This window comes from Azonexus sp. MM2026_4, from assembly GCF_055901855.1.
Genome location: NZ_CM148380.1, coordinates 2,864,307 through 2,921,120, shown reverse-complemented (window position 1 = coordinate 2,921,120; position 56,814 = coordinate 2,864,307). Strand labels below are relative to the sequence as shown.

Annotated in this window: 50 protein-coding genes, 1 pseudogene and 1 riboswitch (2 of these 52 running past the window's edge); of the genes and pseudogenes, 28 read left to right on the top strand and 23 right to left on the bottom strand. The window is 65.3% G+C overall.

The genetic code is table 11. The features are described 5' to 3' along the window. The 6 genes in view from recX to hprK are tightly spaced (at most 56 nt apart) and all read left to right on the top strand, a layout consistent with a single transcriptional unit that may run on beyond the window. Nucleotides 1-63: the end of a recombination regulator RecX gene (gene recX / locus AC0KWY_RS13780; RefSeq protein WP_474026070.1), read on the top strand. 372 nt of this gene lie to the left of the window's left edge; only the last 63 of its 435 coding nucleotides appear in the window; its start codon lies off the left edge, out of view; the stop codon is at nt 61-63. After that, nucleotides 60-794: an LPS export ABC transporter ATP-binding protein gene (gene lptB, locus AC0KWY_RS13775; RefSeq protein WP_474026069.1), complete on the top strand. Its 735-nt coding sequence runs from the start codon at nt 60-62 to the stop codon at nt 792-794. Before recX ends, lptB begins: the two co-directional genes overlap by 4 nt. A gap of 27 nt (nt 795-821) precedes the next feature. Beyond that, nucleotides 822-2,279, top strand: a complete 1,458-nt coding sequence (locus AC0KWY_RS13770; RefSeq protein ID WP_474026068.1) for an RNA polymerase factor sigma-54 — start codon at nt 822-824, stop codon at nt 2,277-2,279. Nucleotides 2,280-2,293: 14 nt separating this feature from the next. Continuing rightward, nucleotides 2,294-2,620, top strand: coding sequence for a ribosome hibernation-promoting factor, HPF/YfiA family (gene hpf, locus AC0KWY_RS13765; RefSeq protein WP_416690309.1), 327 nt, complete (start codon nt 2,294-2,296; stop codon nt 2,618-2,620). Nucleotides 2,621-2,676: 56 nt separating this feature from the next. Next, the gene (ptsN, locus tag AC0KWY_RS13760; RefSeq protein ID WP_474029730.1) at nt 2,677-3,126 is read left to right on the top strand and encodes a PTS IIA-like nitrogen regulatory protein PtsN; all 450 of its coding nucleotides are present in this window, start codon (nt 2,677-2,679) and stop codon (nt 3,124-3,126) included. A gap of 9 nt (nt 3,127-3,135) precedes the next feature. Further along, entirely contained in the window at nt 3,136-4,071 is a 936-nt protein-coding gene (gene hprK, locus AC0KWY_RS13755) for an HPr(Ser) kinase/phosphatase (RefSeq protein ID WP_474026067.1), read from the top strand. A 19-nt stretch (nt 4,072-4,090) separates the two neighbouring features. On the opposite strand, the gene AC0KWY_RS13750 is transcribed toward hprK, so the two are convergent. After that, on the bottom strand, nt 4,091-4,990 hold the full coding sequence (locus AC0KWY_RS13750) for an FHA domain-containing protein (RefSeq protein WP_474026066.1): 900 nt from the start codon (nt 4,988-4,990) through the stop codon (nt 4,091-4,093). 55 nt (nt 4,991-5,045) lie between these two features. Continuing rightward, entirely contained in the window at nt 5,046-5,915 is an 870-nt protein-coding gene (gene ttcA / locus AC0KWY_RS13745; protein WP_474026065.1) for a tRNA 2-thiocytidine(32) synthetase TtcA, read from the bottom strand. 108 nt (nt 5,916-6,023) lie between these two features. Between ttcA and AC0KWY_RS13740 the strand changes: the two genes are divergently transcribed. Together AC0KWY_RS13740 and AC0KWY_RS13735 are read left to right on the top strand one after the other, a co-directional pair. Further along, nucleotides 6,024-7,184 (top strand): class I SAM-dependent methyltransferase, encoded by a 1,161-nt coding sequence (locus AC0KWY_RS13740; RefSeq protein WP_474026064.1) that lies wholly within the window; start codon nt 6,024-6,026, stop codon nt 7,182-7,184. A gap of 51 nt (nt 7,185-7,235) precedes the next feature. Further along, nucleotides 7,236-7,427, top strand: a complete 192-nt coding sequence (locus AC0KWY_RS13735) for a YjfB family protein (protein WP_474026063.1) — start codon at nt 7,236-7,238, stop codon at nt 7,425-7,427. Here the strand turns inward: AC0KWY_RS13735 and AC0KWY_RS13730 are convergent. Then, entirely contained in the window at nt 7,417-8,223 is an 807-nt protein-coding gene (locus AC0KWY_RS13730) for an alpha/beta hydrolase (protein ID WP_474026062.1), read from the bottom strand. The two genes, AC0KWY_RS13735 and AC0KWY_RS13730, sit on opposite strands and share 11 nt — an antisense overlap. A 59-nt stretch (nt 8,224-8,282) precedes the next feature. On the opposite strand from AC0KWY_RS13730, the gene AC0KWY_RS13725 reads away from it, so the two are divergent. Continuing rightward, nucleotides 8,283-8,480: a DUF2905 domain-containing protein gene (locus AC0KWY_RS13725; RefSeq protein WP_474026060.1), complete on the top strand. Its 198-nt coding sequence runs from the start codon at nt 8,283-8,285 to the stop codon at nt 8,478-8,480. Here the strand turns inward: AC0KWY_RS13725 and AC0KWY_RS13720 are convergent. The 4 genes from AC0KWY_RS13720 to AC0KWY_RS13705 form a co-directional block, all read right to left on the bottom strand. Then, nucleotides 8,445-9,683, bottom strand: coding sequence for a multifunctional CCA addition/repair protein (locus AC0KWY_RS13720; protein WP_474026059.1), 1,239 nt, complete (start codon nt 9,681-9,683; stop codon nt 8,445-8,447). The two genes, AC0KWY_RS13725 and AC0KWY_RS13720, sit on opposite strands and share 36 nt — an antisense overlap. Before the next feature lie 15 nt (nt 9,684-9,698). Next, on the bottom strand, nt 9,699-10,661 hold the full coding sequence (locus AC0KWY_RS13715; RefSeq protein ID WP_474026058.1) for a complex I NDUFA9 subunit family protein: 963 nt from the start codon (nt 10,659-10,661) through the stop codon (nt 9,699-9,701). Nucleotides 10,662-10,737: 76 nt separating this feature from the next. Continuing rightward, the gene (locus AC0KWY_RS13710) at nt 10,738-12,783 is read right to left on the bottom strand and encodes a DUF1631 family protein (protein ID WP_474026057.1); all 2,046 of its coding nucleotides are present in this window, start codon (nt 12,781-12,783) and stop codon (nt 10,738-10,740) included. A gap of 92 nt (nt 12,784-12,875) precedes the next feature. Continuing rightward, complete coding sequence (locus AC0KWY_RS13705; protein ID WP_474026056.1) at nt 12,876-14,807, bottom strand: lytic transglycosylase domain-containing protein; 1,932 nt, start codon at nt 14,805-14,807, stop codon at nt 12,876-12,878. 14 nt (nt 14,808-14,821) lie between these two features. Between AC0KWY_RS13705 and AC0KWY_RS13700 the strand changes: the two genes are divergently transcribed. Further along, a complete protein-coding gene (locus tag AC0KWY_RS13700; protein ID WP_474026055.1) occupies nt 14,822-15,400 on the top strand; it encodes a 5-formyltetrahydrofolate cyclo-ligase in 579 nt (192 codons plus the stop codon). Here AC0KWY_RS13700 and AC0KWY_RS13695 read toward each other — a convergent pair. From AC0KWY_RS13695 to ilvA, 4 genes are all read right to left on the bottom strand, one after another. Further along, entirely contained in the window at nt 15,384-15,671 is a 288-nt protein-coding gene (locus AC0KWY_RS13695) for a hypothetical protein (RefSeq protein ID WP_474026054.1), read from the bottom strand. The two genes, AC0KWY_RS13700 and AC0KWY_RS13695, sit on opposite strands and share 17 nt — an antisense overlap. After that, nucleotides 15,668-16,798: a MalY/PatB family protein gene (locus AC0KWY_RS13690; RefSeq protein ID WP_474026053.1), complete on the bottom strand. Its 1,131-nt coding sequence runs from the start codon at nt 16,796-16,798 to the stop codon at nt 15,668-15,670. Before AC0KWY_RS13690 ends, AC0KWY_RS13695 begins: the two co-directional genes overlap by 4 nt. After that, nucleotides 16,795-17,727, bottom strand: coding sequence for a cysteine synthase A (gene cysK, locus AC0KWY_RS13685; RefSeq protein ID WP_474026052.1), 933 nt, complete (start codon nt 17,725-17,727; stop codon nt 16,795-16,797). The genes AC0KWY_RS13690 and cysK overlap by 4 nt, the downstream gene beginning before the upstream one ends. Nucleotides 17,728-17,823: 96 nt before the next feature. After that, nucleotides 17,824-19,362, bottom strand: coding sequence for a threonine ammonia-lyase, biosynthetic (ilvA, locus tag AC0KWY_RS13680; RefSeq protein WP_474026051.1), 1,539 nt, complete (start codon nt 19,360-19,362; stop codon nt 17,824-17,826). A gap of 137 nt (nt 19,363-19,499) precedes the next feature. On the opposite strand from ilvA, the gene AC0KWY_RS13675 reads away from it, so the two are divergent. The 8 genes from AC0KWY_RS13675 to AC0KWY_RS13640 all read left to right on the top strand — a co-directional run bounded on the left by AC0KWY_RS13675 (nt 19,500) and on the right by AC0KWY_RS13640 (nt 29,842). Next, entirely contained in the window at nt 19,500-21,515 is a 2,016-nt protein-coding gene (locus AC0KWY_RS13675) for a methyl-accepting chemotaxis protein (RefSeq protein WP_474026050.1), read from the top strand. Further along, nucleotides 21,515-21,934, top strand: coding sequence for a YqaA family protein (locus AC0KWY_RS13670; protein WP_474026048.1), 420 nt, complete (start codon nt 21,515-21,517; stop codon nt 21,932-21,934). The genes AC0KWY_RS13675 and AC0KWY_RS13670 overlap by 1 nt, the downstream gene beginning before the upstream one ends. A gap of 91 nt (nt 21,935-22,025) precedes the next feature. Further along, nucleotides 22,026-25,901 carry a DUF3683 domain-containing protein gene (locus tag AC0KWY_RS13665; protein WP_474026047.1) on the top strand — a complete coding sequence of 1,292 codons (3,876 nt, stop codon included), beginning with the start codon at nt 22,026-22,028 and terminating at the stop codon, nt 25,899-25,901. 183 nt (nt 25,902-26,084) lie between these two features. After that, nucleotides 26,085-26,450, top strand: a complete 366-nt coding sequence (locus tag AC0KWY_RS13660) for an HIT family protein (protein WP_474026046.1) — start codon at nt 26,085-26,087, stop codon at nt 26,448-26,450. Further along, nucleotides 26,440-28,038, top strand: a complete 1,599-nt coding sequence (locus AC0KWY_RS13655) for a hypothetical protein (RefSeq protein WP_474026045.1) — start codon at nt 26,440-26,442, stop codon at nt 28,036-28,038. Before AC0KWY_RS13660 ends, AC0KWY_RS13655 begins: the two co-directional genes overlap by 11 nt. A gap of 56 nt (nt 28,039-28,094) precedes the next feature. Continuing rightward, complete coding sequence (locus AC0KWY_RS13650) at nt 28,095-28,511, top strand: gamma-butyrobetaine hydroxylase family protein (protein ID WP_474026044.1); 417 nt, start codon at nt 28,095-28,097, stop codon at nt 28,509-28,511. 5 nt (nt 28,512-28,516) lie between these two features. Further along, on the top strand, nt 28,517-29,254 hold the full coding sequence (ubiE, locus tag AC0KWY_RS13645; protein ID WP_474026043.1) for a bifunctional demethylmenaquinone methyltransferase/2-methoxy-6-polyprenyl-1,4-benzoquinol methylase UbiE: 738 nt from the start codon (nt 28,517-28,519) through the stop codon (nt 29,252-29,254). Nucleotides 29,255-29,266: 12 nt separating this feature from the next. Next, nucleotides 29,267-29,842, top strand: a complete 576-nt coding sequence (locus AC0KWY_RS13640; RefSeq protein ID WP_474026042.1) for a ubiquinone biosynthesis accessory factor UbiJ — start codon at nt 29,267-29,269, stop codon at nt 29,840-29,842. A 66-nt stretch (nt 29,843-29,908) separates the two neighbouring features. On the opposite strand, the gene thiC is transcribed toward AC0KWY_RS13640, so the two are convergent. Then, nucleotides 29,909-31,825 carry a phosphomethylpyrimidine synthase ThiC gene (gene thiC, locus AC0KWY_RS13635; protein ID WP_474026041.1) on the bottom strand — a complete coding sequence of 639 codons (1,917 nt, stop codon included), beginning with the start codon at nt 31,823-31,825 and terminating at the stop codon, nt 29,909-29,911. 55 nt (nt 31,826-31,880) lie between these two features. Next, nucleotides 31,881-31,980: riboswitch (TPP riboswitch) on the bottom strand. A 127-nt stretch (nt 31,981-32,107) separates the two neighbouring features. Here thiC and AC0KWY_RS13630 point away from each other — a divergent pair. Genes AC0KWY_RS13630 through AC0KWY_RS13610 form a run of 5 tightly spaced genes read left to right on the top strand, consistent with a single transcriptional unit; the run spans nt 32,108 to nt 36,620 of the window. Next, entirely contained in the window at nt 32,108-33,559 is a 1,452-nt protein-coding gene (locus tag AC0KWY_RS13630; RefSeq protein ID WP_474026040.1) for a carbonic anhydrase, read from the top strand. A 52-nt stretch (nt 33,560-33,611) separates the two neighbouring features. Beyond that, on the top strand, nt 33,612-34,244 hold the full coding sequence (locus tag AC0KWY_RS13625; protein WP_474026039.1) for a TetR/AcrR family transcriptional regulator: 633 nt from the start codon (nt 33,612-33,614) through the stop codon (nt 34,242-34,244). A gap of 60 nt (nt 34,245-34,304) precedes the next feature. Next, nucleotides 34,305-34,958, top strand: coding sequence for a protein-L-isoaspartate O-methyltransferase family protein (locus AC0KWY_RS13620; RefSeq protein ID WP_474026038.1), 654 nt, complete (start codon nt 34,305-34,307; stop codon nt 34,956-34,958). Continuing rightward, nucleotides 34,958-35,281 carry a rhodanese-like domain-containing protein gene (locus AC0KWY_RS13615; protein WP_474026037.1) on the top strand — a complete coding sequence of 108 codons (324 nt, stop codon included), beginning with the start codon at nt 34,958-34,960 and terminating at the stop codon, nt 35,279-35,281. Before AC0KWY_RS13620 ends, AC0KWY_RS13615 begins: the two co-directional genes overlap by 1 nt. A 7-nt stretch (nt 35,282-35,288) precedes the next feature. After that, the gene (locus AC0KWY_RS13610; protein WP_474026036.1) at nt 35,289-36,620 is read left to right on the top strand and encodes a TolC family outer membrane protein; all 1,332 of its coding nucleotides are present in this window, start codon (nt 35,289-35,291) and stop codon (nt 36,618-36,620) included. Here the strand turns inward: AC0KWY_RS13610 and waaA are convergent. Both waaA and waaC read right to left on the bottom strand, forming a co-directional pair. Continuing rightward, entirely contained in the window at nt 36,586-37,857 is a 1,272-nt protein-coding gene (gene waaA / locus AC0KWY_RS13605) for a lipid IV(A) 3-deoxy-D-manno-octulosonic acid transferase (RefSeq protein ID WP_474029729.1), read from the bottom strand. The two genes, AC0KWY_RS13610 and waaA, sit on opposite strands and share 35 nt — an antisense overlap. Beyond that, a complete protein-coding gene (gene waaC, locus AC0KWY_RS13600; RefSeq protein ID WP_474026035.1) occupies nt 37,854-38,807 on the bottom strand; it encodes a lipopolysaccharide heptosyltransferase I in 954 nt (317 codons plus the stop codon). The genes waaA and waaC overlap by 4 nt, the downstream gene beginning before the upstream one ends. Nucleotides 38,808-38,928: 121 nt before the next feature. On the opposite strand from waaC, the gene glmS reads away from it, so the two are divergent. The 4 genes from glmS (at nt 38,929) to AC0KWY_RS13580 (ending at nt 49,206) form a co-directional block, all read left to right on the top strand. Continuing rightward, nucleotides 38,929-40,752, top strand: coding sequence for a glutamine--fructose-6-phosphate transaminase (isomerizing) (glmS, locus tag AC0KWY_RS13595; RefSeq protein ID WP_474026034.1), 1,824 nt, complete (start codon nt 38,929-38,931; stop codon nt 40,750-40,752). 97 nt (nt 40,753-40,849) lie between these two features. After that, nucleotides 40,850-45,922: an alpha-2-macroglobulin family protein gene (locus AC0KWY_RS13590; protein WP_474026033.1), complete on the top strand. Its 5,073-nt coding sequence runs from the start codon at nt 40,850-40,852 to the stop codon at nt 45,920-45,922. Between the two features lie 24 nt (nt 45,923-45,946). Next, nucleotides 45,947-48,253, top strand: coding sequence for a penicillin-binding protein 1C (gene pbpC, locus AC0KWY_RS13585; RefSeq protein ID WP_474026032.1), 2,307 nt, complete (start codon nt 45,947-45,949; stop codon nt 48,251-48,253). A 122-nt stretch (nt 48,254-48,375) separates the two neighbouring features. Continuing rightward, nucleotides 48,376-49,206 (top strand): symmetrical bis(5'-nucleosyl)-tetraphosphatase, encoded by an 831-nt coding sequence (locus AC0KWY_RS13580; RefSeq protein WP_474026031.1) that lies wholly within the window; start codon nt 48,376-48,378, stop codon nt 49,204-49,206. Nucleotides 49,207-49,444: 238 nt separating this feature from the next. On the opposite strand, the pseudogene AC0KWY_RS13575 reads toward AC0KWY_RS13580, so the two are convergent. The 9 genes and pseudogenes from AC0KWY_RS13575 to AC0KWY_RS13535 form a co-directional block, all read right to left on the bottom strand. After that, nucleotides 49,445-49,717: pseudogene (locus AC0KWY_RS13575) on the bottom strand (lysophospholipid acyltransferase family protein); the annotation flags it as partial. A gap of 200 nt (nt 49,718-49,917) precedes the next feature. Beyond that, nucleotides 49,918-50,679, bottom strand: coding sequence for a GNAT family N-acetyltransferase (locus AC0KWY_RS13570; protein WP_474026030.1), 762 nt, complete (start codon nt 50,677-50,679; stop codon nt 49,918-49,920). Between the two features lie 79 nt (nt 50,680-50,758). Next, nucleotides 50,759-51,697 carry a carbohydrate kinase family protein gene (locus AC0KWY_RS13565; RefSeq protein ID WP_474026029.1) on the bottom strand — a complete coding sequence of 313 codons (939 nt, stop codon included), beginning with the start codon at nt 51,695-51,697 and terminating at the stop codon, nt 50,759-50,761. Nucleotides 51,698-51,701: 4 nt separating this feature from the next. Continuing rightward, nucleotides 51,702-52,709, bottom strand: coding sequence for a DUF3426 domain-containing protein (locus AC0KWY_RS13560; RefSeq protein WP_474026028.1), 1,008 nt, complete (start codon nt 52,707-52,709; stop codon nt 51,702-51,704). Next, nucleotides 52,685-53,575, bottom strand: coding sequence for a 50S ribosomal protein L11 methyltransferase (gene prmA, locus AC0KWY_RS13555; RefSeq protein WP_474026027.1), 891 nt, complete (start codon nt 53,573-53,575; stop codon nt 52,685-52,687). Before prmA ends, AC0KWY_RS13560 begins: the two co-directional genes overlap by 25 nt. Nucleotide 53,576: 1 nt before the next feature. Further along, the gene (gene accC / locus AC0KWY_RS13550) at nt 53,577-54,935 is read right to left on the bottom strand and encodes an acetyl-CoA carboxylase biotin carboxylase subunit (protein WP_474026026.1); all 1,359 of its coding nucleotides are present in this window, start codon (nt 54,933-54,935) and stop codon (nt 53,577-53,579) included. An 8-nt stretch (nt 54,936-54,943) separates the two neighbouring features. Continuing rightward, a complete protein-coding gene (gene accB / locus AC0KWY_RS13545) occupies nt 54,944-55,402 on the bottom strand; it encodes an acetyl-CoA carboxylase biotin carboxyl carrier protein (RefSeq protein WP_474026025.1) in 459 nt (152 codons plus the stop codon). A 58-nt stretch (nt 55,403-55,460) separates the two neighbouring features. Continuing rightward, nucleotides 55,461-55,943 (bottom strand): type II 3-dehydroquinate dehydratase, encoded by a 483-nt coding sequence (gene aroQ, locus AC0KWY_RS13540; protein ID WP_474026024.1) that lies wholly within the window; start codon nt 55,941-55,943, stop codon nt 55,461-55,463. 39 nt (nt 55,944-55,982) lie between these two features. Beyond that, nucleotides 55,983-56,573, bottom strand: a complete 591-nt coding sequence (locus tag AC0KWY_RS13535; protein ID WP_474026023.1) for a hypothetical protein — start codon at nt 56,571-56,573, stop codon at nt 55,983-55,985. A 50-nt stretch (nt 56,574-56,623) separates the two neighbouring features. Between AC0KWY_RS13535 and mpl the strand changes: the two genes are divergently transcribed. Continuing rightward, nucleotides 56,624-56,814: the 5' end (the start) of a UDP-N-acetylmuramate:L-alanyl-gamma-D-glutamyl-meso-diaminopimelate ligase gene (gene mpl, locus AC0KWY_RS13530; RefSeq protein ID WP_474026022.1), read on the top strand. Its footprint extends 1,156 nt past the window's final position; the window shows 191 of its 1,347 coding nt (coding positions 1-191); its start codon is at nt 56,624-56,626; its stop codon lies beyond the right edge, outside the window.

Here is a 56,814-nt window from a genome sequence, read left to right as displayed (position 1 = left end):
CAGTATCGCGGCTTTTCCCATGAAGCGATCCGCCATGTCCTGCGTGGAGTCGAAGACGAATGAGCCTGCCGTCAGCCACCCTGTCCGCCCATAACCTGAAAAAGCGCTACAAGGCGCGGACTGTCGTCGAGGACGTTTCCTTCGCCGTCAGGTCGGGCGAGGTGGTCGGCCTGCTCGGTCCGAACGGCGCCGGCAAGACCACGTGTTTCTACATGGTCGTCGGTCTGGTGGTTGCCGATGGCGGCGAGGTCTATATCGACGAGGAGCGCTTGACCCATCAGGCGATGCATGCCCGGGCCCGCCTCGGACTGTCCTATCTGCCGCAGGAAGCATCGGTGTTCCGCAAGCTCAACGTCGAGGAAAACATCCAGGCGGTGCTGGAGTTGCAGAAGCTGACGCCGACCGAGATCGCCGCGCGGCTCGAGGAGTTGTTGAGCGAGCTGCATATCGGCCATGTCCGCCATGTCAATGCGGCGGCGCTTTCCGGCGGCGAGCGGCGGCGTGTCGAAATTGCCCGGGCGCTGGCGACCAATCCGCGTTTCATTCTGCTCGACGAACCTTTCGCCGGTGTCGATCCGATCGCCGTGCTGGAAATCCAGAAAATCATCCGTTTCCTCAAGGATCGCGGCATCGGTGTCCTGATTACCGACCACAATGTTCGCGAGACCCTCGGCATCTGCGATCACGCAGTGATCATCAACGCCGGTCACGTCCTGGCTTCCGGGCGGCCGGAAGAAATTGTCGACAATGAAAGCGTGCGCAAGGTATACCTTGGCGAACATTTCCGGCTTTGATTCCTACGTGACCAGACCATTCCCGCAATGAAACCGGCACTCCAGCTCAAACTCTCGCAACATCTCGCCCTGACGCCGCAGTTGCAGCAGTCGATCAAGCTGCTGCAACTGTCTACGGTCGAGATGCAGCAGGAGATCGAACGCTATCTGCTGGAAAACCCGATGCTGGAGCGCGACGACGACGGCCCGACCGAGTCGTATGCCGCCGCCCAGCAATTCGATTCGCCGGACAAGGCAAGCTCGGCAGAGACGGCAAGCCCACCGGAAAGTCACGAGGACGCTCAGGGCGAGCCGCCGATGACCCCGGACGACGTCGATGACGACCGCTGGTCGAGCGACGCCGGTACCTTCACCGGCGCCGGGCGTGACGAGGATGACGACAACGACCCGCAGGACAGTCACGCAGCCAATGTCAGCCTGCGCGAGCACCTCGGTTGGCAACTGGGAATGACCCAGATGTCGGAACGCGATCGCAGCCTGGTCCGTTTCCTGATCGAAGCGCTCGACGATGACGGTTATCTGGCGACGCCTCTCGATGAACTCTGGGAAACCCTGCCCGCCGAGTACGAAGTCGAACTCGAAGAGCTCGACATCGCCCTGCGCCACATCCAGAACTTCGATCCGACCGGTGTTGGCGCCCGCGATCTGCGCGAATGTCTGCTGCTGCAGCTCAAGGTCGAGGAAGATTGCGCCGAGCGGACGTTGGCCATGGCCATCGCCGACAAGCACCTGGAACTTCTGGCCGCCCGCGATTTTGCGCGGATTCGCCGACTCACCGGCTGTGACGACGAAATCCTCAAGGGCGCCCACGAACTGATCACCAGCCTCAATCCGCGGCCGGCCGCCGGCTATTCGCAGATCGAAGCGCGTTACATCACGCCCGATGTCATCGTCAAGAAACTCAAGGGCAAGTGGACGGCCTACATCAATCCGGACGCCTACCCTCGCCTGCGCATCAACCGCTTGTACGCGGAAATCCTCGCCAAGCAGCGGCGCGGCAACGGCAATCTGAGCGGCCAGTTGCAGGAAGCACGCTGGCTGATCAAGAACGTCCAGCAGCGTTTCGAGACCATCCACCGCGTCACCCAGGCCATCGTCGACCGCCAGCGCCAATTCTTCGAGCACGGCGAAGTCGCCATGCGGCCCCTGGTCCTGCGCGAGATTGCCGACCTGCTCGGCCTCCACGAATCGACCATTTCACGGGTGACCAGCCAGAAATACATGGCGACGCCGCGGGGAATTTTCGAGCTCAAATACTTCTTTGGCAGCCACGTATCCACCGATACTGGCGGTGCCTGTTCTGCCACCGCCATTCGTGCGCTGATCAAGCAATTGATTTCGGCGGAGGATGGCAAGAAGCCCTTGTCGGATAGTCAATTATCCGAAATACTAGGCCAGCAGGGAATCGTCGTTGCCCGACGCACGGTCGCCAAATACCGCGAATCGTTGAACATCCCGCCGGTCAATTTACGAAAGACCCTGTAGAGAGAGGAGAAAAAATGAATCTGCAAATCAGCGGTCATCATATTGAAGTTACCCCGGCCCTGCGCGAATACGTCGAGAACAAGCTCGAACCCGTTCTGCGTCACTTCGACAAGGTGACCGGCGTCAGCGTCGTGCTCTCGGTCGAGAAGCTCAAGCAGCAGGCTGAAGTTACCCTGCACGTGCCGGGCAAGGACATCCATGTCGAGGAAGCCGGCGACGATCTTTACGCAGCGATCGATGCCATGTTCGACAAGCTCGACCGCCAGGTCCAGAAGTACAAGCAGAAGGTGCAGGATCACCATCGCGGTGAGAAACCGTCGCAGCACCTTGAAGGCGAATAAGCCGGCCCTGACCGCAGCCATTCCCGGCTGCGGTCTTTTTGCTTCAACACTTTCCCATGACCCCCCTAGACAACATTCTGACTGCCGACCAGGTTCTGCTTGATTTGGATGCGAGCAGCAAGAAACGTGTTTTCGAACAGGCCGGGATGCTTTTCGAAGGTCGGCTCGGCATGGCCCGGACGCAGATTTTCGATAGCCTGTTTGCTCGCGAGAAGCTGGGCTCCACTGGCCTCGGTCAGGGCATCGCGATCCCGCATGGCCGCATCAAAGGCCTGAAACAGGCGGCCGGTGCACTAATCCGCCTGACCACACCGATTCCCTTCGATTCGCCGGACGGCCGCCCGGTCACCCTGCTATTCGTGTTGCTGGTGCCGGAGCAGGCGACCGAGGAGCATCTGCAGATCCTTTCCGAACTGGCGCAACGCTTCTCCGACCGGGCCTTCCGCGAAGCCCTGCTGGCGGCGCCCGACGTCGCAACCGTTCTCTCCCTGTTCAAGAAGTCCTGATTCCGCGCCGTGCGCCACATCAGCCTTGAACAGTTGTACCAGGACAACCGCGAGCAGTTGTTGTTCAACTGGGTAGTCGGCCAGCGTGCCGACCGTCGGGTCGAACTGAAGGCGGCGAGCAATTACGGCGCCGACGTCGTCGGCCACATCAACATCATTCACCCGGAACGCCTGCAGGTCATGGGGCAGGCCGAGTACGACTGGGCGATGCGGATCGGCGAACGCCGCTTCGGCCAGCTATTCAGCGATCTGTTGTCGGCCAGGACGCCGGCGATGATCGTTGCCGATGGACTCAAGCCGCCCGATTTCGTGCTCGAAGCCTGTCGGCAGGCCGATGTGCCGTTGATCCTTTCGCCCAAGCATTGTTCAGCGGTGATCGATCACCTGCGCATCTACCTTTCCGCTCGCCTCGCCGATACGGTCAGCCTGCACGGGGTATTCATGGACGTGCTCGGCATGGGCGTGCTGATCACCGGCGATTCCGGGGTCGGCAAGTCGGAACTGGCGCTCGAACTGATTTCCCGCGGCCACGGCCTGGTTGCCGACGACGTCGTCGAAATGGCGCGCATCGCGCCAACCACGATCGAGGGCCGTTGCCCCGGCATGCTGCGGGATTTCCTCGAGGTGCGCGGGCTCGGGCTGCTCAACATCCGTACCATCTTCGGCGAAACGGCGTCGCGCCGGAAAATGAAGCTGAAGCTGATCGTTCACCTGCAGCGGACGATCGCCGCCGAAGATGCACCACGCCTGCCGCTCGATGCGCAGACTCAGGAAGTGCTTGGTGTTCCGGTGCGCAAGGTGGTGATCCCCGTTGCCGCCGGACGCAACCTGGCGGTGCTGCTGGAGGCTGCGGTGCGCAATACCATCCTGCAGTATCGGGGAATTGATTCGATGCAGGATTTCATCGACCGGCAAAGCCGGGTGATGACTGACGAAACGCCCTGAGACTGGCCCTTCGCCTCGCTCAGAGGTGTTCGAATTCGATGCGTTCGGCGGCCGTATCGTTGGCCGAGCTGCCAAAGCAGATGATGCCCTTGCCGTCGAGCAAAGCTTCATGCTTGCGAACCAGCACCTCCCGTTGTCCCTGCAGGGTCAGGAAGCTGCCATTGGTGCTGGTGTCGACCAGATAGTAGCCGTCGTCGCGGCGCTCGATGCGCGCATGCAAGCGCGAAACCCGACGGTTCTCGACCAGCAGCTTGCACGATGGATCGCGGCCAAGGCTGATCACCGGCGCCTTCTGATCGATCAGGAAGGCTTGGCCGTGATAGCGCAGGCAAAGTCGCTCGGCAACCCGCGGCTGGTTGTGGGGGCCGAACATGGAGTGGTGCTGCGGCGCGGCGACCGTCTTTGCCGGCCAGTTGATCTCGAAGACCAGAAGTTGATTTTCTGCTTCGGTCAAATTGCCCACATCCGGTCTTGCCTGGGTGGTGATTACCGTGCTCGGCGGCAGCGCGGCAACGATTGCCCCACTACACAGTATCTGATCGCCGCGGGCGTAACCGCCGATACGCATCAGGTTGGCCAGCGTTTCCGGCTTCGCTGGCTGTTCCGGATCGTTGCCCTTGTCGTGCAGGGCTACGCGAATGCTCAGCTTGTGTCCGGAGACCGGTGGCAGGTCAGCGACTCGCTGATGCATGTCGACGGCCGCGTAGCAGGCATTTTCCGGGGTCGGGAAAGACACCAGGATCTCGTCGCCCACCTGTTGCAACAGCTTCCCGTCGTAAGCATCGATGGCGCGTTGCATGCGCTTGATGCAGCGGTCGATGGCGCGTTCCGCCTCCTGTTCGTCCAGGCGCTGATGGAGCGAAGCGCTGCCGGTGATATCGGCGACCATGATGACGGGGATCGGGCGCTGCGCGTTCATAGCTGGACTGGATGGAAAGGACGTCCGATTATATGACGGACTGCATTTCGTGGCATCAGGCAAGCGGGGAAATCGGAATTGCGCCGCTGAATTCCAGCGGTTGGGCGTCGAAGGCGATATCGCCCTCGTCGACCGGCGTATCCAGCGTCAGCCCGCTGAAATCGAACAGTGCATTGTCGGCGAGATGGGACGGCACGACGTTCTGCATGGCGGTGAAGACCGATTCGGTGCGACCCGGATAGCGACGGTCCCAGTCCTGCATCATTTCCTTGATCTTCTGCCGCTGCAGGTTTTCCTGCGAACCGCAGAGATTGCAGGGAATGATGGGAAAAGCCATGCCGCGGGCAAACTTGGCGATGTCGGTTTCGCTGCAGTAGGCGAGCGGCCGGATCACGACGTGCGCCTTGTCGTCGGTCACCAGCTTCGGCGGCATCGCCTTCATCTTGCCGCCGAACAGCATGTTGAGGAACAGGGTATGAACCATGTCGTCGCGGTGATGGCCGAGGGCAATCTTGTTGGCACCAAGTTCCTTCGCGGTGCGGTAGATGATGCCGCGGCGCAGGCGCGAGCACAGCGAGCAGGTGGTTTTCCCCTCGGGAATCTTGTCCTTGACGATCGAATAGGTATCGGCCTCGACGATCCGGTAGTCGATGCCGATCGACTCGAAATAAGAGGGCAGGACATCGGCCGGGAATCCAGGCTGCTTCTGGTCGAGGTTCATCGCAATCAGACGGAACTTCACCGGTGCCCGCTTCTGCAGCGCCATCAGCATGGCGAGCAGGGTGTAGGAATCCTTGCCGCCGGAGCAGCAGACCAGGACGGTGTCCCCGTCGGCGATCATGTTGTAGTCCATGATCGCCTTGCCGGTGCGGCCTTCGAGATATTTGCGGAGTTTTTGCAGGTTGGCGGAGACGGGAGTATCCATGATCGGCGGTCTTTGCTCGTGGTGGTGGCGCGTTGTTGCGGCCGCAAGTTTACACGGATCGTCCGCCAAAGCGTCGCCGCCCAGTAGAATGCGGCTATTTGCCCGCCCATGAGCCAGCTACCTGCGCCCTCTCCCGAGGCGCTCGCGCATAGCGCCCGCCTGCAAGCCGAAATTCACCACGCCATAGACCAGCAAGGCGGCTGGTTGTCGTTTGCGGCTTTCATGGAGATGCTGCTCTATGCGCCGGGGCTCGGCTATTACACCGCAGGTGCCCGCAAGTTCGGCAGCGCCGGGGATTTCGTCACTGCGCCAGAGATGACGCCCCTTTTCGGCCAGGCGCTGGCACGCCAGGTTGCGCGGATCATGGCACTTTCGGCGTCGCGGGTGCTTGAAGTCGGGGCCGGCTCCGGGCGCCTGGCGGCCGATCTTCTGCTGGCGCTGGAGGACCTTGGCCAACTGCCCGAGCGCTACGCGATCCTCGACCTTTCCGCCGATCTACGCCAACGCCAGCAGCAGACGATAGCCCGAGCGGCGCCGCACCTGCTGGCGCGGGTCGAATGGCTGGACCGGCTGCCCGACGAATTCAGCGGCGTCGTGCTGGCCAACGAACTGCTCGATGCCTTGCCGGCCCACCTGGTGCGCTGGGATGGCGACGAAATCCGCGAATGCGGTCTGGTCCGCGATGCCGATGGCGGTTTCATGTGGAACGAGCGGGCGGCCAGCGGAGCCCTGCTCGCCGCGGCGCGTGAAATCGCCGACAGTTGCGAACTGGAACCCGGCTATCTGAGCGAAATCAGCCTCGCAGCGCGTGCCTGGGCGGCGGAATGGGGCCATCGCCTGCAGTGTGGCGCCCTGCTCCTGATCGACTACGGATTTCCCCGCCACGAGTATTACCATCCGCAGCGCAGCGCCGGTACCCTGATGTGTCACTACCGTCACCATGCCCATGCCGATCCCTTCTACCTGCCCGGCTTGCAGGATGTGACGGTGCATGTGGATTTCACGGCGATCATTGCTGCCGCCCACGGCGCCGGACTGGATCTGCTGGGCTACGCGAGCCAGGGACAGTTCCTGCTCAATTGCGGCATGCTCGATCTGCTGGCGGCAATTCCCCGCGACACACCGGATTACGTGCGGGCCGCCTCCGCCGTCGGCAAATTGCTGATGCCGCACGAGATGGGGGAACTGTTCAAGGTGATGGCGATCGGCCGCGGCCTTGACGGCGGGTTGCTCGGTTTTGCGCAGGGCGATCAAAGTCGCCGTTTGTAAAAAAGTGGTCTAAACTGGAAGCGCTTAATAGAAGTTTGCGGGAGCAGAGTCATGGACACTTCGGGAATCGGCAGTTTCAATACGGCGATGAGCGCTGAGCAGACCAGTATGGCCGTATCCACGGCCGTCCTGAAAAAGGCGATCGATATCGAGGAGCAGAACTCGATGCAGTTGCTGCAGACCTTGCCTCCGACCTACAACAACCCACCGAATCTTGGTAGTCAGGTTGACGTCAAGGCTTGAGCGTTTCCAGCCAGTTCAGGATCAGCGAAGCCCCCTTTTGCCACTCCTTTTCGTGCGTGATCGCGTGACCCATGTCGCGCAGGATGTGGGCGGGTTCGCCATAGGTCTGGGCGGTTGTCTGAACAAGAAAAGCCGGCACCAGGGCATCCATTTCGGCGCCAACGATGAGCATCGGCGGTTTCTGCATGCAGTAGAGGTTGGGCAGGTTGAACATCGACATGTCCCAGATTGCCCGTTGTGATTCGTTCTGCATCTGGCCGAGCCAGACTTCGAGCATTTGCGGGTCAACCTCGCCGGCGAACAACGCCTCCTTCAACGTCTCGGTCTCGGTATAGTTGCCGGCCAGGATGCGGTTGATTTCCAGATAGAGTTGGGGTTTCTGCAGCAGCAGATGGAACTGGGCAGCGATCAGGCCTTGCGGTGGCACCGAACAGAGCAGCGCGACCGCAGGTGCGGCATGGTGTTCCAGGTATTTCTGGACGACGAAGCCGCCCATCGAATGTCCCAGCAGCACTGGTTCGATGGCGAGCGCTTCGATTACCGTGCGGACGTCCTCGACATAGTCGGCTACCGACAGCCAGTTGATACGGTCGTGACCATCGCTGCCGCCGTGGCCGCGCAGCGATAGTGCATGGCAGGGATAGCCGGCGGCCGCAAAGTAAGGCATGTAGGTTTCGGTCCACATCCAAGCGCCGGCAAAGGCGCCGTGGATGAACAGCAGGTCCGGTCGGCAAGCCGGGCTGTCGGGGAAACAGGAAAAGACTTCGATTCCTGCGATATTCTGTTGTTTTATCATCGTACTACCATGGTTTCATGGGGAGCGGCCCTGACCGTCGGCCGAGGGGGATCGGGTTCATGCTGAAGTGGTTGTTGACGCTGGTTGTCGCGATATTCCTGCTCGGGTTGGTGACGCCCCATCTCGCCCGTTTCGTCCGTTTTGGGCAACTGCCCGGGGACTTCGCGTTTCGTTGGCGGGGCAAGGTCTATCACTTTCCCTTCGTCAGCATCCTGCTCTTCTCATTGCTGCTCTGGCTGGTCGGGCGCCTCCTCTAGGGCCCGGCGGACGGCCGCGATGCGGGCCTGGCGGATACGTTCCGGGATGCCTTCCGGGTTTGGGCTGGCGGCGGCGATTTCTCCGGCATTGATCTCATTGACCGCGGTGAGCGCCTTGTGCAGTCTGGCTGGCGCGCTGTAAGGCCGATCTTCCCAGCCGCCACGGCCGGTGTAATCGCACAGGCAGGCGTCGAGCAACTGGTCGAAACGGGCCGGGCGGCGCAGGGCATCGCATTTCTCGAACAACTCGACGATGGTCGCCGCCCGCAGTTCGCCGGCGCGGTGGATGCTGCCGTGGTGGCGGGCCATCAACAATGCCAGGTCGCGGCATTCGCCCGGTACCCGCAGGCGTTCGCCTAGCACCAGGCAAAGGCTGGCGCTGCGGGTTTCATGACCGATATGCCGGGGCAGGATGTCGGCGGGGGTCAGTGCCTTACCCAGGTCGTGGCAAAGCGCGGCGTAACGGACCGGCAACGGGAAGTCGCGCCGCGCTGCTTGGTCGATGACCATCATGGTATGGATGCCGGTGTCGATCTCCGGATGGTAGTCGGCGCGTTGCGGCACCCCGAACAAGGCCTCGACCTCGGGCAGCAAGCGGGCGAGCGCACCGCACTGGCGCAGGACCTCGAACATCCGCGACGGCTTGTCCTCCATCAGTCCCTTGGCCAGTTCCTGCCAGACGCGTTCGGCGACCAGGTGATCGACTTCGCCGGCGGCGACCATGTCCTGCATCAGGGCGACGGTCTCGGGAGCGACCGAGAAATCGGCAAAACGCGCGGCAAAGCGGGCCAGGCGCAGGATGCGCACGGGGTCTTCGGCGAAGGCCGGGCCGACGTGGCGCAAAACCCTGGCGGCGAGGTCGCCTTGCCCGTTGAAAGGGTCGATCACCCTGCCCCCGGTGTCGCGCGCCATCGCGTTGATGGTCAGGTCGCGGCGCGCGAGGTCTTCTTCCAGCGTGACGTCGGGGGCGGTGTGGAAAGTGAAGCCGTGGTAGCCCGGGGCGGTCTTGCGCTCGGTGCGGGCCAGCGCGTATTCCTCGTGCGTTTCGGGGTGCAGGAAGACCGGGAAATCCTTGCCGACCGGCTTGAATCCCCCTGCCCGCATGGCTTCCGGAGTGCTGCCGACGACCACGTGATCGCGGTCGTCGCAGGGCCGTCCGAGCAACTCGTCACGGACGGCGCCGCCGACGACGTATACCTGCACGGCCTCGTCGCCGACTCAGCGGCCAGCCCGGAAGCGGAAGCTGTCGAGCTTGCCCTTCGGCGTGTTGCGGGCGATGTAGGTCGGCGCGACGGCCTCCAGGGCGGTCGGCTGCCAGCCGGCGGGCAGGTGGCAATCGCCGGCGCAGACGCTGTCGACCTGCATCGAGCGCAGGTTGTCGGGCGACATCAGCGGCTTCGGCGCCAGCCACATCAGGCCGGCCTGTAGGTAGGCCAGACCCTCAGGCAGCGCGATAACACGGGCCCGGCTAGCGGTGAGCTGGGCGGTGTAATCAACCAGTTCGCGCAAGCTGTAAGCTTTCGGTCCAACCAGATCGTAGGCCTGGCCGAAGGTCGAGGCGTCGTCGAGGGAATCGACGAAGGCGTCGGCGACATCGGCGGCCCAGACCGGCTGGAAGCGGGCGTGACCGAAACCGAGCGGGAAAATGGGGGCGCTTTTCAGGACCTTGGCGAACATGTTCAGGAAACTGTCGCCGAGACCGAAAATGACCGACGGGCGGAAAACACTGACGTCAAGGTCGCTGGCTGCCGCCATGACGATCGCTTCGCCCTCGCCTTTCGAGGCCAGATATTCGGATGGCGCGTCGGGGGCGGCCTTGAGCGCGCTCATATGCACCAGGCGGCGGACGCCGGCGGCTTTGCAGGCGGCGATGATCTTCTTCGGCAATTCGACATGCGCCTGCCCAAAATCGTCGCTATACGGGAATTTGACGTCGCGGCTGTGCAGGATTCCAACCAGATTGATCACTGCATCCTGCCCCTGCATCAGCGATGCCAGGCTCGCCGGGCAATGGATGTTGGCTTCCGGCATTTCGACACCGGGCTGCATGATCAGCGCCTTGGTCCGTTCGCGCCGCCGGGTCGGAACGGTGACCTGGATGCCGCGCTGGGACAGGCGGTTGACGATGTAGGTGCCGACAAAACCGCTGCCCCCCAGCAGCAAGACCTTCTTGATACTCATCTGGAACCCCGCGATATTTTTCTGAGAGGGCTAATTTTAAAGGCAAAGCCGTTCTCGCGGGGCACCGGAAGATGATTTAGGAGGCAGATACCCGGGCCAGTAGCGTGGCGAACAGGCCAGGCTGACCGAGGTGTCGGGCACTGCCCTTCTTCAGTTGTTCTGCAAGTAGCTGGGGATGGATGGCCAGGGCAAGGTCGGTTTCGGGATTGAAGAAGAGGCAGCGACCGGTACTTGCGCTCTGCAGGCATAGACAAAGCTGCTGATCGACCTCGTCGAGCTTGATTTCCATCCATTCGCCGGCGCTGAAAACCGGATTACGCCCTTCCGTCGCCGGTGGCAGTTGGTAGTCGATGGTGTGCAGGGCACGGTTGCCGGCTTCCAGTCGGCCAATGCTGAGTTGCCGGATGCCGTGTCCCTGATGCACTTCTGCGAGCGCCACGCTGGCCCCGACGGGGGGCGGCGGTTCGCTGCCGTTAGGACGCATGGCCCGCGTTTGCAGTTCGAAACAGGCATCGAGGATGCGGGTCTGCGTTTCCGCAGCAATGCCCAGCGTTTCCATCCCTTCCTTGATTGCCTGCAGCACGGCGGGCAGCTTTTGTGCCAGCGTCCGGCGTTGCTCGCCATCGGCCTTCGGGCGGAAACTCCAGACCAGCGCATTCAGTGTTTCCGTGCGCTCCAGCCAGGCCGGACCGCCCTGCCCCTGTTCGAACCAGGCGCGTTCCAGCAGGCGTTTCCAGTCCTGGACGATGAAGTTGCGCAGCAATTCGGGCAGCGAATCGAGATGCAGCCTTGCGTAATACTCGCCGATTTCGCGGTCCGCTTGTTCGCGGCGATCGAGTTGGCGCAGGAACGGATGATAGGGCGCTGCCGCATCGAAAATCTTCTGATGACGGGCGCCGATTTGAACTTCCAGTTCGGCCGCGGCAAGGGCGAATGCGGCGGCATCGCCGGCGTTGTCCTGGCGCAGGCGGTCGCAGGTTTCGATCAGTTGCTGGCACACCGGGTGGGTAGCGGAAACCGTCAGCGGAAGTCCGAAAAGGAGTGTTGCCAGGCGATCGATCAACTGGCGGCAAGGATGATCGGCGCGGGTATACAGGCTGCGGTCGCGGACTGCGATCCGGGCGATGCGGACCTGCAGCTTGGCAAGCGTTTCCTTGAGAACGCCGGGAATCGTCGGGTCGTTGAACAGGTTGTTGAAAAAGCGGCCGGTCAGGTCGATGGCCTGGCCTTCCAGGCTGTTGGCGGGGATGCCCAGGGCGTCCGATTGCAGGACGACCGGTGCGGCCTCTGCGGTACTGCCGGCTTCACCGAACAGCTCCGGGATCAGGGATTCCAGCTTGGGCGAGGTTGCCGTCAGGAAGTCGAGACTGTTTTGCTGGCCGCGTTCCATCTGGTCCAGCCGGAACATCAGGTTTTCCAGCGCGCCCTGGCTGAGCAGGGTGTGGGTGGCGTTGGCCGGGCGCTCGCCGGCATTGGGTGCTGCGGCACTGGCGACAACCTGGGGCTCCGGTTTGGGGGCTGGCGTTCGCGATGGGGGCTGGACGGCGGCAATCGGGGGTTGCGTGACCTCGATACCGATGCTTTGCAGAAAATCGTCCAGTTGGCCGTAGATGCCGGGAAGGCTGGTGAGCAGCGAAACCTCGATTCTCTCCAGGAGTTCGAACTTCTTTTCGAGCGAACTGGCGCCGGCCGCGCTGAACAGATCGTGCAGACCCTGGGTTACGCCGCGCGGACCAACCGGGTTGTCGTTCTTGGGTAGATCGGGGCGGCCGAGGATGGTCGCGAAACGCAGGTGCGTCTTCCAGAGCGGGACGCTGGTGGTCTGGATCAGGCGATTGCACAAGCTGTCGAGGCGGATGTCCAACTCCAGATCGTCGTCGCCGACCAGCGATATGCGCGACGAGGTCAGCCCCCGGGCTTCTTCTTCGAAACTGCCCTGGCGGCGCTTGTTCATCATTTCGTCGAAATACCTGCCGCAGCCGCCGATCATCGCCGAGATGGCGGAATCGGAGATCAGGCGGCTGTCGCGCAGCAGTTCGGTGAGGTGTTCGAGATAGAACTTCCGGGCTGCTTGCGAGGATTGGAAACGATCGATGTGGCTGGAGTTTTGCGCAGTATTCACGGACGCGGATTTTCAATAAAGAGGTTGAGAGATCAGTGTACGGACATCCTGAAGCGTTATTGTGTCAGCAAATTAACAATGTAATACGAATTCTATGGCAGGTCGGCATTTTTCGGGGCTTGCCCGGAGGCCGGGGTGATCACGCCCAGACGTGCTTTTAGGGAATCTGGTTTGCCGTTGAACAGGAACGAGTAATAAACGGCGTTGCTCATCACTTTTTTCACGTAATCGCGGGTTTCCGAGAAGGGAATGGTTTCCGCGTAAATCGCCCCTTCGAGCGTCTTTTGCCCTCGCCAGCGCTGGGCTCGGCCGGGGCCGGCGTTGTAGGCGGCGGAGGCCAGCACCGGGTGATTGTCGAGGTTTTCCATGACGATGCGCATGTAGGAGGTGCCGAGCAGGATGTTGATGTCGGCATCATGCACCTGGTTCGGGTTGAAATTGTTGAGGCCGATCTTCTTTGCCACCCAGCGCGCGGTGGCGGGCATCAACTGCATCAGTCCGGCGGCGCCGACATTGGAGCGGGCGCTGGTGATGAAGCGGCTTTCCTGGCGCATCAGACCGTACACCCAGGCGTCGTCGAGCGCCTGCTGGCGGGCGACCGGGCGGATGTTGTCGGCGAACGGCGAGAGGAAGCGCAGGCTGTAGTCGTGCTCGTTGCGGGTACGGTCGGCGGTGTTGATCGCCCGGTCCCAGAGCTGGTTGCGGCGGGCGAGTTCGGCGGCGGCCAGCAACTGGCGGTCGTTCATCTCGCGCAGGGCCCAGTTCCACTCGCGGACGGCTTCTGTCCGCATGTCCAGACGGAACAGGGTCAATGCCCGTTGCAGGGCGGGATTGTCCCGGGCAGCGGCGATTTCGTCCGCCGAAGGCGGCGTCGTCGGCGCCAGGGCGCGTACCTGCCGACCCAGTTCCTCGTCGGCCAGGTTGCCGTAAAAATGCGCCTGTCCGGCGATTTTCGCGAACAGCGCGTCGGCCTCCGCGGTCCGCCCGCCGGATTTGTAGGCGCGTCCCAGCCAGTAGATCCATTCCGGTCGGCTGGCAAGTTCGGGCGGCATCGCCTGGATGGCGTCGCGGACCTGGCCCCAGTTGAGGGCGCGCAGGGCGGCACGGACCCGCCACTGGAGATTTTCCTCGGTCAGAGCCGCGTCGCCGGCGCGGGCGTACCAGATGCTTGCTTCCGGCAGGTGGCGGCGGGCGGCGAGCAGCGCAATCTGGCTCCAGGCCCAGTTGGCTGCCGAGCGCTCGAGTTGCGCTTCGCGCTTGTCGAGTTCCTCGGCGGCGATCAGCGGGTCGTTGAGCGCCAGATAGCGGATCGCGATCGCCGCCAGTTCGCGGCTACTGCGTTGCCGTTGCCAGTTGGCGCCGAGGCGGGCGAGGTAGGACATCGATTTCTTCGTCGCCGCATCGAAATCGGCGGCGCCGGGAACCTGGCTGTCGGGAAGATAGGCGAGCGTCTGCTGGGCGGCGCTTGGGCGGTTGATCTCGATTTGCCGGCGGGCGCGCTGCCAGGCGGCATCGACATCGATACGGCCGGCGGCGACCAGAGCGTCGAACAGCGGCTTGCAGGCGTCGGCCGGTTCGAGCATGGTCAGCCAGTAGCCGGCGACCTCGTCGAGCACGCGGCGATCGCCGCGCTGGTGGCGGGCTTGCTGCTGGAGGCAGGTGCGCTCGGCATCGGGGGCGAGCAGTTTGGCGTGTTCGCCCTCGACGCGCGGCCAGTCGCCCTGCTTGGCGAGCCAGTTCAGCCAGTCGCTGCGCAGGCGTTCAGCGACGTTGCTGCCTTCGTTGCGGGCCAGGAAAGCCGGGATGCCGTCGGCGTCGTTACGCGCCAGGCGGTTGCGCAGGAGATAGTTTTCGGCGTAAATGGCCAGCGGGTGGCCGCGGGTTTCGCCGATGGCGCCGGCCAGACGGGCAACGTCGCCCTTGCGGAAGGCTTCGCGGGCGGCGATGAAGGCGCTGTCGTCGGCGGGTTGGGCAAAAGCGGAAACGCCCCAGACAAGCAGGGCGATGATGGGGGAAAACTTCATGCTGGATTCGGGTGATGACGGGTCGGTTCGAGGATAGCACGCTATGGCGTCGTGATTTGCGGCGTGACATGCTTGCTCGGCGGGAGATGCTGGGCGGGGAGGAGCGCGCCCGCCTGTCGGCGGCGATCGTCGGCTGGCTGCGGGGCAGTTTTCCGCCACCGGCCAGTTGTGCCTTCTGCTGGCCGATCAAGCACGAACCGGATGTTCGCGCCATCATCGACGAGTGGGCCGCGCAGGGAACGCGAGCGGCGCTGCCGGTGGTGGTCGCCGCGGCGACGCCGCTGGTTTTCCGCGAATGGCGCGCCGATTCCCGCCTGCAGGCCGATCGTTACGGGATTCCGACACCGGTCGACGGCGACTGGCTGCAGCCCGAACTGATCCTGTTGCCGCTCAACGGTTTCGACGCCGCCGGCTATCGCCTCGGCTACGGCGGTGGCTACTTCGACCGCACGCTGGCGGCGATGACGCCGCGACCGCTGACCGTCGGTGTCGGTTTCGAGATCAACCGCCTTCCCAGCATCCGTCCGGAAGCGCATGATCAGCGTCTGGACTGGATCGTCACCGAGGCCGGCGCTTTCAGGGTCGCCGGCTGAGGCCGCCGACCGCGATCGCGTAGAGCAGCCCGCCGCCGCCGGTGAGCAGCGCCTGGCGCAGATCGTGAAGGCCGGTGTGCACCGCCAGTTCCAGGGCCTGGACATGCGCGAGGGTGAGCAGCAAGGCGCCGCCAGCGAGCACCAGCCAGAGGAAACGATCTCCTGCCTGGCACTGGCCGCGCAGGCAGCGCTCGCCGGCGAGGCCGCCGGCGATGGCCTGCCCGGCAAGGCCGGCAATCAGGGCCAGCACGGCAATCTGGTAGCTGCTCATGCGGCGTGGCAGGCTTGCGCCAGACGTTGCAGGGCCTCGTCGAGCAAGGCCGCCGGGCAGCCGAAGTTCAGACGCAGCCAGCCCGGCGCGCCGAAGTCGCGGCCATCGGAAAGGCCGAGACCGTGGGCTTCGAAATGAGCGGCCGGATCGGCGCAGCCGAGTCCGCGGACGTCGAGCCAGGCCAGGTAAGTGGCTTCGACGTGCGTCATGCGGATGCTTGGTAACTTGGCGACGGCGGCTTCCAGTCGGTCGCGGTTGCCGCGCAGCGCGGCGAGCAACTGCCGGTGCCAGTCGGCGCAATCGCGGTAGGCAGCTTCGCAGGCGGCGAGGCCGAGCACATTGACGTGCGGGACGATGCCGTCCATCGCGCGCCGGAAGCGGCGGCGCAGCGCGGCATCGGGGATCACCGCGAAAGCGCAGCCGAGGCCGGGGATGTTGAAGGTCTTCGACGGTGCCATCAGTGTGATGCTGCGCCGGGCGGCAGCCGGCGACAGGCTGGCGAAGGGAAGGTGCTGCCTGCCCTGGTCGAGGATCAGGCCGCAGTGGATTTCATCCGAGCAGACGATCAGGTCGCGGCTTTCGGCGAACTCGGCCAGCGCCAGCAGTTCGTCGCGGTTCCAGCAGCGGCCGACCGGGTTGTGCGGGTGGCAGAGCAGGAAGAGCCGCGTTTCCGGCGTCGCCGCCGCGTGCAGCGCCGGCCAGTCCCATTGCCAGCGGTCGTCGGCGCAGCGCAGGTCGGCGGTGTGCAGGCGACGTTCGGAATACTTCGGCGCCGACAGGAAAGGCGGATAGATCGGCGTTGCCGTCAGCACCTCGCCGTCGACCGCCCGGCAGGCGAGGTTGAGGCCGCTGACCAGTCCCGGCAACCAGACCAGCCAGTCGGCATCGACTTCCCACCCGTACTCGTCTTTCAGGTGAGTGAGCACCGACTCCGTCAATCCCGGCCAGGGCTGGCCGTAACCGAAAACACCGTGCTCGATGCGCCGGTGCAGCGCCTCGAGCACCGCGGGCGGCGCCGCGAAATCCATGTCGGCGACCCACAGCGGCAGGATGTCGCGACCGGCGTACTTGCCCCACTTGATCGAATCGGTGTGGCGCCGGTCGGGGGCGGAGGCGAAGTCGTTCAAACGGCCAGGTGTTCGTAAAGGGCGGTGGACAGGTAGCGCTCGCCGAACGACGGAATGATGACGATGATCAGCTTGCCGGCGTTTTCCGGGCGCCGGGCGAGTTCGAGCGCGGCCCAGGTGGCGGCGCCCGACGAGATGCCGACCAGCAGCCCCTCCTCCGTCGCCATGCGGCGGGCGGTGGCGAAGGCGTCGTCGTTCTTCACGCGGATCACTTCGTCGTAGACGCCGGTGTTGAGGACGCCCGGCACGAAGCCGGCGCCGATGCCCTGGATCGGGTGCGGGCCCTTCTGGCCGCCGGAAAGGACCGGCGAGGCATCGGGTTCGACGGCGACGATCTGCACGCCCGGCTTCTTCGCCTTCAGAACTTCGCCGACGCCGGTGACGGTGCCACCGGTGCCGACGCCGGAAACGAAGATGTTGACCTGGCCGTCGGTGTCACGCCAGATTTCCTCGGCCGTTGTGTGGCGGTGGATTTCCGGGTTGGCCGGGTTCTCGAACTGCTGCGGGATGAAGTACTTCGGGTCGGCTTCGGCCAGCGCCTTGGCCTTGGCGATGGCGCCGCCCATGCCTTCCGGCCCCGGCGTCAGGATCAGTTCGGCGCCGTAAGCCTTGAGCAGCAGCTTGCGTTCGCGGCTCATGGTTTCCGGCATGACGAAGGCGGCCTTGATGCCGCGCGCGGCGCAGACCATGGCGAGGCCGATGCCGGTGTTGCCGGAGGTCGGTTCGAGGACGACGGTGTCCGGGCCGATCTTGCCGGCGGCTTGTGCCGCATCGAGCATGGCGACGGCGATGCGGTCCTTGACGCTGTGGCCGGGGTTGAAGAATTCCAGCTTGGCGACGACGCGGGCGCCGGCGCCTTCGGTGACGCGGTTGAGCTGGACCAGCGGCGTGTTGCCGACCAGTTCGGTGACGTTGTTGGCGATTTTCATGGCGGATTCTCCGGAAAAGGATTGACGGCGCCAGTCTAGGGGCTGGGGTTGCTTACCTGAAAGAATGAAATCGCAATTTCTTATCGCTTTTCGGTATTAGCCGAGGAAGAGCTTGTAGATCGGGTTGTCGCTTTCGTCCCAGTGGGCGTAGCCGAGGTTCTTCAGGAACTCGCGGAACTGCGTCATCTCGGCCGGCGGCACCTGCATGCCGACGAGGACGCGGCCGTAATCGGCGCCATGGTTGCGATAGTGGAACAGGCTGATGTTCCAGCCGGCGCTCATCTGACTCAGGAAGTTCATCAATGCGCCCGGCCGCTCCGGGAATTCGAAGCGGTAGAGCAGTTCGTGCATCCCCTTCTCGCAGACCTGCGGCGCGTGGCCGCCGACCATGTGGCGGATGTGGTTCTTCGCCATCTCGTCGTCGCTCAGGTCGAGCGTCGGGTAGCCGTGCTTCTGCAGGCTGTTGACCAGCTTCAGCGATTCCTTGCGGTCGCTGACCTGGACGCCGACGAAGACGTGCGCTTCGCTGGCCGAGTGGTAGCGGTAGTTGAACTCGGTAACGTTGCGCTTGCCGATCAACGCCAGGAACTTCTTGTAGGCACCGGGCTTCTCCGGCAGCGTGACGGCGAACACCGCCTCGCGCTGCTCGCCGAACTCGGCGCGTTCGGCGACGAAGCGCAGGCGGTCGAAATTCATGTTGGCGCCGGAAGTCACGGCCACCAGGTTCTTGTCCTTCAGCTTGTGCTGGCGCGCGTATTCCTTGGCGCCAGCGACGGCGAGCGCGCCGGACGGTTCGAGAATCGAACGGGTGTCCTCGAAGACATCCTTGATCGCCGCGCAGATGGCGTCGGTATCGACCAGCACGATATCGTCGAGGTATTCGCGGCAGAGGCGGAAGGTCTCCTCGCCGACGAACTTCACCGCCGTGCCGTCGGCGAACAGTCCGACCTGCGGCAGGCGCACGCGGTGGCCCTTGGCGATCGACTGCTTCATCGCGTCGGCGTCGAAGGTTTCGACGCCGATCACCTTGATCTCCGGGCGCAGGCGCTTGATGTAGGCGGCGACGCCGGCCGCCAGCCCGCCACCGCCGATGGCGCAGAAGACGGCGTGGATCGGCCCGTTGTGGCGCGAGTGCTGGCGCAGGATTTCCAGCGCCACGGTGCCCTGGCCGGCGATCACTTCCGGATCGTCGAAGGGGTGGACGAAGGTCAGCTTCTCGGATTTCTCCAGCTCCAGCGCATGGCTGTAGGCTTCGTCGAAGGATTCGCCGTGCAGCACGACTTCGCCGCCGCGCTGGCGGACGGCGTCGACCTTGATTCCTGGCGTCGATACCGGCATGACGATGACGGCGCGGCAGCCGAGCTTGGCCGCCGACAGCGCGACGCCCTGGGCATGGTTGCCGGCCGAGGCGCAGATGACGCCGCGCTTGAGTTTCTCGGCCGAGAGGCTGGCGATCTTGTTGTAGGCGCCACGCAGCTTGAACGAGAACACCGGCTGCATGTCCTCGCGCTTGAGCCAGATTCGGTTATGGACCCGGGCGGAAAGATTGTCGGCCTGCTCCAGCGGGGTTTCGATGGCGACATCGTAAACCTGGGCGTTGAGGACTTTTTCCAGATAGTCGGGGGCTGCGTGCATGTCGTTGGTCGGCCAAGCAAAAGACGAAATCTATCAGCTTCGTGCGCGATTTGTCTCGCCGGGGCGTTGCAGTGGCGCCTTGTTGGCCGCAGAATTCGCCGCCAATAACTAACCATAAGCTTTTTCGGGGGAGCAGCATGCAAACAGGCAAACTGGCGACACGGGTCGCTGTCATCGTTGCCATGGCTTGTGCCGTGGCGTTCGCAGCAGTGGCGATCTTTTCCTTGTACACCTTTTCCCGCGCCGAACGGATGAGCGCCGAGTCGGCGGCCAGCGGCCAGGTCGCCGCCGTCGTCGATCTGCTGGAGCTGACCGCGAAGACCCACCAGGCAGCCGGCATGAAGCGGCTCGGCGTCCTCAAGAGCATGCTCGGCGACACCCTGAAGTCGGCTGACGCGAGCGCCGACCGCGATGCTTTCGGCTTGCCGGTGTACCGGATCAACGGCGAACCGGTCAATGGCAACGAGCGGCTGATGCAGCGCTGGAAGGAAATCCTGATCGCCGAGCCCGCTCTGCTGCTGTTCAACGACAAGGGCGAGATGGTGCGTGCGGCGACCCTGCTCAAGGACAAGGAAGGCAAGAGCATGCTCGGCAAGGCGATCGCCGCCGACGCCAAGGAAACGCGGACGGTGCTCGAAGGCAAGGAGTGGTCGGGGGTCGTGCAGCGCGCCGGCAAGTTCTACGTCAGCGCCTTCATGCCCATCCTCAACGGCCAGGGCAAGGTGGTCGGCGCCTGGTCGGTGCGCGCCGATATCAGCGAAGACATGGCGCGGCTCAAGGAAACCCTCAAGGAGATGAAATTCGGCGATAGCGGCTATCCCTACGCGGTCAAGGTCGAGGCGAATCTGGAGGACAGCTTCTTCACCTTGCATCCGAAGCTCGAGGGGCAGACGGCGAAGGAGGTCAAGGGCCCGCTGCTGATGCTGGCCGGGGAAATGGCCCGGCAGGAATCCGGCAGCATCGTCTATCCCTATTTCGACGCCGACGGCGCCGAAAAGGACAAGATCGTCGTCTTCAAGCGCGCGCCGTCCTGGGGCTGGACGGTGGCCGGGGGGAGCTGGATCGAGGAATACAACAAGCACGCCGACGCACTGCGCTGGCAGCTTGCCGTTGCCTGCCTGATCGGCGCGATGGCTTGCGCGCTCGCCGCCTGGGTGGCGGCGACGCGGGGCCTGGCCGGGGTCGATGCGGTGGCCGAAGGCGTCCGCCGGATGGGGGCTGGCGACTTCTCCCTGGAAATCCCGTCGGCGCATTGCGAGATCGGTACCATCGCCCGCGAAGCCAATACGGCCCGCCAGGGAATCGGCAGTCTGCTGCGCGAGATCGTCCGTTCCTCGAGCAGTGCCTTCGCGTCGGCGGAGTCGCTGGAGCGGGCGGCGCAGACGGTTGCCAGCGCGGCGCAGGAACAATCCTCATCGGCCAGCGAGCTGGCGGCAGCGGTCGAACAATTGTCGGTCAGCATCACGCACACCGCGGATCAGACGCAAAGTTCCGAACAGGCCGCCGGCGAAACCCTGACCCGCGCCCAGCAGGGAATGGCTGCGGCGAGTGCGGTCAGTGCCGAGATGCGCAAGATCGCCAGCGAAACCGCCAGCGCCGAGGCACTGATGGCCCAACTGGCGGGCAACGCGCAGGAAATCGCCGGCATGGCCGGGGCGATTTCCGAGCTCGCCGACCAGACCAACCTGCTGGCGCTCAACGCTGCCATCGAAGCGGCCCGCGCTGGCGAAGCCGGTCGCGGTTTTGCCGTGGTCGCCGACGAGGTGCGCAAGCTGGCCGAGAAATCGACGCAGTTCACCACCCGCATCGCCCAGACCGTTTCTTCGACGTCGTCGGGGACCGCCAGTGCCGCCGAGAACGCCAAACAGATCGCCGCCCAGGCGCGCGAAGCGGCGCGTCTGGCCGGCGAGGCGGAGGCCGCGCTGAAGGCGATTGCCGACGCCGGTCGTCTGTCGGTGGAAGCCGCGTCGGAAATCAGCAACGCGGCCCGCGAACAGGGTGTGACCAGTCACGCCATCGCCCAGGCGGTCGAACGCGTTGCCAATCTGGCCGATTCCAACAGCCAGCAGGCCAGTGCGCTGCTCGGCGAAGTGCGGGCTCTGGAGAATGTCGCGCGCAGCCTGGAAGAAGGCGCCTCCCGCTTCCGTACCTGATGCCGGCGGGCTTCGATCCCGGGTTCGGGCTGTGGGGGCTGGGCTTCTACAGCCTGCTGGCAGCCACCCTGCTGCCCGGCGGTTCGGAGCTGGCTCTCTACGCTTACCTGCAGTACGCGCCCACCCAGGCTTACCCCGCGCTGTTCGTGGCGACCGCCGGCAATACGCTGGGTGGCCTGGTTTCCTGGGCCTGCGGTCGTTTCCTGCCACGCTGGCAACGCGTCGAGCGGCTGCCGCAGGTTGATCGACTGCGCCGTTGGGGCGCCGCCGCCCTGCTCTTCTCCTGGTTGCCGCTGATCGGCGACGCCCTGTGCATTGCCGCCGGCTGGTTGCGGCTGCCCTGGCTCCCCTGCGCGCTGTTCATGGCGCTCGGCAAGTTCGCGCGCTACTGGCTGGTGGTGCTGGCGGCAACAAACTGAATGAACCCGGACGCCCTTCTCCGGTCTACCTGCCCCGCGTGTTGCGCCGCAATACGCTAAAATCCTGTTTTTGACAGATACCGGTTTGACCATGACCGCTCGCCTGCGCGAAATCCCATACAACTACACCTCGTTTTCCGATCGCGAAATCGTCATCCGTCTGCTCGGTGCAGACAACTGGGCGGTGCTCGACGAACTGCGCAGCGAACGCGTCACCGGTCGCTCGGCGCGCATGCTCTACGAGGTGCTGGGCGACATCTGGGTGGCGCAACGCAACCCCTACCTGGAAGACGACCTGCTCGACAATCGCGAGCGTCGCGATGCGCTGGTCAGTGCCTTGCGCCACCGGCTGAAGGAAGTCGAGAAGCGTCGTGCCGAAAGCGAGCGCGAGGACCCGGAACGTGCAGCCAAGGTCAGACGCCTGGTCGAGGCGGCCCAGGTGGCGGTTGATCGATTCGCGGCCCGTTTCGGCGAAACCATCGACCTGCGGCGCAAGGTGCTGAAATATCTCGGCAAGCACACCCGCCGCGACAACATCGCCTTCGACGGTCTGGCTCGCGTCTCGCACGTCACCGACGCCACCGACTGGCGCGTCGAATACCCCTTCGTCGTTCTCTACCCGGATACCGAGGAAGAGATCGGCCACCTCGTCCGCGGCTGTATCGAGGCCGGGCTGACCATCATCCCGCGCGGCGGCGGTACCGGCTACACCGGCGGCGCCGTGCCGCTGACGCCGCATTCGGCGGTGATCAACACCGAAAAGCTGATCGACATCGGGCCGGTCGAGGAACTGGTGCTGGCTGGCCACGAAACCCCGTACGCCACCATCCGTACCGGCGCCGGCGTCGTTACCGACCGCGTATCCGAAGCCGCCAGCGCGGCCGGCCGCGTCTTCGCGGTCGATCCGACCTCGGCCTCGGCGTCCTGCATCGGCGGCAACATCGCCATGAACGCCGGCGGCAAGAAGGCCGTGCTGTGGGGCACCGCGCTCGACAACCTGGCTTGGTGGAAGATGGTCGATCCGGACGGCAACTGGCTGGAAGTCGAACGCGTCAATCACAACTACGGCAAGATCCACGAGCAGTTGAACGTCGAGTTCCGCCTCAAGCGTTTCGACCCGAGCGGCAGGAAGCTGCTTGGCGAAGAAGTCCTGGTCATGCCCGGTGCCGCCTGCCGCAAGGACGGTCTGGGCAAGGACGTCACCGACAAGTTCCTCGGCGGCATTCCCGGCGTGCAGAAGGAAGGCACCGACGGCATCATCGTCGCCGCCCGCTGGGTGCTGCACAAGATGCCGCCGGTGACGCGGACCGTCTGTCTGGAGTTTTTCGGCCAGGTGCGCGAAGCGGTGCCGGCGATCGTCGAGATCACCGACTACTTCAAGCCGGGCGGCGCCGGCAACGCGGCGGGCGTTCTGCTCGCCGGCCTCGAACACCTCGACGAGCGCTACGTCAAGGCGGTTGGCTACGCGACCAAGGCCAAGCGTCACGGCCGGCCGAAGATGGTGCTGATCGGCGACATCGTCGGCCACGACGAGAAGGCGGTGATGGCTGCCGCGTCGGACGTCGTGCGCATGTGCAACCTGCGCGCCGCCGAGGGCTTCATCGCCGTCGACGCCGAAACGCGCAAGAAATTCTGGCTCGACCGTTCGCGCACCGCCGCCATCTCGCGCCACACCAACGCCTTCAAGGTCAATGAGGACGTGGTCATCCCGCTGCCGCGCATGGGCGAGTACTGCGACGGCATCGAGCGCATCAACATCGAACTGTCGACGCAGAACAAGCTGGCGCTGTGCGACGCCCTGTCCGAGTTCCTCAAGGGCGAACTGCCGCTGCACTCCGGCGACGCCAATCTCGACAAGGAGCTGCTGATCGGCGACCGCCGGCAGGCCGCGCTCGACTACGTCGAAGCCGTCCGCCTGCGCTGGGAATGGCTGCTGGAAAACCTCGACCTGCCGCTGGCCGAAGCCGAATCGCGCTTTGCCTCCTACGGCGTGGTAGCCGGCGAACTGAGCAACAAGGCCACCAATCCCACCCTCTTCCACCGGCTGCAGGACTACTCCGTGCGTACCTCGTGGAAGCAGGAGCTGAAGGCGCGCCTGGCCAAGATTTTCGACGGCACGCTGTACCGGCCGATCCTCGAACGGATCGAGGCGATCCACAAGGAAGTCCTGCGCGGTCGTGTCTTCGTCGCCCTGCACATGCACGCCGGCGACGGCAACGTGCACACCAACATCCCGGTCAACTCGGACAATTACGAGATGCTGCAGACGGCCAACAAGGCGGTCGAGCGCATCATGCACCTGGCGCGTGGCCTCGACGGCGTGATCTCGGGCGAGCACGGGATCGGCATTACCAAGCTGGAATTCCTGACCGAGGACGAGATCGCCCCCTTCCGCGCCTACAAGCAGAAGGTCGACCCGCAGGGCCGCTTCAACAAGGGCAAGCTGATGCAAGGTGGCGACCTGAGCAACGCCTACACCCCGTCGTTCAGCCTGCTCGGCGCCGAATCGCTGATCATGGAACAGTCCGAGATCGGCAAGATATCCGGGATGATCAAGGACTGTCTGCGCTGCGGCAAGTGCAAGCCGGTCTGCTCGACCCACGTGCCGCGGGCCAACCTGCTCTACAGTCCGCGCAACAAGATCCTCGCCACCTCGTTGCTGGTCGAGGCTTTTCTGTACGAAGAACAGACCCGGCGCGGTATCTCGCTCAAGCACTTCGATGAGTTCAACGATGTCGCCGACCATTGCACGGTCTGCCACCGCTGCCTGAAGCCCTGTCCGGTCGACATCGATTTTGGCGATGTTTCCGTCGCCATGCGCAATTTCCTCAGGAAGCAGGACAAGAAGCGCTTCAGTCCGGGCACGGTGGCGGCGATGACCTACCTGAACTTGAAGGATCCGGCGACGATCAAGCTGATGCGTGGCGTCATGATGAACTTCGGCTTCAAGGCCCAGCGGCTGGCGTACAAGGCGGCCAAGGCACTGCATCTGGTCCAGGATTCGCGCAAGCACCCGCCAGCCTCGCTCGGTGCGCCGACGGTCAAGACCCAGGTTATCCACTTCCTCAACCGGCCGATGCCGGGCAACCTGCCCAAGCGGACTTCGCGCGCGCTGCTCGACATCGAGGACGACAAGGTCATCCCGGTGATCCGCAACCCGAAGAAAACGACCGAGGATTCAGAAGCGGTTTTCTATTTCCCCGGTTGCGGTTCCGAGCGCCTGTTCTCGCAGGTCGGCCTGGCCACCCAGGCAATGCTCTACGAAGTCGGTGCGACTACTGTGCTGCCGCCCGGTTACCTCTGCTGCGGCTACCCGCAGACCTCGTCGGGCGACGAGGACAAGGGGCAGAAGATCACCACCGACAACCGTGTGCTCTTCCATCGCTTGGCAACGACGTTGAACTACCTCGACATCAAGACGGTGATCGTTTCATGTGGAACCTGCATGGATCAATTGCAGAAGTACCAGTTCGAAAAGATTTTTCCTGGTTGCCGCCTGCTCGACATCCACGAGTACCTGATGGAAAAGGGGATGAAACTGGAAGGTGTGCAAGGAACGCGCTACATGTACCACGATCCCTGCCACACGCCGATGAAAATCTACAACCCACTGGCCGTGACCAAGACGTTGATGGGCCAGGAGGTTCCGCTGACCGACCGCTGTTGCGGCGACGCCGGCTCCTTTGCCTATTCGCGCCCGGATATCGCCACCCAGGTGAAGTTCCGCAAGCAGCAGGAAATCGAGAACGGTGCCGAGAAACTGCGCGCCGACGGCTTCCAGGGTGAGGTCAAGATCCTGACCTCCTGCCCGGCCTGCCTTCAGGGTTTGTCGCGCTACGACGACGATGCCGGAACAAAGGCCGATTACATCGTCGTCGAGATGGCCAAGCACCTGCTCGGCGACAACTGGATGGCGGATTACGTCGGCAAGGCCAACAACGGAGGCATCGAGCGCGTCCTGCTCTGATCCCGGCTTTTCAGGTCCGTCGACCGTCATAAGCGGGCTATTTTTCGCCGCCACTTGCAGGAAGTGGCGGCGAATGCAATCCTATGCAAAACGACGGGATTCGATGCGGTGACGGCAAGCGCTTGCGAACTATGTGGCGGACCAGGGGGGCGGCTGCTTTGGCAGTCGGCGCACTGTCGCGTCGTGCGCGTGGACGACCCCGCCCTGCCCGGCTTCTGTCGGGTCATCTGGAACCGTCATGTCGCCGAAATGACCGACCTCGACGCCGCTTCGCGGCAGACGCTGATGCGCGTCGTCTTCGCAGTCGAAACGGCAGTTCGCAAATGTTTTGCGCCGGACAAGGTCAATCTCGCCAGTTTCGGGAATGTCGTGCCGCATCTGCATTGGCACGTCATTCCCCGCTGGCGCGATGACCGCCATTTCCCCGAACCGATCTGGGGCCGGCAACAGCGCGAGTTGACGCCGGCTCGTGCGGCCATCGAGGATGCCACGCTGACGGCCATCATCACCGGCGAGTTGGCGCGAGAGGAAAATAGCCATGAGCAATGAGCAGAGCGTGCAGTTGTCGATCGTCGATCTGAATGACGGCATGAACTACCTGGCCAAGCTGATGCTGGCCAACCCGGGAACCGCCGAACGGCAGTTGATGGATTTCCTTGATGCGCTGCTGACGGCGCCGCCGGACCCGGGCATCCTGTTCGCCTTGCTCGAACAGACGCGGGCCCCGCTCTGCTTCGTCGAGGAGGAGATGGCCCGCCTCTACCACAACAAGGCGGTGCCGCTGAATCATGACGAGGAAGCGGCATTCCGCGCCGCCGTGGACGCCTGGCGCAAGATGGGCAAGGCTTACGCGCTGTGCGCTCGCCTGGAAGAGCCGGCAGTGGAGGCGCCCGGTTACAAGGAAATGATGGCCACCCTGCTGCACCGCTGCATCTATTACAGCGGGATGGTGATCATCGAGCACTACCGCGCTCACCGCGAACTGCCGCCCGGCATCTGGCTCGACCTGCACGGCTATTTCGAGACCGCCGAGGAATGGGGAATCGTCTTCACACCGGTCAGCGATCCCCTGGAAAGTACCACGCACGCCACGCACTGCGCGGCCGCCTATGTCACCCTGCTGCTGATCGACGTGGCGAGCCCGTACAGTCACAGCGTGCGCAACCTCAACCTGATTCGTCGCTGGGCGGTGATGTGGGCGCCGCTGGTCGGCGTCAGTCCGCTGGAAAGTGACCTCGAGCTGCCGCCTTACGTGGTCGAACTGATGAAGGATCAGCCCCTGCATCTGAGCGCATCGGTCGAAGGAGCGGCAAGCGATGTCCGTCGCCTCGACACGGCGCGGCTGGGCTTGCAGATCGATCATGCAATCAACCAGTTGCGTATGCGCTATACCCCGTCGCAACTCGGTCTCGGCGAGGAGACCAGCAGCCATGTGCTGAAGCTGCTCGAGCAACTCGTCCGGCCTTGGTCGCAATCCTCGTCGGCCAGGCGTTTCCGGCGCTTCGTCAGCGAGGGCACGGCGCGCGTTGCCACCGGTTTCACGCCGATGTTCTTCCATGTGAGCGGTGTGCCGTTCGAGCAGCCGGACTCGGCAGCTACTTATTCCCGGGGCGATTTCGAGCAGTTGTTCACCTTCCGCGATCGGGCCGATCCCGGCCAGACCCTGGTCATTCGCCCGCATGCCGACTACCCGGTCGAATACTGGTCGGTGATCAATCACTCCGCCAACGGTTTCCGCCTGGGGCGCAGCGGCGCCGGTCAGCGCATCCAGCATGGGCAGTTGATGGCCGTCTGTCCGCATGACGGCGAGCATTTCCTGCTCGGCTATGCGACCTGGCTGATGCAGGAAGAGTCGGGCGGCGTTGTTGTCGGCCTCGCTACGCTGCCAGGCATCCCCCAGGGCGTGAGTTTCCGCTCGCTCGATGTGAAAGGCGGCAGCGAACGCTACGCGGCCGGTTTTCTACTGCCTGCGCTGCCGGCGATCGGCGAGGAAATCTCGCTCGTCTTGCCGCCGGGCAACTACCACGCCGGTCGCGATCTGGAGGTGGTGGTCGGCGAAGACAAGCGCAAGATGCGCCTCAACCACATCCTGCAACGGCAGGCGGATTTCGAGCGGATCAGTGTTATCGAGCTGTAGGGTGCCGCTGCCGGCAGCTTCGGGGTAAACTAGCCGCCCTGGCATGGAGACCACAGATGGCCGGCATGGAAAAAGACACCCCGATCCCCGAGGCAATTCGTCTGCATACGAAAAGCCGGGTGCTCGAACTTGTTTATGGCGAAACGGTTTTTCGTCTTCCCTTCGAATACCTGCGGGTGATGACACCATCGGCCGAAGCCCGTGGTCATGGACCGGGCCAGGAAGTGCTGCAGGTCGGCAAGCGCGATGTCGAATTGCTGGCGGTCGAACCGTCCGGTACCTATGCGCTGAAGCTGGTTTTTTCCGACGGTCACGACAGCGGCTTGTATACCTGGGATCTGCTTTACAACCTCGGGGTGCATCACGACGAACTGTGGGCGGAATACCTCCGTCTGCTCGAAGCGCAAGGCGCCTCCCGCGATAGCGACGGCGGCCCCGCTGCCGCTGCGCGATCCTGTAGCCATCATCATTGAGAGCCATGAACAAGGAAACGACCCATTTCGGTTTCGAAAGCGTTGCCGAGCAGGAAAAGGCACGTCGCGTGCGCAGCGTCTTCGACTCGGTGGCCAGCCGCTATGACCTGATGAACGACCTGATGTCGGGCGGCATGCACCGGCTGTGGAAGGCTTTCACCATCGAGCGCAGCGGTGTCCGCGAGGGTTCGCGGGTACTCGACGTCGCCGGCGGGACGGGTGACCTGTCGCTGGCTTTCGCCAAGCGTGTCGGCAAGACCGGCCAGGTCTGGCTGACCGACATCAACAACGCGATGCTGGCGCGCGGCCGCGACCGGTTGACCGACAAGGGCTACATGCTGCCGGTCGCCCAGTGCGATGCCGAGAAGCTGCCCTTCCCCGACGACTGGTTCGATTGCGTGACGGTCGCCTTCGGCCTGCGCAACATGACGCACAAGGACCGGGCGCTGGCCGAGATGCGCCGCGTGCTGCGCCCCGGTGGGCGTTTGCTGGTGCTAGAGTTCTCACAGATCTGGAAGCCGCTGGCGCCGGTCTACGATTTCTATTCCTTCCAGGTGATCCCGCGTATCGGCCAACTGGTGACGCAGGATTCCGACAGCTACCGCTATCTTTCCGAGTCGATCCGCGTCCATCCGGACCAGGAAACGCTCAAGGCGATGATGGAAGGCGTCGGCCTGGAGCGGGTCGAATATTTCAACATGGCGCTCGGTGTCGTCGCCTTGCACCGCGGTTTCAAGTTCTAGGCGGCAGGCTCGATGTCCCTGTCCGACCGGCTGCTGCTCGTCCCGCTCAACCACCTGATCGCGCAGGCGCTCTGGGCGTCGGAGCGCTTGAGCCGGCATGCCGGGGCGCGGGTGGCGATCGTCGCCGGGCCGCTGACCCTGCGCCTGACGATCGACGGCAGCGGCCTGCTGCAGGCCGCCGATGCCGTTGCCGAACCCGATGTCCGCATTGAACTGCCGGACGATTTCGCGGTGCGCGCGCTGACCGACCGCAGCAAGCTGATGAGCGGCGCACGTCTGAGCGGCGCCGCCGATGTCGCGGAAACGCTGGCTTTCGTCTTCCGCAACCTGCGCTGGGACGCCGAGGGCGACCTGGCGGCGGCGATCGGCGACATTCCCGCCCGGCGCCTGAGCCTGGCCGCCGGCGCCCTGGCCCGCAACGCGCGCGAGGGGCTGGCGCGGCTGGGTGCCAACTTTGCCGAATACGCCAGCAATGAAGGCGAACTGCTGGCCGATCCCACTGCCGTCGGGGATTTCGTTTCTGCCGTCGATGCGTTGCGCGACGATCTGGCGCGCCTCGACAAACGGGTCGAACGCCTGGGCGGTTGAAGGACCGGTGCCGGAAATGGAAAAGGCCGCAATTGCGGCCTTTTCTCGTTGCAGGTCGAATCCCCGTCACACCTTGCGGTAAACCTCGGCACCGGTCTTCACGAACTCGACGGCCTTCGCTTCCATTCCCTTGCTGAGCGCTTCCTCCTCCTGCAAGCCTTGCGCCGCCGCGAAGTCGCGCACGTCCTGGGTGATCTTCATCGAGCAGAAGTGCGGGCCGCACATCGAGCAGAAGTGGGCGACCTTGGCCGATTCCTTGGGCAGGGTCTCGTCGTGGAAGGACTTGGCCTTGTCCGGGTCGAGGCCGAGGTTGAACTGGTCGTCCCAGCGGAACTCGTAGCGCGCCTTGCTCAGGGCGTTATCGCGGATTTGCGCCCCGGGATGGCCCTTGGCCAGGTCGGCGGCGTGCGCGGCGAGCTTGTAGGTGATGATGCCTTCCTTGACGTCATTCTTGTCCGGGAGACCCAGGTGTTCCTTGGGCGTCACGTAGCAGAGCATGGCGGTGCCGTACCAGCCGATCATGGCGGCGCCGATGCCGCTGGTGATGTGGTCGTAGCCTGGCGCGATGTCGGTGGTCAAAGGGCCCAAGGTGTAGAACGGGGCTTCCTTGCAGTATTCGAGCTGCAGGTCCATGTTCTCTTTGATGAGATGCATGGGGACGTGGCCCGGACCTTCGATGATGGTCTGCACGTCGTGCTTCCAGGCGATCTCGGTGAGTTCGCCGAGCGTCTTCAGTTCGCCCAGCTGCGCTTCGTCGTTGGCGTCGTAGATCGAGCCGGGGCGCAGGCCATCGCCGAGGCTGAACGCCACGTCGTAGGCCTTCATGATTTCGCAGATTTCCTCGAAGTGCGTGTAGAGGAAGCTTTCCTTGTGGTGCGCCAGGCACCACTTGGCCATGATCGAGCCGCCGCGGCTGACGATGCCGGTCATGCGGTTGGCGGTCATCGGGATGTAGCGCAACAGCACGCCGGCGTGGATGGTGAAGTAGTCGACGCCCTGTTCGGCCTGTTCGATCAGCGTGTCGCGGAAGATTTCCCAGGTCAGGTCCTCGGCCTTGCCGTTGACCTTTTCCAGCGCCTGGTAGATCGGCACGGTGCCGATCGGCACGGGCGAATTGCGGATGATCCATTCACGGGTTTCGTGGATGTTCTTGCCGGTGGACAGGTCCATCACCGTGTCGCCGCCCCAGCGGATCGACCAGGTCATTTTCTCGACTTCTTCCTGAATGGAGGAGCCGAGCGCCGAGTTGCCGATGTTGGCGTTGATCTTGGTCAGGAAGTTGCGGCCGATGATCATCGGCTCGCTTTCCGGGTGGTTGATATTATTCGGGATGATGGCGCGGCCGCGGGCGATTTCGCTGCGCACGAACTCCGGGGTGATTTCTTCCGGAATGCTGGCACCGAAGTTCTGGCCCGGATGCTGACGGGTGAGCAGCTTGGCCATTTTCTCGCCGGTCGGGCCGGTGGCCTTCAGCGATTCGATGTAGGCGGCGCGATTGAGGTTCTCGCGGATCGCTACGTATTCCATTTCCGGCGTGATGATGCCTTTACGGGCGTAATGCATCTGGCTGACGTTGGCACCGGCTCTGGCGCGCCGCGGCTTGCGGTGCAGGCCGGGGAAGCGCAGTTCGTCGAGCGACTGGTCGGCAGCACGCTGGCGACCGAATTCGGAAGAGAGGTCGGGCAGTTCCTCGGTGTCGCCGCGCTCTTCGATCCACTGCTGGCGTAGTGCCGGCAGGCCGGAGCGGATATCGATCCTCGCCGCCGGGTCGGAATACGGGCCGGAACAGTCGTAGACGAAGATCGGCGGATTCTTCTCGCCGCCGAAGCCGGTCGGCGTGTCGGCCTGCCGGATCTCGCGCATCGGTACCCGAAGGTCCGGTCGCGAACCGGCGACGTAAGTCTTGCGCGAATTCGGCAGCGGCTGGATCGCGGCCTCGTTGACGTGGGCGTTGGCAGCGATGAATTGTTCGTTGGCGTTCATGAGTGCTCCGTGCGGATGTTCAGCGGGATAAGACGGGCAAGGAGCGATCTGGTTCCGGTGACGGATTTCGTTTCCCTACGTCGGCATGACCCGATCAGGTTCGAAGGGTATTTCTCAGCCGAGCACTGTACAGGTTGACACCCCTAACGAGAGTGCTGCAAGGTACTGGAAACACAGGCAAAATGCAAGGAAGCACGGTCTTTCCTCAAGATTCCCCGAATCTGGTCGAAATAAGTCCGACAAGCCCGTGAAAATTCGAAGAAAACTGACAGGAAATCACCCATGCGTTCGACGACCATTGCCATCGTTCTGGCCAGCCTGCCATGCCTGGCCTGGGCTGCGCCAACCTGGCAGAACATTTCCAGCGAGGCCGGCCGCAGCATCGAACTCGACCGCACGACGCTCAAGCGTACCGGCAATGTCGTCGAGGCGCTGAGTCGGGTGACGCTGGATCGTCCGCTGTCGGATAGTCGGACCGGGATGCCTTACCGCGTGATCGAAGCAACCACTCGCTACGACTGCGCGTCGCGCAGCGCCAAGACGATCCGGCGCATTTATCGGCAGGCTGAAAGCGACATCATTCGGGAAGAGGAAATTGCCGGTGCCGAACTGCCGGTGCGTACCGGGACGCTCGACGACCGCGTTCTGCGCGAGGTCTGTCGGCCGCCCAAGGAAGACCCGGCGGAACTCGCCAAGCGCGCCAACGAGGCGGCGAGCCAGTTGCAGGAAGCGAATGCGGCGCTACTGAAGAAGGAGCTGGCGAAGGCGCCGGCGGCGCCTGTCGTGAAAACCGTAGACAAGCCCGACTCGCCGATTCCGTCGATCCGTCCTAATCTCAAGGCGGCGATGGAGGCAACGCGGGGCGAAGCTGCGGCGCCGGTGGAAACCCGGCCGAAAGCCGAAGAACCGCCGCCGCCAGCCAAGCCGAAGCCGAGTCTCAGCGTTTCACATGGAACGACGCAACTGGTTCACAACAACACGCCAACTCCGCGTCCGCTCAAGCCGGCACCGAGCCGCGCCACCTCTGGCTACATGCTTGAACTGGTTACGCCGAGCAAGCCGGTGACCTGGGGTTACGAGGGAGAAGGGGCGCCGGAGAACTGGGTCAAGCTCGATCCGCGCAATGTCCTCTGCGCAGCTGGCAAGCGCCAGTCGCCGATCGATATTCGCGATGGCATCAAGGTCGATCTTGAGCCGATTCGTTTCGATTACCGTCCCTCGACTTTCCGCATTGTCGATACCGGTCACTCCGTTTCGGTCGCCGTCGGCGACAGCAGCTTCACGCTGACCGGCAAGACCTATGATCTGGTCGATATCCACTTCCATCGCCCCGGCGAAACGCGGATCAATGGTCAGCGCTACGACATGTCCGCCCATCTCGTGCATCGCTCCGTCGATGGCCAGCGAGCGGTGATCGAGGTGCTGATGACGCGCGGTAGCGAGCATCCGCAGGTCCAGACCCTGTGGAATCATCTGCCGCTGGAGAAACATGTTCCGGTCGAGCCGCCGACCGCCGTCTTCGAACCCGCCGCCTTCCTGCCCGAGACCCGGCAGTACTACACTTTCATGGGTTCGCTGACGACCCCGCCGTGCACCGAAGACATCCTGTGGATCGTCATGAAGCAGCCGATCCAGGTTTCGGACGAGCAACTCCGCATTTTCGGCCGCCTCTATCGCAACAATGCCCGCCCCGTGCAGCCGATCGGCGAGCGGCTCATCAAGGAGAGCCGTTGACCCTTGTCGTCGTGGGGTGTTAGCTTGATGACCCAATAGTCATTAAGCAGCCATGAGTACTGCCAAACCTGTCCGGAAACGTCGCAAGGAAGCCCGCCCCGGCGAACTGCTGGCGGCCGCGTTGACCCTGTTCGTCAAGAAGGGTTATGCCGCCGCCCGGCTCGACGATGTTGCCGCCCGTGCCGGCGTTTCCAAAGGCACGCTCTACCTTTACTACGCCAGCAAGGAAGCCTTGTTCAAGGCGGTGATCCAGGAAGGCATCGTGCCGGTTCTGGCAGAAAACGAGGCGATCGCCGCCAGCCATACCGGCAGCAGCTTCTCGCTGCTGGAAAAGCTGCTCGATCACTGGTGGACGCGCATCGGCTGCACCGCTTTCGCCGGCATTCCCAAGTTGATCGTCGCCGAAGCGCAGAATTTTCCCGAGATTGCCACCTACTACTACACCAACGTGATCGCCCGCGGGCGCGCCCTGGTCGGTGCAGCGTTACGGCGCGGCGTCAGCAGCGGCGAGTTCCAGCAATGCGATGTCGAACAGGCGATCGACGTCATCATCGCCCCGGTGCTGATGCTGCTGATCTGGGAGTATTCGCTGGGGCGTTGCGAGCAGCAGCCTACCCGTCCGCGCGACTATCTCGCAACGCACCTGGCGCTGTTGCAGCGGGGCCTGTGTGCGGCTCAGGTATAATCGAATTTTGTCAGAACCAATATATTAGCGTATGCTAATATTAAGTTTGCGGAGAATTTCATGAACATCGAACAAGCGCGCTTCAACATGGTGGAGCAACAGATTCGTCCCTGGGACGTGCTCGATCCGAAAGTGCTCGACCTGTTATTCATCGTCAAGCGCGAGGATTTCGTGCCGGCGGCCTATCGCAATCTGGCTTTTGCCGACATGGAAATTCCGCTGGGCGAAGGCCAATGCATGCTCGCGCCCCGCGTTGAAGCCCGCCTGCTTCAGGAACTTGGCATCCGCCAGGGCGACCGCGTGCTCGAAATCGGTACCGGCAGCGGTTACATGGCGGCCTTGCTGGCAGCGCGTGCCGAACATGTGACGACCCTCGAACTGCGCCCGGAACTGGCAGCTTTCGCCCGCGACAACCTGCAGCGCGCCGGCATCGCCAACGTTACCGTCGAATGTGCCGACGGCAGCGCTGGCTGGCAGAAACGTGCGCCGTTCGATGTCATCGTTCTCTCCGGCGCCGTCGCCCGACTGCCCGAAGGTTTGCTCAAGCAACTGCGGGTCGGTGGCCGGCTTGCCGCAATCGTCGGCGAGGCGCCGGTGATGGAAGCGCAGATGATCACCTGTGTTGCCGAAGGTATCTACAACACGATCAATCTGTTCGAGACGGTGGTTCCCGTTCTCGACAACTTTGTCGCCGCTCGCGACTTCTCCCTGTAATGCGACAGATCCGGGCGTCTCAACTGGCGGAGTGGCTGGCCGATGCGAATCGGCCGCCGCCGCTGTTGCTTGATGTCCGGGAGCCCTGGGAGCTGGCCCAATGTCAGATCGAGGGTTCGGTGCATGTGCCGATGCACATGATTCCGCTGCGTTGCGCCGAGTTCGATCCGCAACGCGAAATCGTCGCCATCTGCCATCACGGCGGTCGCAGCATGCAGGTCTGCATGTTTCTCGAACGCAAGGGTTACAGCGCAGTGTTCAACCTTCTGGGTGGCATCGAAGCTTGGGCTTGCGAAGTCGATCCCGGGATGAACCGTTACTGAGGTCCGCATGAAACAAATCGCCTGGCTTTTGGCCGCTTCCCTGACCGCCGCGCCGCTACATGCCGCGGATCTGGCCCAGATCTACCGCGATGCCCAGGACAACGACCCGGTATATGCCGCTGCCCGGGCCGCGCGCGAGGCCGGCCGCGAAAAGGCACCACAGGGGCTGGCCGGGCTGCTGCCGACGGTCACCGCTTCCGGCAACACGGTTTGGAACGACGTCGATTCCGAACCGCGCAATGCCCCGGCGGCTTCGAGCAAGGCCGAATACAACAGCTACGCCTACCAGCTGACCCTGACGCAGCCGCTGTTCCGCTGGCAGAACTGGGTGGCCTACGGACAGGCGAAGCAGCAGGTGGCGCAGGCCGAAGCCACGTTCGTGCAGGCCAGTCAGGATCTGATCCTGCGGGTCGCGCAGGCCTATTTCGACGTCCTCTACGCCAGCGAGAACCTGACCGCGGTACGTGCCAACAAGGAGGCGATCCTCCAGCAACTCGAACTGGCCAAGAAGAGTTTCGAGGTCGGTACCTCGACGATCACCGACACCCACGAGGCGCAGGCGCGTTTCGACCTCGTGCAGGCGCAGGAAATCGCCGCCGAGAGCGAACTGGAGGTTCGCCGTCAGGCACTGCAGACGCTGATTGGCAAGGAAGCCGGCAAGCTGGCGCCGCCACGCAAGGATGCGGTATTGGCGCTGCCCGAGCCGAATCGTCTGGCCGACTGGGTCGCCGCCGCGGAAAAGGACGCCTTGGCGGTGCAGATTCAGCAGGCGCAGGCCGAGATCGCCGCCCGCGAAGTCGATAAGCAGCGGGCCGGCCACTATCCGACGCTCGATCTCGTCGCCAACCGCGGCAAGTCCAAGGCCTACTCCAGCACGGCGCTGGGGGCGGTCGATTCGGACTTCGCCAATTACGGTCTGCAACTGAACATTCCGTTGTTCCAGGGCGGTGCCACCACCTCGCGCCAGCGCGAGGCTGCCGCCAACAGCACCGCTGCCCGCTACGGCCTGGAAGCGGCGCGGCGCAATGCGACGCTGGCGGCGCGCCAGTATTACCTCGGTGTGACCAACGGCCTGGCCCAGGTCAATGCGCTGAAGGCGGCGCTGGTCTCGTCGCAGTCGGCCCTCGAATCGAACAAGCTGGGTTACGAGGTCGGCGTGCGCATCAATATCGACGTGCTCAACGCCGAGAACCAGGTCTACGTGACGCGGCGCGACCTCGCCAAGGCCACCTTCGACACGCTGATGGCGCAACTGCGCTTGAAAGCGGCGGTCGGCGCGCTCGGCGAGGATGACGTGACGCGGATCAACGCGCTGCTCGACGACAGCGCCGCGCAATAAGCGCCAGCGTCCGCTGCGTCGCCCCGCGGTGGGCGGCGGCGAACGCGGCGCAGGCGGCGCGCATCGCCGCCAGTTCCTTGTCCTCCCGAAACAGCCGGTGCACGGTGTCGACCAGTGCGTCGGCATCGGCCACCCGCAAGGCTGCGCCGGCGGCAATGGCATCTTCGGTGGCGCGCAGGAAATTGAAGGTGTGCGGGCCGACGACGACCGGACAGCCGCAAGCCGCCGCCTCGATCAGGTTCTGCCCGCCGAGCGGCGCCAGGCTGCCGCCGATGAAGGCAAAGTCGGCCATCGCGTAGTAAGCCGCCATTTCCCCCATGCTGTCGCCCAGCCAGACTTCGGTTTCCGCCGTCGGCAAGGCGGTGCTACGCCGCTGCCAGCGCAGACCCCGCTGTTCGAGCAGGGCGGCGACTTCGGCGAAACGTTGCGGATGGCGTGGTACCAGGACCAGCAGCGCGCCGTCGACGGGGCGCTGCCGCCAGGCGTCGAGCAAGGGCCCCTCCTCGCCTTCGCGCGTGCTGGCGGCCAGCCAGACCGGCCGCGGCCCTAACCCGGCGCGCCAGGCGCGGCCGGTGGCGAGGCGTTCGGCGGGCGGTTCGACGTCGAATTTCAGGTTGCCGCAGACTTCGACCTGCGGCGCCGTCAGCGCGGCAAGCCGCTCGCCGTCAGCGGCGGTCTGCGCGGCGACCGCGGCGAGCCGGGCGAAGGCCGGCCGGGTGAGGCCGCCGAAACGGGCGTAACCGCGCGCCGAGCGTTCGGACAGACGAGCATTGACCAGCACCACGGGAATTCCATGCCGGTCGGCGCCGGCCAGCAGGTTGGGCCAGATCTCGGTTTCCATGAGGACGCCGAAGTCCGGCGCGAAATGCCGGAAGAAGCGGCCGACGGCGTCCGGCAGATCGTAGGGCAGGTAGGCCTGGATCACGTTGTCGCCGAACACCTCGCGGCCGGCGGCGCGGCCGGTCGGCGTCATGCCGGTGAGCAGGATGCGGTGCGTCGGCCAGGCCTGTTGCATGGCGTCGATCAGCGGCTGGGCGGCGCGGGTTTCGCCGACCGAGACGGCGTGTACCCAGATCAGCGGCGCTTCGCCGGCGGGAAGGCGCCGGCCGTAGAAACCGAAACGCTCGCCGACGTGCGCCAGGTATTCCGGTTGCTTCCTCGCCCGCCAGGCCAGGCGGAGCAGGATCGCCGGGCTCAGCAGGTAGAGACAGAGCGCGTAAAGCAGGCGCAGCATCAGCGCAGGCCTTGCGCCAGTTCGGCAAGGACCGCGCCAACTTCCGGACATTGCCCGCAGCCGCCCAGGTTGCGGTGGAAGGCGCTGCCGTAGACGCCGGTCAGGCCGGGTTCGGTGGCGGTATACAGGGCGACGGTGGGCACCTTGAGCGCCACCGCCAGGTGGGTCAGGCCGGTATCGACACCGACCACGCCACGGGCGCCGGCGAGCAGCGCGGCCAGCGCTTCGATGTTCAGCGGCGGGGCGGCGATTGCCTGCGGGATGGCGGCGGCCAGGCGCGCCGCACGCTCGCGTTCGACGGCGCTGCCGGCCGGCAGCACGGCGCGCAGTCCCTGGTCGGCCAGCCGTTGGCCCAGCTCGATCCAGCGCGCCTCCGGCCACAGCTTGTCGTCGCGACTGGTCGCCGTGAGCAGGACAACGTGCTCGCCGGCCGGCAGCCAGTCGCAGCTGACGGCCGGCGCGGCGATGCCGTAATCGACCGTGGTGTCAGCCAGGTAGCCCAGTGCCGCCGCCGCCAGCTGGCGGTTGCGCACTACCGCATGCAGGTCGCGGGGTACGCTGTAACGGCGGCCGTAGAAAATCGCCGCCAGTGGTTCGCGAGCGGCGTCGAGGCCATAGCCGGCGCGCGGCCCGCGGGCCTGGATGGCGCACAGGCCGCTCTTGATCAGCCCCTGAGTGTCGATCACCAGGTCGTAGGCGGCGGCGCGCAGCGCCTGCCGGCTGGCGCCGATCTCGCGCCAGGTGTCGCGCTGCAGCAGGGCCTTGCGCCAGCGCCGGATAGCCACGGGAATGACGCGATCGACGGCGGGATGCAGGCGGGGGATCGCCGCGAAAACATTCTCCACGCACCAGTCGATGGTCGCCTGCGGAAAGTGTCGCCGGATATCGCTGACGACCGGCAGATTGTGGATGACATCGCCGAGCGACGAGGTTTTGACGAGCAGGATGCGCATCGGCGCGGGACCGCAAAAACGAAAGCGCGATTATAGATCGGCGGCTGCCGTCACGTGCATCGCCGCCGGCAGCACGGTTGCATGCGTTAAAATGCGTGCATATCGTTTTCCGGAATCCATCATGTGCGGCATCGTCGCGGCAGCAGCCGGCAGCAACATCGTTCCCGTCCTCGTCGAAGGGTTGAAGAAACTTGAATACCGCGGCTACGATTCGGCCGGGCTGGCCGTCGTCGGTGCCGCCGGCATCGAACGCGTCCGCTCGGTCGGCCGGGTTGCCGAACTGGAGGCCGCCGCGGCTGGCACCAGTGCGCCGACCGGCATCGCCCACACCCGTTGGGCAACGCACGGCGTGCCTTGCGAACGCAATGCCCACCCGCATGTCTCCGGTGGCATCGCCGTCGTCCATAACGGCATCATCGAGAATTACGAAAGCCTGCGTCGCGAACTGGGTGACCTCGGCTACGTGTTCACCTCGGACACCGATACCGAGACCATCGCCCACCTCGTCGAACACCTGCTGCAGGGCGAACCCGATCTCTTCCGCGCCGTCCAGCTCGCCTGCCGCCGCCTGGTCGGCGCCTACGCCATCGCCGTCATCGACCAGCGCCAGCCGGGCAAGGTCGTCGTCTCGCGCGAAGGCTCGCCGCTCCTGCTCGGCCTCGGCGAAGGCGGCAGCTACGCCGCCTCCGACGCCTCCGCCCTGCTCCAGGTGACACGCAACATGGTCTACCTGGAAAACGGCGACATCGCCGAACTGACCGCAGCCGGCGTGCGCATCGAACGCCTCGACGGCAGCCCGGTCGAGCGGCCGGTGCATGTCTCGCAGTTGTCTGCCGCCGCCGTCGAGCTCGGCCAGTACCGCCACTACATGCAGAAGGAAATCTTCGAGCAGCCGGAAGCGCTGGCCAACACGCTGGAAATCGTCGGCGGCGCGAAAAGCATCCAGCCCGGCATTTTCGGCGCCGATGCGGCCAACCTGCTGCACGATGTTGACCAGGTATTGATCCTCGCCTGCGGCACCAGCGCCCATTCCGGGATGACCGCTCGCTACTGGCTCGAGGCCATCGCCGGCGTGCCCTGCACGGTCGAGATCGCCAGCGAATACCGTTACCGGACCTCGGTCCCCGATCCGCGGCAACTGGTCGTCGCCATCTCGCAATCCGGCGAGACCGCCGACACCCTGGCCGCGCTGCGCCACGCCAAGTCGCTTGGCCAGCAGAAGACGCTGGCCATCTGCAACGTGCCGGAATCGGCGATCGTCCGCGAATCGGCGCTGCGCTTCATCACCCGCGCCGGCCCGGAGATCGGCGTTGCCTCGACCAAGGCCTTCACCACCCAGCTTGCCGCCCTCTTCCTGCTCACCCTGGTCATGGCCAAGGTGCGCGGCCGCCTGAGCGAAGAGGACGAAGCCGCCTACATCGACCAGCTCCGCCACCTGCCGGTCGCGGTGAACAAGGTGCTGACGCTGGAAAGCACGATCGAAGCCTGGGCCCGTCGTTTCGCCGACAAGCACCACGCCCTCTTCCTCGGCCGCGGCCGCCACTACCCGATCGCCCTCGAAGGCGCGTTGAAGCTCAAGGAAATCTCCTATATCCACGCCGAGGCCTACCCCGCCGGCGAACTCAAGCACGGTCCGCTGGCGCTGGTCGACGCCGAAATGCCGGTCATCTCGGTGGCGCCCAACGACGAACTGCTGGAAAAGCTCAAGTCCAACCTCCAGGAAGTCCGCGCCCGCGGTGGCGAGCTTTACGTCTTCGCCGATGACGATGCAGAGATTCCCGGCACCGAGGGCGTGCACATGCTGCGCCTGCCCGAACACTACGGCCAGCTTTCGCCGATCCTGCACGTCATCCCGCTGCAGTTGCTCTCCTACCACGCTGCCCTGGTCAAGGGCACCGATGTGGACAAGCCACGTAATCTGGCCAAGTCGGTGACTGTCGAGTAAGCCGCCGGGCAACGGTTTCGGCCATTCCGAGGGCATTTTCCGGTAGAGTTCGCCCCATGACGTTTGAGGGGCGGCTTCGCTCCGGATCGGGGATGGCATGAAAACCGGATTTTCCTTTTCCTGGCGTGGCCTGCTGGTCGTCGCGCTGGCCTTGCTGGCGCTTGCGCTGGGCGCGTATCTGCAGTTCGGACCGGGGGCGCCCGGCGACGATGCTGCGGATGAAGGCACAGCCTTCGAGGTGGTCGATGCCGCGCATCGCGAATTCGACGGTTCGCCGGCGTTGGCTCTCTCCTTCAGCCTGCCGCTCGACGCCCGGGGTAATCCCGGGAAGTTCGTCCAGGTCCTCGAGATGCCGCCGCGCAAGGGTGAGCCGGTGGCCAGCGAGACCGACGAGGACAGTTCCGAGGCCAGCGAGGCGATGGAAAGCACGGTCAGCAGCAGCGAGGCGGATACCGTGCTCGACGGCGGCAAGCCGGTGGCCGGGGCCTGGGTGGTCGGCGAGAATCCGCGCCTGCTCTTCTTCCCCAACGTCAAGCCGCAGACCCGCTACATCATCCGCGTCCAGCCCGGCCTGCCGGCGCGCAACGGCAGCACGCTGGGCGGCGAAGTGCGTTATTCGATCCGCACGGCGGCGGTGGCGCCGGCCTTCTATTTCGCCAGCCGCGGCATGGTATTGCCGGCCGGCCAGAACGGCGGCCTGCCGGTGAGCACGGTCAATATTCCGGAGGTGGACATCCAGTTCCTCAAGGTCAAGCCGGAAGCCCTGCCCACCTTCCTCGACAAGGTGATCGCCGGGGCGCCGCAAGCGCGCAGCGAGGATGAGGACGAGGAAACGTACTACGACTATGAGAACCGGACGACCAAGCTGCAGGGCGCCATCGACACCTGGACGCTGGACAACCTGAACAAGCTGACCACCAGCGCCTTCGTCGGCCGTTTCGTCACCGAGCAGAAGGCCAACCGGCGCAGCGTCACCTTCATTCCGGTCGAGGACATCCCGGCCTTGCGCGAACCTGGCGTCTACATCGCGGTGATGTCGCAGCCCAACCGTTTCCGCCAAGAGTACCAGACCACCTACTTCTACGTCAGCGACCTCGGTCTCCACGTGCGCCGCCATGTCGCCGGCAGCGCCGACGCCTTCGTCAGCTCGCTGGTCGATGGCAAGGCGGTCGGCGGCGTCGAGGTTTCCTGGCTGTCTACCGACGGCAAGGTGCTGGCCCGCGCCACCACCGATGGCGACGGCCGCGCCAATTTCGCCGAGCAGCCGGCAGAGGCGCGGGTGATCGTCGCCCGCAAGGGCGAGCAGCTATCGCTGATCGCGCTCAAGGAACCGGCGCTCGACCTCTCGGAGTTCGAGGTCGGCGGTCTGACCTCGGCGCCGGTGCGGCTGTTCGCCTACAGCGGCCGCAATCTCTACCGGCCCGGCGAAAGTTTCGACGTCTCGGTGCTGGCGCGCGATGCCGACGGTCGCCCGGTGCCGGCGCAGCCGGTCCAGGCCATCCTGCGCCGGCCGGACGGCAAGGCGCAATGGACGGCGAACTGGACGCCGGACGCCAAGTTCCCCGGCTACTACCGGCGGCGCATCGAACTGCCGGCCGACGCGGCAACCGGCAACTGGTATCTCGAACTGCGCGGCGACCCGGCGGCGGCGCAGGCCAGCACGACGCTCGATTTCAACGTCGAGGAATTCCTGCCCGAGCGCATGAAGCTCGATCTCGGTGCCGACAAGACGCCGCTCAAGCCGGGCGATACCTGGCAACTGGCGGTCACCGGCAATTACCTGTACGGCGCGCCGGCGGCCGGCAACCGCCTGCTCGGCGTGGTCAACACGGCGCGCAACGCCAGCCCGCTGGCCGCCCTGCCCGGCTTCATCTTCGGCGATGCCGACGAGGACAGCACGCGCAGCCGCCAGGAACTGGCCGAAAGCCAGCTCGACGACGCCGGCAAGGCGGCGGTCGACATCGATTTCTCCAGCCTCGAAGGCCGCCGTTCGCCGTTCTCCGTGCGTGCCACGCTGAGCCTGCTGGAAAGCGGCGGCCGGCCGGTGATCCGCAGCATCGAGCGGACCTGGTGGCCGGCGCCGGAGATGGTCGGCGTCCGGCCGCTGTTTACCGGTGCCTACGCCCGCGAAGGCTCGCGCGCCGAATTCGAAGTGGTGCTGGCCGACAACGCCGGCAAGCTCAAGGCCGGCAAGGCCTTGCCGGTCCGCATGTTCCGCGAGAACCGCGACTGGTACTGGCGTTTCGACGACCAGCGCGGCTGGCATTCCGGCTACACCGAGAGCGACGAGCTGGTCGCCTCGACCCAGGTCAGCATGCCGGCCGGCGCTCGCGGCAAGCTGTCGCTGCCGGTCAAGTACGGCCGCTACCGGATCGAGATCGTCAATCCGGAAACCCAGGTCCTCACCCGCTACCGCTTCTACGCCGGCTGGTCGGCGCAGGACGACGAAAGCCAGGGCGTGCGCCCGGACCGCGTCGGCCTCAAGCTCGACAAGGCCGCCTACAAGGAAGGCGAAACCGCCCGCCTGACGATCACTCCGCCGCACGCCGGCGAGGCGCTGATCACCGTCGAGGGCGACAAGCTGCTGTGGTCGAAGCGGATCAGCCTGGGCAGCGACGCCACCACCATCGACCTGCCGATTGCCGCCGAATGGAAGCGCCACGACCTCTACGTGACGGCGCTCGTGCTGCGTCCCGGCAATGCCGGCGCCAGCGTGACACCGGCCCGCGCGCTGGGCATCGCCCACCTGCCGCTGGCCCGCGACGAGCGCAAGCTGGCGGTCAGCCTGGAGGCGCCGAAGAAGATGGAGCCCGACCGGCCGCTCAAGGTCAAGGTCAAGGTGCCGGGCGCCAAGGGGCAGAACGCGCTGGTGACGCTGTCGGCGGTCGATGTCGGCATCCTCAACATCACCAATTTCAAGAGCCCCGATCCTTTCGCCTTCTTCTTCGCCAAGCTGCGCTACGGCCAGGATTTGAACGACGTCTACGGGCGCCTGATCGAGAAGATGGGCGGCCGCAAGGGCAAGCTCAAGTGGGGCGGTGACGCGGCGCCGAAGGCGACGCGCAGCCTGCCGAAGAAGGTACGGCTGGTCAACCTGTTCAGCGGCCCGGTCGCCCTCGACGCCAACGGCGAGGCGGAAATCAGCCTGCCGGTGCCCGACTTCAACGGCAGCCTGCGGCTGATGGCGGTGGCCAGCGCCGGCGAACGCTTCGGCATGCAGGAGGCCGAGGTCACGGTGGCGGCACCGCTCGTCGTCGAACTGGCGACGCCGCGCTTCCTCTCGGTCGGCGATTCGGCCCTGCTCGCCCTCGACGTGCACAATCTCGCCGGCAGCGAGCAGGAAGTGAAGATCCATGTCAGCAACGACGCCGGCCTGGTGATCCGCAACGGCGAGCAGAAGTTCTCGCTCAAGGACCAGCAGAAGCGCATCCTGCGCATTCCGCTGGAAGCCGGCACGGCACACGGCCTGACCGAGGTGCGGGTGCACATCGAAAGTCCGCGCAGCAAGCTCGAGCGTACCTTCCCGCTCCAGGTCCAGGCGCCGACGCCGCGCCAGACGGTGATCCGTCGCTACATCGTCAATCCGGGCGAGACGCTGGAAGTGCGCGACGCCGAACTCGGCGGCTTTTTCCCGCAGACGGTCGGCGCCACGCTGGCCGTCTCGGACAAGGCACCGATCGACGTGCGCAGCGTGGTCAAGGGCCTGCTCACCTACCCCTACGGCTGCGCCGAGCAGACCACCAGCACCGCCTACCCGCACGTCTTCATCGACGAGGCGGCGGCCCGCCAGTTCGGCCTCAAGCCCTACACCCAGGCCCAGCGCGCCGAGATGCTCGACAAGGCAATCGCCCGCCTGGCCGGCATGCAGGCGCCGAACGGCGGCTTCAGCCTGTGGGGCAACTATTCCGAGTACCAGTACTGGCTGTCGGCCTACGTCGGCAACTTCCTGGTCGATGCGCGCGAACAGGGCTTCGCGGTGCCGCCGGAAATGGAGAAGAAGGCGCTCGACTTCCTGCTCAAGGGCCTCCAGGAAGGCGTCGCCGGCCTGCCGCGCGGGCCGCTCGCCTACAACGAGAACAGCGTCTGGAACGACTGGCGTTACGCCGGCTCCGGGCGCTTCGCAGTGCTCGCCTACGGCGCCTACGTGCTCGCCACGCAGGGCAAGGCGCCGCTGGCGACGCTACGCCAACTCGCCGAATCGAGCGAGCAGTCGCATTCCGGGCTGGCCCTCGTCCATCTCGGCATCGCCCTCAAGCTGATGGGCGACGAGCCGCGCAGCAAGGCGGCGCTCGAGGCCGGCCTCAAGAAGCCGCGCGACAACCGTTACTGGTGGGGCGACTACGGCAGCAACCTGCGCGACTGGGCGCTCACCTACGTGCTGTTGCAGAAGCACGGCCTGGCGCCGGAAGGCCGCGACAACCTGGTCACCCTGGTGGCTGCCGACATGGAGAAGCAGCATTACCTGAGCACCCAGGAAAAACTGGCCGTCTTCCTGCTCGGACGCAGCTTCGCGACCCAGCCGGGCGGCGAATGGCAGGCCGAGTTCGTGCACGGCAGCCGGCCGCCGGCGATCGGCGGCAAGGGCACCCAGTTCCGGCCGCTCGACGGCGGCGAACTGGCGGCCGGGGTCAAGCTGAAGAACACGCACGGCGAACGCCTCTTCGTCGAACTCAACTTCAGCGGCAACCCGATCAAGGCGCCTGCCGCCAAACGCGAAGTCTTCGACCTCGAACGCGAGTGGTACACCGCCGACGGCAAGCCGCTCGCCAAGCGTCCGCTGCGCGTCGGCGAAAGCCTGATCGTCCGCCTCAAGGTGAAGACGCGCGGCCGCTACGCCAATGCGCTGGTCGTCGATTATGTGCCGGCCGGATTCGAGATCGAGAACGCCAACATCGTCCAGGGCGAGCAGAACGAGACGGCGATCGCCGGCATCTACGCCAGCCAGGCGATGCAGGACGCGCGGATCAAGCACGTCGAGTTCCGCGACGACCGCTTCGTCGTCGCCGCCCGCCTCGAGGGCGACATGAACTTCTTCTACCGCGTGCGGGTGGTGACGCCGGGCCGCTTCGTCGTGCCGCCGACCTACGCCGAGGACATGTACCAGCCGATGATCTACGGCTTGAGCAGCGGCGGCGAGCCGATCACCATCGGCGATGGCCAGGCGCAGTAAGCCGGCGCGCCGCGGCGGGGGGCGATGAAGCTATCCCGGCGCGCCCTGCGCTGGGCGCTGGCGGCCCTGCTCGGCGCCCTGCTGCTCGCCGACCAGCTGGCGCCGCCGCCGCTGCCCGGGCGCGGCACGGCGCGCGCCCAGGTGGTGCTGGCGCGCGACGGCACGCCGCTGCGCGCCTTCCCCGACCGCACCCACATCTGGCGCCATCCGCTGCGCCTTGACGAGGTGTCGCCGCGTTACGTCGATGCCGTGCTCGCCTACGAAGATCGCTTCTTCTACTGGCACTTCGGCATCAACCCGGTGGCCCTGCTGCGTGCCGGCGGTCAGTGGCTGTGGCATGGCCGCATCGTTTCCGGCGGCTCGACGCTGACCATGCAGGTGGCGCGCCTGCTCGAACCGGTGCCGCGCACGCCGGCCGGCAAGCTGCGCCAGATGCTGCGCGCCGTGCAGCTCGAACTGCGCCTGTCGAAGCGCGAGATTCTCGAGCTCTACCTGAGCTACGCGCCGATGGGCGGCGTCCTCGAAGGCGTCGAGGCGGCCAGCCGCGCCTATCTGGGCAAGCCGGCATCGTCGCTGTCGCACGGCGACGCCGCCCTGCTCGCGGTGCTGCCGCAGGCGCCGTCGCGGCTGCGTCCGGACCGTTACCCGGCGGCGGCGCGTGCCGCCCGCGACAAGGTGCTCGACCGCCTGATCCCGCGCTGGGGCGCGGCGACCGTCGCCGACGCCCGGCAGGAGGCGGTGATCGCCCAGACGGTGCGCGAGCCGCTGCTCGCGCCGCTGTTCGCCGAGCGCGTGCGCAAGCTGCATCCCGGTGTCGCGCGCATCGAGACGACGCTCGACGCCGCCACCCAGAGCAGCGTCGAGCAACTGCTCGGCAGCCGTCTCGGCGTGCTGCCGCCGCGCGTCTCGATGGCCGCCCTGGTGGTCGACAACGCGACGCTGGAAGTCCGCGCCTACGCCGGCTCCGCCGATTTTTCCGACAACCAGCGTTTCGCCCACGTCGACATGGTGCTCGGCCGCCGCTCGCCGGGTTCGGCGCTCAAGCCTTTCCTGTACGGACTGGCGCTCGACGAGGGGTTGATCCATTCCGAATCCCTGCTTTCCGACGTGCCGCAGTCCTTCGGCGGCTACCAGCCGGGCAATTTTCAGGCGAGCTTTTCCGGGCCAGTTGGCGTCACCGAAGCCTTGCAGCGTTCGCTCAACGTACCGGCGGTCGAGGTCCTCGACCGTCTCGGCCCGCAGCGCTTCGTCGGCCTGTTGCGGGCCGGCGGGCTGAAGCTCGACCTGCCGCGCGACGCCCAGCCCAATCTGTCGGTGATCCTCGGCGGCGTCGCCGTCAGCCTCGAAGACATGGTCGGTGCCTACACCGCGCTGGGCCGCGGCGGCATCGCCGGTCGGCCGCGCTACACGGCGGCGGCACCAATCGAGGAAAGGCGGATGCTGAGCGAAGGCGCCGCCTTCATCGTCCGCGACCTGCTCGAAGCCGGCGGCCCGCTCGGCCGGCAGGTCGAGGCCGGCGTCGGCGTGCGCCGCGGCATCGCCTGGAAGACCGGCACCAGCTTCGGTTTCCGCGACGCCTGGGCGATCGGCGTCAGCGACCGCCACACCGTCGGCGTCTGGGTCGGTCGCCCGGACGGCACGCCCAATCCGGGGTTCTTCGGCGCCAACATCGCGGCGCCGCTGCTGGTCGATATCTTTTCGGCGATCGACGTGCCGGGCCGCGTCGACCGGCAACCGCCGGCCAGCGTCAGCCAGGCCCGCATCTGCTGGCCGCTCGGTCTGCGCCGCGCCGATACGCCGGCCGAACTCTGCCACCAGGAGCGTACCGCCTGGCTGCTCAACGGCGCCGCGCCGCCGACCTTCCCCGACCGCCTGCGCAGCGGTGCCGCCCGCTATACCGATTACCGGGATGCCGACAGCGGCCTGCGCGTGCGTGCTGCCTGCGCCAGCGGCGAGATGCTCGCCGTCGACATGGCGCGCTGGCCAGCGGCGCTCGAACCCTGGCTCGACGCGACGACCCGCAGCCGCGCCCTGCCGCCCTCCTGGAGTGCGGCGTGTCAACAGGCGTCGGCGCCCGGCGACGGCCTGAAGATCGTCGGCATCGCCCGCGGCGAAACGATCCGCCGCGCCGCCAGCGGCGCCGCCCCGCTGCTGCGCCTGGAGGCGCGCGGCAGCCGGCAGCCGCTGATCTGGCTGGTCGACGGCCGGCAGGTCGGCCGCACGGCGCCCGGCAAGGCCCTGCAGTACCGCTTTGACGAGGCGGGCCGGCATGCGATCACGGCGATGGACGACAGCGGCCGTTACGACCGGGTGGATATCAGCGTCCAGTAGGCGTCTCGCCGGCGAGCAAAAGCCGCCGGCATTTGTTATCGTTCGGGTGAAACCAACCCGTGCCGCGCGGCGGCCAGTGCAGCGATGAACCCCTTCCCCCAGAGCCAGCCGGAGTCCCGGTCATGAGCACCTACGCCATCGGCGACATCCAGGGTTGCCACGATTCCCTGCAGCACCTGCTCGAGCTTTGCGCCTTCGATCCGGTGCAGGATCGTCTGTGGCTGGTCGGCGACCTCGTCAATCGCGGTCCGAAGTCGCTGGAAACGCTGCGCCTGATCAAGTCCTTCGGCGAGGCGGCGGTGACCGTCCTCGGCAACCACGACCTCTACCTGCTGATGGTCGCCGAGGGCGGCGCCAAGTACCGGGGCAAGGACGATACGCTCGACGCCGTGCTCGGCGCGCCGGACCGCGACGAACTCCTCGATTGGCTGCGTCGGCAGCCGCTTTGCCATACCGAGGGCGATTTCTGCCTGGTGCATGCCGGCCTGCTGCCGCAATGGACCGCGAAACGCGCCCGCGAACTGGCGCGCGAAGTCGAGACCAAGCTGCAGGGCAAGGACTACCGCGACTTCATCCTCAACCTCTGGGGCAGCGAGCCGGCCGCCTGGGACGACGAGCTGAAAGGCTGGGCGCGGCTGCGGGTGATCGTCAACGCGATGACCCGGATGCGCTTCTGCACCAAGAAGGGGGTCATGGAGTTCAAGGCCAAGGGCAAGCTGAGCAACGCGCCGGCCGGTTACCTGCCGTGGTTCGAGATCCCCGGCCGCAAGAGCGCCGACAGCGTGCTGGTCACCGGCCACTGGTCGGCGCTCGGCCTGCGCATCACGCAGAATCTGCTGGCGCTCGATTCGGGTTGCCTGTGGGGCGGTCATCTGACCGCCGTGCGCCTGGAAGACCGCCGGGTATTTCAGGTGGATTGCTCGCCAGCGGAAGCCCTGCCGCTAAAGCAATAGCTTCGCGGGCGGCGGCGGCGACCTGCTTGCGGTCCTCGCCATGGGTGCCACGCAGCGGCGTCGTCACCAGCCGGGCGATGATGCGTCGGCGCTTGAGGATGGCGGTAGTGCATTGGCCGAGCGAGATGTCGCCGTCGTAGCGCGGCGCCAGGCTGCGCTCGCCGTTCAGTTCCCAGTAGGAAATCGCTGCCGGCAGCACCGGCCGGCCGGCGGCCAGTGCCGGCTGCAGCAGCGCGGCGTGGAAATGCAGCAGGCTGCGACCGTCGGTTGTCGTGCCTTCGGGGAAGACGGCGACCACCTTGCCCTGCCCCAGGATGCCGGCGATTTCCTCGTTGATCAGGCGGGCGTGGCCGCGGCTGCCGCGGCGCAGGAAGACGGTGTCGTTCTTCCAGGCCAGCCAGCCGATCACCGGCCAGCGGCGGACTTCCTCCTTGGAGACGAAAGCGGCCGGCACGGCGGCGTTGATGACGAAGATGTCGATCCAGGATACATGGTTGGCGACCAGCAGCACGCCGGGCGCCAGATGCGTCAGGTCGGCTTCCAGCTCGATGCCGAGCGCGTCGAGCAGCGCCGCCGACCAGCTCTGCTTGAGGCGCAGGCGGCGGCGGTCGCCGCAAATCCGGAAGACGGTCAACGACGCCAGCGCGCCGGCCAGCACCAGCAGGAAAAGCCGGAACAGCCGGAAGGCGCGATGGAGGGCGGTGGTTTCTTTCAGTCTGCCTGTCCCAGGTAATGTTTGGCGTAGCGGTTGGAGACCTTGGCCATCGGCATCAGGATGGGCAGGTCGGCCGTGTTGAAGTCGGGGTCCCAGGCCGGTTCGCCGCAGATCCAGGCGCCGGCGCGCAGGTAGCCCTTGATCAGCGGCGGTACCTCAGCCGGGCGATCCTGCTGCAGCGCCGCCAGCGGCAGCGGACAGCGCGGAAAGACGCGGTATTCCTGCGGTCCCAGGTGATCGACGACCAGCCGATTATACAGGCTGGCCGCAGCGTGGCCGCCGTCGGCCATGCTGATTGAGGCGCAGCCGATCAGGTAGTCGTGGCCGCGTTCGAGCATGTACTGGGCAAGGCCCGACCAGAGCAGGGTGATCGTCGCGCCGGTGCGGTAATCGGGGTGGACGCAGGAGCGGCCGATTTCGACGAGGCGCGAGCGCAGATGCTGGAGGCGGGTAAGGTCGAATTCGTTTTCCGAGTAGTAACCGACCTGGCGGGCGTTCTCCGGCGGCAGGATGCGGTAGGTGCCGACGATTTCGCCGCTCTGCGTGTCGCGGACGACCAGGTGTTCGCAGTACGGGTCGTAGATGTCGTGGTCGACGCCGGGCGTGCGGCTCGGCAGGTTGGCGCCCATTTCGCCGGCGAAGACACGGTGGCGCAGGCGTTGTGCGTCGAGGATGTCGCTTGCGCTGCGGGCGAAGCCGACGGCCAGGTTCTTGCGCTCCGGTCGGCTGCGCTGCGCAGCCTGGTGCAGGTTTTCCATGTTGTTCTCCTTGTTGCAGTGGAGAACAGCATGGAACAGGCGTGTTACACGCCGATTTCCCGCGGATTACGTCGCCGTTTCAGTCCTGCCAGGGCAGGACGCCGAAGGCCTGGCGGTAGCGTTCGCCGATTTCTTCCCGGCTCGGCTGGTGGTTCTGGCCGCCGCGGTGGGCGATCTTGATCGATCCCATCAGCGCGGCGAGGCGGCCGCAGCGTTGCCAGTCCCAGCCGTTGGTGATGCCGTAGAGCAGGCCGGCCCGGTAGGCGTCGCCGCAGCCGGTCGGATCGACGATGGCGTCGGGGGCGACGCAGGGAATGTCGTAACGGGTGCCGTCGGCGTGGATTTCCGAGCCTTCGCCGCCGCGCGTGACGATCAGCGCCTTCACTTCGCCGGCCAGTTGTTCCAGGCTGCGGCCGGTGCGGTCGCAGGCGAGCTTGGCCTCGTAGTCGTTGAAGCAGGCGTAGTCGGCGAGACGCAGGAAATCCATGAGGTCGTCGCCGTCGAACATCGGCAGGCCCTGGCCGGGGTCGAAGATGAAGGGGACGCCGGCGGCGGCGAAATCGCGGGCGTGCTGGAGCATGCCTTCGCGGCCGTCGGGGGCGACGATGCCTAGCGTCGCGCCGGCCCGCTCGACCTTGTTCAGGTGCGAGAAGGCCATCGCGCCGGGGTGGAAGGCGGTGATCTGGTTATCGTCGAGATCGGTGGTGATGAAGGCCTGGGCGGTGAAGCTGCCGGGAATCGAACGGACGTGGGCACGGGTCAGGCCGAGGCGATCGAGGCGGTCGAGATAGGGGCTGGCGTCGTCGCCGACGGTGGCCATGATCGTCGCGTCGCCGCCGAGCAGCATCAGGTTGTAGGCGATGTTGCCGGCGCAGCCGCCGAACTCGCGGCGCATTTCGGGGACCAGGAAGGCGACATTGAGGATGTGGATCTGCTCGGGCAGGATGTGGTTCTTGAAACGGTCCGGAAAGACCATGATGTTGTCGAAGGCCAGCGAGCCGCAGATCAGTGTCGTCATGTTGTCAGGGGTAGAAGAGGTAAAGTCGATAGCCGGCGGCACCGATGCCGTTGGCTTCGATCCACAGCCGGACGGCGGTTTCGCCATTGCCCGGGAAGGCCTCGCGGGGAGCGCCGGCGGACAGGAAGTCGCGGGCGGCGATGACGCGCCGGGCAACGACCTGGTCGCCGGCGTCGGTCAGCGTCAGTTCGAGGTCGGGCCAGGCCTGGGCGAAGGCGGCGCGGTTCTTCAGCGTCGCGTTGAGGACGAACAGGCCGCGTGCCTGATCGGACTGCAGGTCCGAGGTTTCGATGGCGACCAGGTGCTCGTGGCGCGGCAGCGGTACCGGCACGCCAAGCGCCGAGAATACGGCGCCGGCGGCGGGCAGACGCAGCACCAGGTCACCGCGGAAGTGATAGGCCGCCTGCCAGGCAAGAGTCAGCAACAGCAGCAGCGCGGCCAGCCAGTACGGCCAGGACAGCGGCCGCGCGTCGTCGGCGAAGCTGGAGAGTCCGCCGTCGGCCAGCGGGCCGGCCGACCAGCGGTTGTAGGCCTGGCTGTCGGCAAGTTCGCGGACCGCCACCAGACCGGCCTCACGGGCAGCCTGGGTGGTCTGTTCGGGGGTTTCCGGCGGTGCGGGCTCGGCTTCGGGTTCGTCGTCCAGCGCTTCGGCTTCCGGCCATGGCGGATCCTGCTCTTCCTCGAGGATCGGCATCGCCACGCTGTCCGGGCCGGTATCGGCGGGCATCGCCGGTTCGACGTAGGTTTCTTCCGGCGATGGCGTCGGGTCGGCTATCGCTTCGGCGATTGGCGCCGGGCTGGCCGGCAGCGGCTTGCCGTCGTCGGCGGGCGCGAGTGCGGCGACGGCTGGCGCTTCAAGCGGCAAGAGCTGGTCGAAGGCGTTGAAGATGCCGTGGCAACTCCCGCAACGGACCTTGCCCGCCTTCAGCCGCAACTGCTCGGAGGTGACACGGAAGACCGTGCCACATTCCGGGCAGCGGGTACGGGTCAGGAGCGGACCCCGGCCAGGCATATCCAGTCCTCGCGGGTGTCGGCCACTTGCAGCGCAATCCAGGGTGTGTAGAAGGCGATGATCTCGTCGGCCTGCTCGCGCAGGATGCCGGACAGGGCGAGCCGCCCGCCGCGCCGGACATGGGCGCAGATGGCGGGAGCGAGGACGCGCAGCGGATTGGACAGGATGTTGGCCACGACGACATCATACTCACCGGCGAGCGCCTGTCCAGAATCGCAGAAGCGGGCGGCAACGGCGTTGCGCTCGGCGTTGGCGACAGCGGCGGCGACCGCTTGCGGATCGATGTCGACACCGGCAACGTCGCTGGCCCCGAGTTTGCCGGCGGCGATGGCGAGGATGCCGGAGCCGCAGCCGTAATCAAGCACGCTGTCGCCAGGGCGGACGGTGCGTTCCAGCCACTCCAGGCAAAGCCGCGTCGTCGGGTGCGAGCCGGTACCGAAGGCCATGCCCGGGTCGAGAATCAGGTTGATCGCTGCCGGATCGGGCGATTCGTGCCAGGAGGGGACGATCCACAGGCGATCGGAGACGCGGATCGGGTCGAATTGCGATTGGGTCAGTTGCACCCAGTTCTGTTCTTCGACGGTCTCCGATGCGTACTCGGTCGGTGCGCCGAGGCCGGCTGCCGCGGCGGCGGCGGCGAGCATCTCATCGACCGCCGCGTCGGCTTCGAACAGGGCGACGATGCGCGAGCGGTCCCAGCCCGGCGTGGTGACCGAACCCGGTTCGCCGAACTGCGGTTTCTCGTCGGCGGTGCCGGCGTCGGCGTCTTCGATCGACGCCGACAGCGCGCCGTTTTCGAGCAGCGCGTCGCAGAAGGGCTCGGCGCTGGCCGCATCGGTCAGGAAGCTGATGCTTTTCCAGGCCATCTTATTGCTTGACCTCGTTCCTCGCTGCCAGCTTCTGCTCGAGATAGTGGATGCTGGTGCCGCCTTCGACGAAGCGGGCGTCGAACATCAGTTCCTGGTGCAGCGCGATGTTGGTCTTGATGCCCTGGATGCTCATCTCGGACAGCGCGACGCGCATGCGGCGGATCGCCTGTTCGCGGGTGTCGCCATAGGCGATCACCTTGGCGACCATCGAATCGTAGTGCGAAGGCACGCGGTAGCCCTGGTAGATGTGCGAATCGACGCGGATGCCGGGGCCGCCGGGCGGGTGATAGAACTCGATCTTGCCGGGAGATGGCACGAACGTGAAGGGATCTTCGGCGTTGATGCGGCATTCGATGGCATGGCCGCGGAAATTCACGTCCTTCTGCCGGTAGCGCAGCTTCTCGCCGGCGGCGATGCGAATCTGTTCCTGGACAATGTCGATGCCGGTGATCATCTCGGTCACCGGGTGCTCGACCTGGACGCGGGTGTTCATTTCGATGAAATAGAACTCGCCGTTCTCGAACAGGAATTCGAAGGTGCCGGCGCCGCGGTAACCGATCTTGCGGCAGGCTTCGGCACAGCGCTCGCCGATGCGCGAGATCAGGCGGGCCGGGATCAGCGGTGCCGGCGCTTCCTCGATCACCTTCTGGTGGCGACGCTGCATCGAGCAGTCGCGCTCGCCGAGGTAGATGGCGCTGCGGTACTGGTCGGCAAGAACCTGGATTTCGACGTGACGCGGATTTTCCAGGTACTTTTCCATGTAGACGGCAGGGTTGCCGAAAAAGGTACCGGCTTCCTGGCGGGTCATGCCGACGGCGTTGACCAGCGCCGCTTCGGTATGGACGACACGCATGCCGCGGCCGCCGCCGCCGCCGGCCGCCTTGATGATCACCGGGTAGCCGATGGCGCGGGCGATGCGGACGATTTCCTTGGGGTCGTCGGGCAGCGCGCCCTCGGAACCGGGGACGCAGGGTACGCCGGCCGCCTTCATTGCGTCCTTGGCCGAGACCTTGTCGCCCATCAGGCGAATGGTTTCGGCGCGCGGGCCGATGAAGACGAAGCCCGAGGTCTCGACGCGCTCGGCGAAGTCGGCGTTCTCGGACAGGAAGCCGTAACCGGGGTGGATGGCCTGGGCGTCGGTCACTTCGGCGGCGGAAATGATCGCCGGCACGTTCAGGTAGCTTTGCGCCGAGGCCGCCGGGCCGATGCAGACCGATTCGTCGGCGAGCTTGACGTACTTCGCCTCGCGGTCGGCTTCCGAATGGACGACGACGGTCTTGATGCCCATCTCGCGACAGGCCCGCTGAATGCGCAGGGCGATTTCGCCGCGGTTGGCGATCAGGATTTTCTCGAACATCGCCATGATCAGCCGATCACGAACAGGGGCTCGCCGAATTCGACCGGTTCGCCGTTGTCGAGCAGGATGGCCTTGACCGTGCCGTCGACCTCGGCTTCGATCTCGTTGAGCAGCTTCATCGCTTCGATGATGCACAGCGTGTCGCCCTTCTTGACGACGCTGCCGACCTGGACGAAGGCAGCAGCGCCGGGCGACGGCGAGCGGTAGAAGGTGCCGACCATCGGCGACTTCATGACGTGGCCTTCCGGCAGGTCGTCCTCGTCGTCAAGATTGACCGAGCTGGTGGCCGGTGCGCCGCCTGCGGGCATCGGCATCGGGGCCGGCATGGCGTAGTGCTGGACGGGGGCGGCGACGGCGCCGAAATGCTTGGCGATGCGGACCTTTTCCTCGCCCTCGGTGACTTCGAGTTCCGAAATGCCGGACTCCTGAACGAGGTCGATGAGTTTTTTCAGCTTGCGCAGATCCATGATGACTCCCTAAATTTTTGCGCACGATGGGCGCATGATCACGACAGTTGTCGTTAGATTACTGATCCAGATTGATTCTGTTGAGGAGGAATTCGAGGGCGAAGCGGTAGCCCTCGTGACCCAGTCCGCAGATGACGCCGATGGCCAGGTCGGAGAAATACGAATGGTGCCGGAAGCTTTCCCGGGCATGCACGTTGGACAGGTGCACTTCGACGAAGGGAATGGCAACGGCGGCCAGTGCGTCGCGCAAGGCGACGCTGGTGTGCGTGTAGGCGGCGGGGTTGATGATGATGGCGCGCACGCCCTGCTCGCGGGCGGCGTGGATGCGTTCGATCAGCGCACCTTCGTGGTTGCTCTGGAACGCTTCGAGTTCGACCCCGACACTGTCCGCCAGGCGAGCCAGCGCCAGGTTGATGTCGGCCAGCGTCATGCGGCCGTAGTGTTCGGGTTCGCGCGTCCCAAGCAGGTTCAGATTCGGGCCATGAACGACCAGGATACGGGCCTTTTCCGCCGGCTTGGAAGCAGTTTTTCGCTTCGTCATGGCGGCAAGTTTGCCGCAAATCGCCGCAACTTGTCCAGTCTATTCCTTAAGTAAGAGGCGTAGTTCGGCAGCCCGCATGCGCTCGCGCGGCCTGCCGTCGCGGTGTTTCAGGCTGACCCGCTCGAGGTGGGGCGGGAGGACGATCAGGTTGGCGTCGACGGTGTCGGTTTCCACCTGCAGCACGGCTTCGACCTTGTCGTTGCGGGGCTGGGCGTGGCTGACGTCGATGCCGCGGTTGAGCAGGAAGATTTCCACTTCCTTGGCGCTGTCGGCGAACAGCAGGATGTCGATGTGCGAGTGCTCGCCGGCCGTGCCGTCGAGCACCGAACCGGTCAGCCAGGGATTGAAGAGGCTCAATTGTTCCATCAGTTCGAGCGCCGACAGACGCATCGCCGCCAGCATTTCCTCGTGCATCTCGCCCTGGTAGAGCTCGCGGTAGGCGCGCAGTTCGGCTTCGACCTCGGCGTTGTCGGGAAAGGCAACGTTGTCCGGCAGACCGAGCTGGCGGGCTGCTTTCTTCTTGGCGTGGTGATAGTCGCTGATGCCGTCCTCGGCCATCAGCCGGGCAGCGGCGGCAGCGATGGTGGAGCGGACGCTGGAACCGCTTCGCAGCCTTTCGTGGCGGGGCATGGTGTCTCGCTCGGGGTAGAATCGGGTCCATTCTAACCACAGTCAGCGCCATGCACATTCACATTCTCGGCATCTGCGGCACCTTCATGGGCGGCATCGCCCAGCTTGCCGTCGCCTCCGGGCACCGTGTCACCGGATGCGATGCCAACGTCTATCCGCCGATGAGCGACCAGTTGCGCCAGGCCGGCATCGAACTGATCGAGGGTTTTGCCGGCGAACAACTGGCGCTGGCGCCCGACGT

Coding starts and splice junctions, on each gene's coding strand:
- AC0KWY_RS13655 (WP_474026045.1), top strand. CDS start 26,440: ATGAGCAATGAGCAGAGCGTGCAGTTGTCGATCGTCGATCTGAATGAC.
- AC0KWY_RS13715 (WP_474026058.1), bottom strand. CDS start 10,661: ATGAGTATCAAGAAGGTCTTGCTGCTGGGGGGCAGCGGTTTTGTCGGC.
- AC0KWY_RS13725 (WP_474026060.1), top strand. CDS start 8,283: ATGCTGAAGTGGTTGTTGACGCTGGTTGTCGCGATATTCCTGCTCGGG.
- AC0KWY_RS13675 (WP_474026050.1), top strand. CDS start 19,500: ATGCAAACAGGCAAACTGGCGACACGGGTCGCTGTCATCGTTGCCATG.
- AC0KWY_RS13625 (WP_474026039.1), top strand. CDS start 33,612: ATGAGTACTGCCAAACCTGTCCGGAAACGTCGCAAGGAAGCCCGCCCC.
- AC0KWY_RS13770 (WP_474026068.1), top strand. CDS start 822: ATGAAACCGGCACTCCAGCTCAAACTCTCGCAACATCTCGCCCTGACG.
- AC0KWY_RS13730 (WP_474026062.1), bottom strand. CDS start 8,223: ATGATAAAACAACAGAATATCGCAGGAATCGAAGTCTTTTCCTGTTTC.
- AC0KWY_RS13735 (WP_474026063.1), top strand. CDS start 7,236: ATGGACACTTCGGGAATCGGCAGTTTCAATACGGCGATGAGCGCTGAG.
- hpf (WP_416690309.1), top strand. CDS start 2,294: ATGAATCTGCAAATCAGCGGTCATCATATTGAAGTTACCCCGGCCCTG.
- AC0KWY_RS13535 (WP_474026023.1), bottom strand. CDS start 56,573: ATGCCCCGCCACGAAAGGCTGCGAAGCGGTTCCAGCGTCCGCTCCACC.
- AC0KWY_RS13630 (WP_474026040.1), top strand. CDS start 32,108: ATGCGTTCGACGACCATTGCCATCGTTCTGGCCAGCCTGCCATGCCTG.
- AC0KWY_RS13670 (WP_474026048.1), top strand. CDS start 21,515: ATGCCGGCGGGCTTCGATCCCGGGTTCGGGCTGTGGGGGCTGGGCTTC.
- AC0KWY_RS13665 (WP_474026047.1), top strand. CDS start 22,026: ATGACCGCTCGCCTGCGCGAAATCCCATACAACTACACCTCGTTTTCC.
- thiC (WP_474026041.1), bottom strand. CDS start 31,825: ATGAACGCCAACGAACAATTCATCGCTGCCAACGCCCACGTCAACGAG.
- AC0KWY_RS13640 (WP_474026042.1), top strand. CDS start 29,267: ATGTCCCTGTCCGACCGGCTGCTGCTCGTCCCGCTCAACCACCTGATC.
- AC0KWY_RS13650 (WP_474026044.1), top strand. CDS start 28,095: ATGGCCGGCATGGAAAAAGACACCCCGATCCCCGAGGCAATTCGTCTG.
- cysK (WP_474026052.1), bottom strand. CDS start 17,727: ATGAAAATCGCCAACAACGTCACCGAACTGGTCGGCAACACGCCGCTG.
- waaC (WP_474026035.1), bottom strand. CDS start 38,807: ATGCGCATCCTGCTCGTCAAAACCTCGTCGCTCGGCGATGTCATCCAC.
- ubiE (WP_474026043.1), top strand. CDS start 28,517: ATGAACAAGGAAACGACCCATTTCGGTTTCGAAAGCGTTGCCGAGCAG.
- AC0KWY_RS13580 (WP_474026031.1), top strand. CDS start 48,376: ATGAGCACCTACGCCATCGGCGACATCCAGGGTTGCCACGATTCCCTG.
- pbpC (WP_474026032.1), top strand. CDS start 45,947: ATGAAGCTATCCCGGCGCGCCCTGCGCTGGGCGCTGGCGGCCCTGCTC.
- accB (WP_474026025.1), bottom strand. CDS start 55,402: ATGGATCTGCGCAAGCTGAAAAAACTCATCGACCTCGTTCAGGAGTCC.
- ilvA (WP_474026051.1), bottom strand. CDS start 19,362: ATGCACGCAGCCCCCGACTATCTGGAAAAAGTCCTCAACGCCCAGGTT.
- AC0KWY_RS13560 (WP_474026028.1), bottom strand. CDS start 52,709: ATGCCTGGCCGGGGTCCGCTCCTGACCCGTACCCGCTGCCCGGAATGT.
- ptsN (WP_474029730.1), top strand. CDS start 2,677: ATGACCCCCCTAGACAACATTCTGACTGCCGACCAGGTTCTGCTTGAT.
- prmA (WP_474026027.1), bottom strand. CDS start 53,575: ATGGCCTGGAAAAGCATCAGCTTCCTGACCGATGCGGCCAGCGCCGAG.
- aroQ (WP_474026024.1), bottom strand. CDS start 55,943: ATGACGAAGCGAAAAACTGCTTCCAAGCCGGCGGAAAAGGCCCGTATC.
- AC0KWY_RS13615 (WP_474026037.1), top strand. CDS start 34,958: ATGCGACAGATCCGGGCGTCTCAACTGGCGGAGTGGCTGGCCGATGCG.
- AC0KWY_RS13620 (WP_474026038.1), top strand. CDS start 34,305: ATGAACATCGAACAAGCGCGCTTCAACATGGTGGAGCAACAGATTCGT.
- AC0KWY_RS13740 (WP_474026064.1), top strand. CDS start 6,024: ATGAGCCAGCTACCTGCGCCCTCTCCCGAGGCGCTCGCGCATAGCGCC.
- glmS (WP_474026034.1), top strand. CDS start 38,929: ATGTGCGGCATCGTCGCGGCAGCAGCCGGCAGCAACATCGTTCCCGTC.
- lptB (WP_474026069.1), top strand. CDS start 60: ATGAGCCTGCCGTCAGCCACCCTGTCCGCCCATAACCTGAAAAAGCGC.
- AC0KWY_RS13570 (WP_474026030.1), bottom strand. CDS start 50,679: ATGGAAAACCTGCACCAGGCTGCGCAGCGCAGCCGACCGGAGCGCAAG.
- AC0KWY_RS13700 (WP_474026055.1), top strand. CDS start 14,822: ATGACGGGTCGGTTCGAGGATAGCACGCTATGGCGTCGTGATTTGCGG.
- accC (WP_474026026.1), bottom strand. CDS start 54,935: ATGTTCGAGAAAATCCTGATCGCCAACCGCGGCGAAATCGCCCTGCGC.
- AC0KWY_RS13705 (WP_474026056.1), bottom strand. CDS start 14,807: ATGAAGTTTTCCCCCATCATCGCCCTGCTTGTCTGGGGCGTTTCCGCT.
- AC0KWY_RS13610 (WP_474026036.1), top strand. CDS start 35,289: ATGAAACAAATCGCCTGGCTTTTGGCCGCTTCCCTGACCGCCGCGCCG.
- ttcA (WP_474026065.1), bottom strand. CDS start 5,915: ATGGATACTCCCGTCTCCGCCAACCTGCAAAAACTCCGCAAATATCTC.
- AC0KWY_RS13565 (WP_474026029.1), bottom strand. CDS start 51,697: ATGACGACACTGATCTGCGGCTCGCTGGCCTTCGACAACATCATGGTC.
- AC0KWY_RS13695 (WP_474026054.1), bottom strand. CDS start 15,671: ATGAGCAGCTACCAGATTGCCGTGCTGGCCCTGATTGCCGGCCTTGCC.
- AC0KWY_RS13750 (WP_474026066.1), bottom strand. CDS start 4,990: ATGAACGCGCAGCGCCCGATCCCCGTCATCATGGTCGCCGATATCACC.
- AC0KWY_RS13590 (WP_474026033.1), top strand. CDS start 40,850: ATGAAAACCGGATTTTCCTTTTCCTGGCGTGGCCTGCTGGTCGTCGCG.